Raw genomic sequence first — 57,112 nt, 5'->3', positions numbered from 1 at the left:
AGCCACTCAAGGGCAGCCAGTGAGTCCGCCACGGCTTCGTCTACTGGGCAGGAACGCGATTTCAGCGCCACGACCACTGCATCGATATCAGCGAGGTCGATTTCTTGTTGGGGCACGCCAATCACCTGCAGGCAGCGCATACCGCCGCGCACCAGGTTATTGGCAAGGTCGGTCGCTCCAGTGAAGTCATCGGCAATAGCGCCCAGTACGATGTTCGCTCCCATCCCCATTTTATTAGGCTCCCTGGGCGTCGTTGGCAGCTTCTGGCAACGCGATGCCCGATAACCGCTGGTAGACTTTAATCACTGCCGAGTCATCTTCGCGACCAAAACCTGCACCGCTGGCAGCGGTAAACTGCTGCAGAGCGCTGGACGCTACCGGTGTTGCCAATGCCAGCTCGCGGCCGGTTTGATGCACAATGTTGAGATCTTTGACGAAGATATCCACCGCCGAAAGCGGCGTGTAGTCACCACTCAGGATATGCGGCACGCGGTTTTCGAACATCCAGGAGTTGCCCGCCGAGTGGGTAATGACGTCATATATCACCTCTGGGTCGAGCCCCATGCGAATGCCCAGCGCCATGGCCTCAGCAGCGGTGGCGATATGCACACCTGCCAGCAGTTGATTGACCAGTTTCATACTTGAGCCAACGCCAGGCGCATCGCCAAGGCGATAAACCTTGGCAGCCATGGCGTTTAGCACCGCTTCGGCGTAGGTAAATGCCTCCGTTGCCCCGGATGCCATTACCGATAGTTCACCACTTTTGGCTTTAGCAGCACCGCCGCTAATCGGCGCATCCAGCAGCAGCAAGCCCTCTGCCGCCACACGCTCACCAAGCTGTTTGGCCTGACTGGGCGCCACCGTGGCGCACTGTATGATGAGACTGTCTCGAGCCAAGTGGCTTACCACACCCTGCTCACCGAACAGCACTTGCTCAACCTGCGCCCCGTTAACGACAACCACCAACACGATATGGCAGTGAGCAAGCTCGGCAGGAGTGGCTACGCTTTGCCCCCCTGCTGCCACGAAGGCATCGCGTGCCCCAGCGGAAATATCACACCCGGTCACATTGAATCCCTGCTTGAGCAAAGCGGTGGCCGTACCCATGCCCATGGCGCCCAGGCCAATAAGACCTACTTGAAGTGATTGCTTATCGTGTTGGCTCACCTAACGGCACCTCTTTGTTGTTGAGACAGTGGTTGAGACGGCTGTTGAGACTGTTGCTGAGATCGTTGTTGTGTTTGTTGCTCTCGTCGCAGTGCAATTAGAAGCTAAATGGTAGCGCTGTCATGATAGCGCTACCATTCGTTTTAGATTATTGTTGGCGTTACGACAAGCTGAAAATCAGGGACGTGCGACCAATGTCTAAAGACTCGCCCAACGCTGCCTCTCCCAGCCCTGCCAGGCAGCGCCGAAGCTCCGACCAAGTCACGCTCAGCCAAGTGGCGCAAGCGGCAGGGGTATCACCGATTACCGCATCTCGAGCACTGAACAACCCTGATAAGGTCAGCGATAGTGCACGCCTGAGTGTTCTACAAGCCGTAGAGCAATTGGGCTACGTGCCCAACTTGGTAGCCGGTAGTCTGGCTTCATCCCGATCACGGCTGATTGCCGTGATCGTGCCGTCACTGATCAATAGCGTGTTTGTGGAAGTCATCAAGGGGCTGCAGGAGACGCTGGAAGCCGAGGGCTACCAGATACTGCTGGGTAACACCGACTACGATCTAGACCGCGAGTATCAATTGGTGCGCACTTTTCTGGGCTGGTCATGCTCTGCACTGGTCACCGCTGGGCTGCGCCATAACAAGGCGTGCCATACGCTGCTGGCGAACTGGGATCACCCCATTATGGAGGTGATGGAGCTGGGCAAAGGCATGGATCTTAACGTTGGGCTGGATCACGTGGCGGCAGGCCGCTGCATGGCCGACCATCTTCTCGACAAAGGCTACCGCCAGATTGTTTATGTAGGCGCCCGGCTCTCGCAGGATTATCGCGCCAGCATGCGTTTTGATGGACATAAAGCGGTACTAAAGGAGAAAGGGATCGACGCCCCACTACTGGAACTAGATACCCTGGGCAGCCTACAGGCGGGCGCTGAAGGACTGGCCCAAGTGCTCGTGCAATACCCTCATACCCAAGCCATTCACTTTGCCAACGACGACTTGGCGGCAGGCGCCCTGCTGGCGGCTCAACGTCAAGGGCTAAGCGTGCCAGGGGATATCGCCATTGCCGGGTTTAACGGCCTGCCCCTTGGTCAGCACGTAACTCCTCAGCTCACTACCATTCTTTCACCCAGAGAAGAGATGGGCCGCTTAGCCGCCAAAGAACTCATCCGGCGTCTAAGCGGTAAAAACGTCTACCGCCGCCAGCACGATGTGGGCTTTACGCTCCAAACCGGCGGGAGTACTTAGGCCGTCTCAGTGCTCATATCGCTGGCGGTTGACCAAGAATCTCCAAGCCTGATCCCAGCTCGTTTTCAATTGCCTGACCGATTGCCAGCAGGCTGGCGTCTTGCCACGGCCCGGCCAGCACTTGCAGGCCAACGGGCATACCTGCGGCGTCTTTCCCAACCGGCAGCGTTAAGGCACACAGGCCTAGGAAATTAGCGATCACCGTGTTGCGCAGAGCATGCATGTTGGCTTTGGGATAGGCGCCTTCTGGCTCGAGACTTTCGATAGTGGGCGGGGTAATCGCTACCGTGGGAGTAAGGACTGCATCTACATCGGCCATGCGAGCGGCGGCAGAGGCGGCAAGCGAGTCCAGCACCGTGCGACGACGCACATACTCCCAGGCAGGCATGTCATCTGCCGCTTTAACGCGGGCGGCGACGTTAGGATCCAGGGAGTCAATCATCTCGGGTAGCTCGGTGTTTAGAAACGCTGCCAATTCCGGCGCAGCCACACCGCCCAGCTTGAAGAGTTCGTACGCTTCGTCGATGCCGGGCAACTCGAGGGTCACTATTCGCGCCCCGGCGGCTTCCAGCTGCTTAATGGCACCGCGTACGGTTTCCGCGATACCTGGACTGCAGTCGTCCCAGAAAAACGTTTCTGGTACTCCAAAGGTCAACCCGGCAAGCGTCGGTGTTGCTGGCATTCGATCATCCTGACCGCTAAGGCCGCCATCCAACGCATCGAACGCAAAGGCAAGGTCATCTACCCGACGCGCCAGTAACCCTGGGGTATCCAGCGTGCTTGAAAGCGGTACGATCTGCTCGGTCGACCAGCGCCCGGCGGTGGTTTTCAGGCCGACTACGCCGGTCATTGAGGCGGGAATACGCACTGAACCGGCGGTGTCGGTACCTAATGCCAAACTTGCCGTACCGCCCACCAGTGAAACGCCCGCGCCGGAGCTTGAGCCACCAGGCGTGCGGTGCTGATGTGCATCCCACGGGTTGCGTGGTGCTCCCCAATGGGCATTGGTGCCCAAGCCGCCAAAGGCAAACTCAACGGAGTGGGTTTTACCCATCACAGATGGCAGCTGTTTCAATAGTGTGCTCACCACCGGGCCGGGGCGCTCCCAGCGCTTCGGCAGGCGTTGAGAAGAGCCCGCATAAGTGGGCAGCCCGGTCACGGCGTAGATATCCTTGATCGATATCGCCATGCCCATTAGCGCCCCTGTATCACCACCCTGGGCGAGCACCGCATCGGCAGCTTTTGCCATTGCCAGTGCCTGCTCGCCGTTCCAGGTGAGGTAGGCGTGGTCGTGTTTGCCGCGCTGATGATAAGCAGCGACTGCCGCTTCGGCCAGCGCGGTAGCAGTCAACGTGCCTGCCCGAAGCCGCTCGCGCTGCTCACGCAACGGTAGAAAAATGGGTGAATCCTGCATGCTTTACGTACCTCTGTGGGTGCTTAACGCACTTCAAAAATCGCTTCGACTTCCACCGCCGCATTGCCGGGTAGTGTCGCTACCCCAATGGCGGTTCTAGCGTGACGCCCTGCATCGCCAAATAGCGCGACAAAAAGCGCTGATGCCCCGTTGATCACCAGCGGCACATCGTGAAAGCCCGGCGCCACATTGACGAACCCATTCATGCGCACGCAGCGCACCACGCGGGAAAAATCGCCATCAACGGCATCGCTGAGCGAGGCCAGCAGGTTCAAGGCACACGCCTGGGCCGCCAGCTTGCCGGTTTCAAGATCGAACTCAGCCCCCACCTTGCCGGGATAGAGAACATCACCGTCACGCTCGCAAATCTGCCCGGCTAAAAACAGCTGGCTGCCCAACTGGGACCAAGGCAGAAACATGCCACGCGGCCTTGGAATCGCCGGTAACGTAAGGCCCTGCTCCGCCACCGCTTGTTCAATCGTTTTACTCATGGTTCGTTGTCCTTATTGTTTAGCTTCATTAAGCCAGCTGTTAATAGATTAACGAGGGCAGCCAGGTACTTAGCCACGGTATATAGGTGATGATGATCAGCGCTAATAGCATCAAGCCAATCAGCGGCAAACAGGCCTTGAATACTTCCTGCAGCGACATCTTGGAGATCGCCATAGCGACGAACAGGTTCAACCCGACCGGCGGCGTAATCATGCCCACCGAGAAGTTGATCAGCGTGATCACCCCAAAATGTACCGGGTCTACGCCTACCTGGGCCGCAATCGGTTGCAGCAGTGGCGAGAGCACAATGATGGCCGAGGCGCTATCGAGGAAGAAGCCAGCAACGATCATCACGACATTAAACAGCGCCATGACCTGAAACGGATCGTCTGTCCACGACAGCACCTCGCCTGCCAACTGGCTAGGCGTACCGGTAATGGCGAGCAGCCAAGAGAAAGCAGAGGCACCTGCGGTAATCAGCAGCAGCGTCGCGGAAATCAATCCAGAGCTTCTTAGTGTTCCCACCAGTTCCGTTACGTTAATGGTGCGATAAATCACCATGCCGACAAACAGGCCATATACGCAGGCGACCGCCGCCGATTCGGTCGGGGTAAAGACGCCACTGTAGATGCCCCCCAGCAGAATCACCGGCAGGCCAAGGCCCCAGGCAGCATCTTTAAAGGCTACCAAGATTTGCCTCAGCGAGGGGAAAGGGGCGCGCTCATAGCCTTTGATGCTGCTAAAGACGATGCAGTAGGCGATGAGAATCGAAGCAATCACAATGGCAGGCAGCAGGCCCGCTGCAAACAGCCGCCCCACTGAAGTACCGGTCACTGAGCCATAGATAATCAGCGCAATACTCGGCGGCACGATCGGCCCCAAGGTACCGGCGGTGGCGATCAACCCAATCGCAAAGCGCTTATCGTAGCCAGCAGCGACAAGTGCCGGGAACATGATCGAGCCAATCGCCACCACCGTGGCGGGGCTTGAACCGGAAATGGCCCCGAAGAAGAGACATGACAGCACCGTGGCCGCTGCCAAGCCCCCTGGCACCCACCCTACCAACGCCTTGGCAAGATTGATCAACCGGTCGGAAAGCCCGCCAATGCGCATCAGCTCCGCCGCCAAAATAAAGAACGGAATCGCCATCAGCGAAAAGTTGTTCATGCCGGTAAACATGCGCATCGGCACGATGACCGGATTGGTGGCACCAAAGAATTCAATGGCAAGAAACACCGCCAATGCCAAGGAAGCAAAGATGGGCAGCCCGAGCAGTAGAACGGCAAAAAAGATCGGTAATAATGCAGTAATCATGGTCGCTCTCCAGGGGTTAAATGAGCTTATCCGAACCGGCTACAAGCTCTTCGGAGAGTCCTACCGGAGGCTTTTTCCAGACTTCATTGATGACCCATAGATAACGCAGAATCAGCAGCACACCGGATATGCCAATCGGTAGATAGAACCATGCCATTGGCAGACGCAGTGCAGCGGTTAACTGCCCCCGATCCAGCGTGCTGAAATAGAGCACAAAGCCGTAATAGGTCATAAAGCCGGCGAACACGATACCGATCAGTGCTGCGATCATGTGCAGCCAGCGGTTCACAGCGGGCGAGGCAATGGCATTCAGCACATCCACCGAAATATGCGTGCCATGGCGCACCCCCATACTGGCACCTATAAAACTCATACAGATAATGGAGTAAATAACGACTTCTTCAGCCCAAAATAGCGAACCGCTAAAGCCGTAGCGATACACGACTTGGATGGTAGTGAGGATGGTCGCAATCGACATGAAAACGACCATCGCCACACTTTCCAAGCGATCAAGACATTTATTGAGCACTTCGAACATGAGATATCCACACCCTGACAGGGGTAAGAAGAGAGGAGCCAGGTCTTAGCCGACCAGGTGGATCAATACTCGATACCCACAGCGTCATAGACCTTATGCAGCAACTCCGTGGTGACGATATCTTCATACTCTTCGTGCACCGGCATGCTGGCTTCAATAAAGGCGTCACGCTGCTCTGGGGTGAGTTCGTTGATCGCAATTTCGTCTTTGATCTCTTTCATGATGGTCTCTTCGTCCTGCAGCGTTAGCGCACGGGACGCGTCTCGGCCGTTATCGAAGGCTTCCAGCATCACCGCCTGCAGATCTTCCGGCAGCGAGTCCCAGGAGTCCTGGTTCATTACCGCCGCATAGGCGTGGTAAGCGTGATTGGTCAGCGAGAGATAATCCTGCACCTCATGGAAACGCATGGTATAGATGTTGGCCAGTGGGTTTTCCTGCCCCGACACCACGCCTTGCTGCAGGCCGTTGTAAACCTCGGTGAAGGCCATTGCGGTGGCATTAGCGCCCAGGTTTTCATAGGTGGAGATGATGATCGGCGCCTGCATGGTGCGCATGCGGATACTGTCCATATCCTCGGGGGTTTCGATCGGGCGATCATTGTTGGTGATATGGCGGAAACCCGCTCCCCAGAAGTTGACGCCGTACATGTTATGGCCATTCAGGGTATCGAGGATTTCGCGACCCACTTCACCATCCAGGGTTTCCACCATGGTGTCGTAATCGGCAATCAAGAACGGCAGATCCAAAATCTGCATGCGCGGCTCAAAGTTGCCCAGGGTGGCCGTTGGCGGGATACCGATATCGACCAGGCCCATCTGAATCTGCTCAATGATTTCAACGTCGCCACCCACCTGAGCGGCCGGCAGTACGTTAATTTCGATACGACCGTCGGACTTCTCCTCTACCTCCTCTTTAAAGCGCAGCGCCGCCTGGCCGTTCGGCGTTTCTTCAATCAACACGTGGGCGAAGCTGAAGGTATAGTCGGCCGCATGAAGCTGAGCCGCGCTTAGAGAAGCAACAGCAATAGCAGCGGAGAGAGTGGCTTTTGTCAGCGTTAGTTTCATGTCCAGCACCTTATTTAGTTATGGGGAATTGCTTTTTAGCTTCCTGTTATTGCAGTTGAGCAAGGTTAAAAGGCCGCTCACGCCATTAAGCGTTCCATCGCATCCCCCAGCGCTTCGCGCGGGGTACTACTCAGCAGCAAGGCAAGTGCAAGCCTTGCCTTGCGTGCACTGATATCGTTGAGCGCGATCACCCCAGCCGAGACCAAATCAGCCAGGCTGCCGCTAAACTCATAACTGGTGTTCACCGGCCCTTGAGCGCAACTACTCACGACCGCTACAAGGACACCTGCGCTAACCAATGCTCGTATTTCGTTCATCCAGCCAGGTGGCACGTGGCCCCGGCCTAAGCCATCGATCACCACCCCCTTCGCGCCACTCTCTAAGCAGGCTTTCAGCAGTGCTGGCGAGGCATCCAGATAGGCGGGCAGTAGATCGACACGCGGCAGCGGAACATCCCAGCCTTCAATGGGGGGCTCAATCGCAGTCCCTGTGTGATAAAGCTTGAGCCGTTGACCGTCGATATACCCCAGCGAACCAGCGCCGGGGGCATCAAATCCATGCAACTGGAAACTGCTCACCTTGCGGGCATAGCGCGCAGCAAACAGCGACTCGTTGAATACCACGACACAGCCAAGCTGACTCAGTTGGGGGCTAACCGCCGCCACGATGGCATCGCAGATGTTTTTAAAGGCGTCGGTACCTAACTGGTGAGGCGCCCGCTGGGAACCGGTGATCACACACGGTTTATCCGCTGGCAGCGTGAGCGATAGAAAGTAAGCGGTCTCTTCCAAGGTATCGGTACCGTGGGTGATCACCAGACCGTCCACATCGGCTCGCAACAATGCTCTCCGCCCTTGGCAATGGAGTTCAGCAAGATCCGCGAGAGTGACGGCATTACTGGGTTTCTGCAGGATCGACATCACTTCTAACGTGACGTCGACACCCTGCGGCAGCGCTACCTGATCCAGCAGCTGCTCGCCGCTTAGCTCCCCTGACTGGCTTCGGCCTGAATCACTGGGCTTGCTGGCAATAGTGCCGCCCGTGGTCAATACCACGATGTGCTTTTTGGTCATTCAGGTTCCCATCTTTTATGCTTTGCGTCACAAACAACAGACATCAGATGTCTGATTTCAGACTAGACTAAAGAACAAACCATTAGCAAGGCAGTCACATAAAACAATGGAAAATAAGAATATGTCTTTTAAATATATGCAATCAGCTGTCTTAAGCCGCTAGGCTTAGGGCATTGATAAAATGCAGGAAACACCGATGAGCCACGCGAGGCCCTCATGAGTTTTAAACGCCAGCCCGAGATTAGCTCGACCCGTACAACCTCTTTTGGAGATTCAATGGATCGCAGTTCAGTTGCGCTGCAACTGCTAGAGCGTATTAAAACCGCTCTTATACGAGGCGACCTCAAGCCAGGGGATTACCTGCCCTCGGAAACGGAGCTCACTCACACCCTGGGCATTGGTAAATCCAGCGTGCGTGAAGCCATCAAGATGCTGCAAGCGATAGGGATCGTTGAGGTCAAACGGGGTCAAGGCACCATGATTCGCCGCGAACCAGGCACGCCGCTCGTCGACCCGATGGCGTTCGGGATGATCCTGGCGCGAGGCATGACGCGGGATGTACTGGAGTTTCGCCGCATGTTTGAACCGGCTTACACGCTTCAAGCAATGAGCGGGGCAACGGCAGAGGATCATCAACGTATTCAGCAGAGTATCGACGCCATGGAAGAAGCCATCCGCGCGGGTGCTCAAACCTCCAAGCACGATATTGCCTTCCATCGCGCCATTCTGCACAGCACCCATAACCCCATGACCATCCGCGTCGGCGAAACCTTGCTGCAACTGATCGAAGCCGCACTGGAAACCTCTATGCGCTCACTACCGGAAACCGCCTTGAAGGACCATAAAGCTATCTATGCGGCCTTCAAAGCAGGCGATACCGCCGGTATTCATGCAGCGATAGCCGTTAGCAGCGAAAGCTGGGAAACCAACCTAACTTATGACAGTGACAGCGAATTAAATGCAGCACCCCGTTAAGGCTCTTCTTGTAACCAGGCGTCAAAAAAGCTCATAAATGCGCGCGCTTTGGCGGTTACGTGCCGCCCTGGCGGGTAAACCGCATAAACACCGCCTTCGGGTAACGCCCACTCGCCCAATACGCGCACTAAACGTCCGGCGGCTATCTCAGGTGCCGCGGTAATATCCGGCAATACGGAGAGACCACCGCCAGCGACCATCAGCGCGACTAAACTCACCGTTGAGTTGGCTGCCAACCCCGCGCTCATTTGCACCTCACACTGCTCATCCCGGCGCTGAAAAGTCCAGGTTAGTGGCGCTCTTAACGGTGTAAAGGCGATCCATGCATGGCCTTCCAGCGCCTTGGGATGCGCGGGCGTGCCGTGGCGTTTCAAGTAGTCAGGCGCGGCCACCACCTGCTGCTGAAAAGCGCCTAGCCGACGAGCACGCAGCGTGGAGTCTTTTAACCAGCCTAAACGAAACGCTAAATCGATACCGTCCTGCACCATATCGCTTATCTGGTCGCCGCTACGTAGCTCTATATGCAGCGCCGGGTGCAAACGGCTAAACGCCACCACCGCCTCACTCAACACCCCGGCGGCATAATCTTCAGGGGCCGTGATACGCAGCTCACCATGCAGCTGTTGGGTGTCACTTACTGCGCTGGCAAGCACCCCTTGTAGGTCTGTTAACAGTGGATGGCATTGATGGTAGAGCGCCTCTCCTGCCTGGGTGAGCTGAACCCGCCGCGTGGTGCGGAGGAACAGCGTTACCCCCAGGCGCGTTTCCAACTGGCGAATTTGCAGGCTTACCCGGGTTTTCGTGCAGCCTAGCCGCTCCGCCGCCTTGGTAAAGCTACCGGCTTCCACCAGGGCGACAAAGATCGGCAAACCGTTTAAATCGAACTCGCTGGCGGTGGTCATATAGCGCCCGATTGTTATGAAATCGACAACAGTAAATTACGTTCATCGCTATTTTTCAAATCAATAAAGCGTCCGACAATGCAGCCTCTACCCACTGAAGGAGTACTACGATGAAGATTGCACTGATTGGCGCTAGCGGATTTATTGGTTCCGCCCTATTAACCGAGGCGCTCTCCCGGGGCCATCACGTGACGGCGTTAGTGACCCGGCCTGAGCGGGTAGCGCCACAGGAGAATCTCACTACCGTTAAAAGTGATGTGTTAAATACCGATGCACTTGCAGAGCAGCTACGCGGTGCCGAGGCCGTTATCAGCGCCTTTAGTGGCCATGCCCAAGAGGATGTTTACGGCTATTACCTCAAAGGCTTTCACTCGATTTTGTCAGCCACTCAACAAGCTTCCGTACCCAGGCTACTGATAGTGGGTGGCGCGGCGACGCTCGAGGTAGCGCCGGGTAAGCTTTTGTTAGATGCACCGGGTTTTCCAGCAGAGTACCGGGCCACGGCGGAAGGGGCGAAAACGGCCCTTGAAACGCTGCGCGGGCAAACGGCGCAAGCGTGGACGTTTCTCTCTCCCGCCGCTGAGATTTTCCCCGGCGAGCGCACGGGTAGTTTCCGGCTTGGCGGCGATACGCTACTCACCGATAGCAAAGGTAATAGTCGTATTTCCGTGCAGGATTATGCCATCGCCATGATTGATGAGCTGGAAAACCCACATAACACCAACCAACGTTTCTGCGTCGCGTACTGATCAAATCGCTATTTAAGTCGTTATGCCCCTCACTGGAGATAGGTGAGGGGTTGCCTCTTTCTTCTATTTCCCCGCCCACTTTTCCCGTTACCCTCACCTATTTACTCTTTCACCTTTTTGCTGAACTTATCGTTCATCGCCGTAAAACCATCAGTCATATTTAACAATGTTAATTAATCCAACCTCACTTGACCACACATTACTTAACAACTGTGTATTAAAAAATTACTTATAAGACATTTCTTACATAAGCATAGCGAATCTCTTACAAATGCTGTCAGCAATATCCTACATACGCAGTCGCCTATACCTTCAACAATCAGGTAAACACAAATAAAGAAATACTAAAAAACTTGCACACTTGTGACAGCTAATGAACTTATTAGGTTCAGAACCCATTACGCAGACATGCACGCACTAGACTCGCATTAACTGACCCAATTACTGCAAGGAAAACATCATGAAAGCCAACACCGAGCTCGTTAAGATAGGCAATCATTGCGTGCATGTAGAAATCTATCAACAGCCACAAAATACTGAAAGTATTATTATGGTCAACGGCGCGCTAGCTACTACCGCCTCTTTTACCAACTGTGTCAAATACTTGAGTGATGGATTAAACGTTATCCTGTTTGACTTGCCTTTTGCTGGCCAGTCAAAACTACATAACCCTGTGGGTGGCATTATTACCAAGGAGGATGAAGTCAATATCCTCCTAGCTCTGATTGAACGTTACCAACCAACGTCGTTACTTTCCGTTTCTTGGGGAGGCTATGCCGCTATGATGGCATTGGCGCAATCCCCCACCTCCATTAAAAGAGCGGTGCTAGCCTCATTTTCAACTCAGCTTAACGACGGCATGCTGCGCTATATCAATGGTGCTCGCCATTATATTCAAATTGGCGATGTTAAAACCGCGGCTAACCTGCTTAATGAAGAAGTGGGAAAATACTTACCCCGCTTACTAAAATATATTAATTACCGGCATCTCTCACGGTTAGATGATCAAGAGCTTCAACAGGTCTGCTTTCATATCGAACAAATACTCTCCATGAACGACACCGACTATGAACAGCTCCTGGGTAATATTGAGATACCGACGCTGTTCGTGAATGGCAAACTGGATGAGTACACAACGCCGGAAGACATTCTGATTGCCGACGACTATATGCCGAAATGCGAGTTCGAAGTCGTGCCCAACGCAGGGCATTTTCTTGATCTCGAGCATGCTGATGCACGCAAACGAATGGAGAAAATTCTGCGCGGTTTTTTGATTCCTAACGAGTTTGAAAGTCAGGTTGCCTAACCACTTTCGTTACCCTATTACATGGCCTCACTAAGCAAGAGTGTGGTCATGTAATCTTTAGCACCATCACGCTAAAAAATCATTACCGCTCAAAAGCTAATGATAATTCATTACCACTCACCCCTCACGAAACGCCTCCACCACCCGCTCAGCCAATACCTCGCTGGCATCACCACTGCCTGCACGCTTCACCAGCGCTACTTGATAATCCCCTAGCGGTGGCAGTGACTCGTTGTGGAGACGCTTGAGCGGTGGCCGAATCAAGCTTTTTGGAAAAGCCGTCACGGCCAGATCGGCCAGCATAGCCGCTTCCTGCCCGGCACAGTGGTCGCAGGAGTATGCGATTCGGTAATTAACCCCGGCATGATCAAGGGCGTTAAGCGCGATCCTACGCCACGCGCACCCCTGTTGGGCCAAGGTCACCGGCAGTGGCGTTCGCTGTACGGCAACACCATCCTCCCGGCCCGCCCATACTAACGGTTCGCTATGAACAATGTCGCCGCGCGGCGTCTGGCCAGGCTCTACGCTCATCACCAGCGCAAGATCGAGCTCTCCATCATCCAGCTGGGCGAGCAAATCTTTGCTGCGCCCCACCACGACATCGACCTGCACCGCCGGGTGCGAGCGGGCAAACTGGGCGAGTACCGTGGGTAAAATACGCCCTACCACGTCATCCGTTATCCCCAGCCCTACACGCCCCTCTATGGTAGGGGCTAAAAACTGGGTCACGGCTTCTGCATTGAGTTTCAGTAGCCGCCGCCCATAACCCAGCAGCACTTCCCCCTCAGCAGTCAGGCGTACGTGCCGCGCCTCGCGGACAAACAGCGTCTGGCCGAGGATCTCTTCCAGGCGTTTGATCTGCATACTCAGCGCGGAAGGGGTGCGAAATAGCTGCTGGGCGGCGCGGGTGAAGCTGCCGCTTTCGGCAATGGTCACAAAGGTGCGCAGCACCTCGCTATCCAGTAGCGGCAAGACGGCCCGGCTGGGAGCTATGCTAGAGAGTTGATTCATCACACCCACCTTTCAGAAAAACTTAACTCACAGTGTAGTTCTTTTCGTTTGATTGATCCAAGGTAAAGCGCCAAGCTGATAACCAGAGGTCGCGACCCTCCCACTTATTAATCACTGATCACAGCTGCCCAGTTAGCGCCCTGGCGCCATTGACTGTACAGCCGTTGTGAATAAAAGGAGGTGCGCGATGAAGTGTGAACGCCCAGCCCAACATGCCCATAACGCCTGGGAAAAAGCTCGCCAACTGGCGCCGCCGCCCAAGCCACCAGCACTGCATTTTTACATGCCTGCCATGCCGTCGATGCGGCTAATTCGTGCGCTTGATATGGCCTGGTGGCGTTACCGGCGGCGTTGGCTTTTCCGCCGCCATATACTGCCGCTACTAGCCTACGATGACCACGTACTGTTGGATATTGGTCATAGCCGCGAAGATATGCTCTGGGCCAACCAGCTCCCATTGAAGGTCGATGCCATTCACGCGCTAGAAGCCCGGCAGAAAAAGCGGCAAGTTCAGCAGGCCTAGAATCAAAAAAGCTTCGAACCTCTCCCAGGTTCGAAGCTTTTAATGAAGCCCTTAATAGCGTTTTAAGCACCTCATATAGTTACTAAGCTTTGCGCTCAACGCCAGCTTTTAAACTCCTATCGGCCCGCCATCGCGTTTTTGAATAACAACGGTTGACGCCCGAGGGCGTACTTGGCCGCTGGCTGCAACAGTGGCGTCTTGCACTAGTTCGCTACCATCCGCGGGCCAGTTACCAGGATGCTGAATGTTAATAAACAGCGCTGTTTTATCCGGCGTGGCAAAAATACCCGTCACTTCGCAGCCGTTCGGCCCTACCGCAAAGCGCTTAAGCTGCTGCTGGTTGCTGCTGTTAATCACCGGGCCGGTTCCCTGGATATCGTCTAGCCCACTAGGTACCACGGCAAGCAGTTGGTCGTTGGTGTACTCGGTTACTCCATCATAACCGTTATCGGTTTGGATCCAGAGGATACCCTGACCGTCCTCTCGCTCGTCGAACCAGAGCCCATCGGGGCTGGCGAACTGATTCATTTCTGTCAGGTCCGAGTGATTATCGGCATCGTCAGCGGCCGCGCCAAACACAAACACCTCCCAAGTAAAGGCGTTGGGCAACCGGCTTTCGCGCCAGCGAATAATATGCCCTGCTTCGTTATTGGCGCGAGGGTTGGCGGCATTGGTGGGCGCTAAATCGTAACCAACACCTACTTGTTCCAGATGCTCACCGTCATTAGTGTAAGTTGGGGTTGTCTCTTCAGCGGTACGCTGAGTGTTATTGGTTAGGGTGAGATACACCTCGCCGGAGGCAGGATCGACGGAAGCCCACTCAGGGCGGTCCATTGGCGTGGCACCCAACAAATCCGCTGCATCGCAGGTGTTGATGATGATACCTGCCGCATCGTCGTCGGCTAGCCCCAACGCCGCCGCCAGCGTGCGACCATCGCGCGTTTGAGCACTAGGCGTTAGCGGTAGCCACTCACCGCTGCCATCGGCATGGAAACGAGCCACATAGAGGGTGCCGTTATCCAAATATTTGTTGCCAATGGCAAGACGATCATACTCTTCCCCTGGACGGTTGGCATCGGCGGGATCCCAGGCAGCATCAGAAACATATTTATATACGTACTCGTTGCGGGAATCGTGCCCCGAGTAGTAAACCACTGGCTGACCGGCTTCCAGCTTGCCTAACCAACACCCTTCATGGCGGAAACGGCCAAGTGCCGTACGCTTAACCGCCAATGCATCACTATAGGGGTCGACCTCCACCTGGTAGCCGAACGTGCGTGCTTCGTTGCGATAATCATCTTCAGCACGCTCGCCGCGTGGGGTAATGTCGAAGCGAGCAAATTCGTCATTCTGTTCAGAGGCGTCTCCCGCCGAAGTATCCCAACCATAGCGGCTTTTAGCGGTGGGAATACCAATCCGCGCGTCGTCCTGGAAGCGTTCGCCATGATTAACGAACACATTGGGCCAGTTCTCTTCACAGGCAATATAGGTGCCCCAGGGCGTTACCCCGTTACCACAGTTATTGTTGGTACCACGGGTTTGGGTACCCTCAGGCGAAAAGCGCGTTTTGACGTAGTCACTGCCCGCCACTGGCCCGGAAAGTTCCATCACCGTCGCACTGGTGAGGCGACGGTTATAACGCGAACCCGGCACATGCGCCCATTGGCCGCTGGCGTTCTTTTCGACCTCAACAAGGGTGACACCGTGAGCGTTGATCTCAGTGCGCGACTCAGCTGCTGGCCGCTGGCCCTCATCCGCATTAGTGGGGCCTCCTTGGGGCGCCCATAGCGCTGCTTGGTCGATATACTCATTGTTGAGCGCCAGCACAAAACGGCGCGAGGCGTTGTCGGTATCCAGGGCAAAACCGGCCATGCCGTCATGGTGCATGCCCACACTCTCCGCCTGACGCTCAGCGGTCATCGGCTGCTCGGGCTGCCAGGTAACATTTTGGTTCAGCGGCGTGCCCCACGGCACCAAGACTTGGGCCACATAACCTTCCGGCACCACCACGGCATCGGTGCGGGATCCGTGAACCGCCTCAAACGCCAGTGTCAGGGGTGTTTTTTGGTTGCTGCTTGAGGCAAGCGCTTGAGCAGCGCCACCAAAACTAAGCATCGAGGCAGCCGCCATGCTCAAACCACCGCGCATCACATCACGCCGGGATACATGACGCGCCAATACTTCCGCGAAAGGTTGGTTGCCGCTGTGGTTAAACAGGCGATGATCTTCGATCTCTTTACTCATTTTAGTCTCCCCCTGATCGTTTGTAGGTCAACGATTGAACGTTACGAGACACTAAAGAAGCTTAATGACAGCACGATGACGGAGCGCCTGCATTTAGATGAAGAAAGGTCGAATGCTAGTCACTTTTACTCCCCAAACCCTATTGAGGGATGTCTGCAACTCTGCTAAATTAACGCTAATAGTTATCATTAACACAGGAGTTACTCTCTCATGCAGTTACCCGCTAAGGGCACTGGCCAGGGAGATACGTCGGCCTCGACAACCCGCGAGGTGGCCCACGAGGTGAATAGCAGAGAATTACTTGGCAACTCAGATCAATTGGTTATTCACCATGAACAGCGCCGCTATGTGTTGCGCCGTACTAAAAGCGGCAAGTTAATTCTTAACGCCTAAAGCTCTTAATATTTCAGCCCCTAATTAATTTAAAGATTTATACAGCAAAGCCAGCCAGGTAGCCCATCGCACCCAGCCAGCGACCTCTTCCACTTATCCCTGTTGGAAATCTCTGGCTTATGAACCACACACGCGCTTTTGGTGGCCTCTTTTTAATGCTGCTTCCACTGTTAACCGCCCAAGCAGACGACGCCGAGCTTAACCCAGTGACGGTCACCGGCACCCGGGCGCCTACGGACCTTTCACGGGCACCGCTGATTATCGATATTATTGATCGTGATGATGCTGTGCTGGCCACCGCCAGCCGGGTTGAAGACGTGCTTAGCCGCCAACCCGGCCTGCATGTGGCTGGCCAAGGGCGCCGAAATGGCCAAACCTTAAGTATGCGCGGTTTTGGCAGCAAAGGTGTGCTGGTACGTTTGGATGGCGTTCGTCAGGATATCTCCACCGGCCACATCGGTAACTTCTTTCTCGACCCTGGCTTGATTCAAGAAGTACAGATAGCACGCGGTGCGCTCTCCAGCTTGTACGGCAGCAATGCCATGGGCGGTGTCGTCAGCTTCACCAGTGTGAATGCCAACGACCTGCTTGCCCCCGGCGAAAATAGCGGCGTACGCCTTTCCGTAGGCGGTGCGACGGCCAGCGACGAAATGCGGGGGAGCCTGACTGGCTTCGGCCGCCGCAATACCGCCAACGGCCAGGTGGATGGCCTGTTTTCAATCGGCCGCAGTGAATCCGGCGATATTCGCCGCGCGGGGGGCGATGAAGCCGAAGAGGATGCCGCCCTCAATAGCCTGCTGCTAAAAGGCGGTTGGGAGCCAAGCGACGACCAGCGGCTATTTATCAGCTGGCAGCACTACGACGAACGCGCCACCCAGCCCGCCAACCCACAGCAGCTTTCAACCGATGCCAGCAATCCGCTGCGCGATCGCGATGTGGAAAGCAACAACGTCCAGTTGGGCCACCGCTGGCAGCCCAGCGCTGCCACCGAAGTCACCTCGCAGCTTACCTTTAGCCAGCAGGATATCGACGAGCCCCAGGCCAACCGTACCCTAGAGCGGGCCGGTCTTCAGAGCGACGGCTTCCACACCATGGATCACGGCTGGCTTTCGCAAACGCTGGTGTTCGGCGCCGAATTGGAGCAGGCCCGCCAACGGCCAGATGGCGAAGCGAATGGCTTTCCTAAAGCCGATATCGATACCCAGTCAGCCTATCTCGACACTACTCTTACCGCTGGGCGCTATTTAGCCGATGGCGGCGCCGGGCAGTTTGATATTGGCCTGGGAGCCCGCTACGACCGTTACGACGCCAGCGGCCAAAATGAATCCGATAGCGTCCACGACCAAGTGTCACCGCGCTTTCGTCTTGCCTGGCGGCCCGATGACGCCTTGATGCTGTTCTCGGGCTACGCTGAGGCCTTCCGCGCTCCTAGCCTATCCGAGCTTTACGCCAACGAGCGTCACTTTGCCGGTTTCTGCGCCGGGCCAGCCTTCTGCACACCGGACAATTACTGGATTCCCAACCCTAGTCTCTCGCCTGAATCTAGCCACACCTGGGAAAGCGGCGTGGTCTGGCATCAGGGCGACTGGCAGGTTCGTGCCAGCTACTTCGATACTCGCGCCGACGATTTTATCGACACCCACGTCGACATCATGGCGGGCACCACCCAGGCAGTGAACGTTCAGCGCGCCCAGCTATGGGGCTATGACGCCCGGGTGACCTGGCAGCCCAGCGCCTTCCCGCTTCTTACAAGCTTTGTGGGTCTTTCGGAAGTCTCCGGTAAAGACCGCGATTCTGGCGAGCCCCTAGGCAGTCAAACACCGTTGGAAGCCACCCTGGGAAGCGAGGTGGTTCTGTATAACAGCGATATCCGCCTGGGCTGGCAAGCGCGTTTTGCCCAATCTTTCGATAAGCAGGGCGATGACGAGCGCCTGCCCGGCTATGGGTTGCACGATGTGCATCTCGCTTGGCAAATCACCCCGGCCGTGGATACCTCGCTGCGCCTTGCCAATATTGGCGACAAGGTGTGGTACCGCCCCGACGGCAGCCTGGGCGATGGGCGCAGCCTGTTCGCCACCCTCAACTGGCAGTGGTAAATCCACGCAGTCAACCCGATAGAGGTGCGTCATGATTACATCCCAACAGATCGCGATTATCGAAGCCTTTGACGCGGCGCGCGCCGCGCAGCCGCGGCTACCTGCGATTGAGATTGCCGAACGCTTATCGATCAGTGAAGGCGAGCTGCAGGCCGCTCGTTTAGGGCGCGACGTATGGACGCTGCCGCTCTCGCCCAGCGATATCGCCGCCTACCTGCCCCAACTGGGGCGGGTTAAAGCGTTGACCCGTTCCCGGCTGGCCGTGCTAGAGCAAACCGGCGACTACCCTGAACTTAGCGGCGGGCCACAAACAGGCCTGTTACTCGACCCAGGTGGCCTGGATCTACGCTTGCTCTATACGAGCTGGCACTGGGCCTGCCTGATTCGTGATTCTATGCCTGCCACCAGTACTCAAGAGGCGCAGTGGCGCTGGAGCCTGCAGATATTCAATCAACATGGCTGCGCCGTTCACAAATGCTTTGCCCTGGAGAACCCACTGCCGCGTCCCTGGGGTGCCTTAGCGGCCTTGGGCACTCGGGATACGCCAGCGTTTACCCAGAGCATGCCTCGCTTGAAGCGCCCACTGCCCGAAGCGCCGACCCTCGCTAGCGAGTGGGGCGCGATGCGCGATGTGCACCAGTTCTTTGCCCTCCTCCAGCGCCATCATCTGGAGCGTATTGAGGCCAACCAGTTAATGGAGGGACGCTATACCCAAACGCTTCCCGTCAATGCCCTGGAAACAGTGCTTCAGCACGCCAGCCTTCGCGCGCTGCCGTTGATGCTGTTTGTCGCTAGCCCCGGCTGCGTGCAGATCCACACCGGCACATTGCCCACCCCTCAACGCGCCCACGGCTGGCTGAATCTATTTGGCGAGCAGTTCACCCTGCACCTTGATGACACTGCGATTGACCAAGTATGGCAAGTCAGCAAGCCCAACCGAGACGGCGGCGTGACCAGCATTGAAGCCTTCGATGCCGAAGGCTCGCTAGTGCTGCAACTTTACGCGGAACGCCAGGAAGGCCGCGTTGAGCGTCGCGAGTGGCGGCAATTGCTGGATGAACTCGGCAGCCAAGAGGCGGTGGCATGAACGCAAAACGCCTGATGCGCCGCTCACTGGCAGTACTGCTGATGGGGTGGCTAACCACCGGGGCCGCATTGGCCAGCGAACGCTGGGTGGTGCTTGGTGGCGATATCGCGGAAACCCTGGCCGCGTTAGATGCCGATATCAATGTCATTGCTCGGGATGACACAGTCGTGCATCCACCCGCCATGGCGGAGCTGCCCTCGGTGGGTTACCTGCGCCAGCTCTCCGCTGAAAGCGTCCTATCGGTTAAACCTGACCAGGTGTTAGCCGCCGGGCACGCAGGCCCCAAGGAAGTGCTGGAGCAGCTAGCGGCTGTCGGTGTCAGCGTAGAGATTATCAACGCCCCACCCACCCTCAATGCCATCGCCGATAAAGTCCACGCCGTCGGCCGATTAACTGACCGTCGCGACGCAGCAGAGGCCTTAGCAGACGCCTTGAACGAGAAACTTGACCGGCTAGCCAACCTGCCCGCCCTACCGACGACCCGCGCTATGTTTATCATGCAGCATAGCGGCTTAACCCCCCGTGCGGCGGGCAGCGACACGGCAGCGCATAGCGCGCTCGAAGCGGTGGGCCTGGCAAATGCCTTCGCCGAGATGCAGGGCTACCACAACGTGGGTGCCGAAGCCCTGGCCCGGCAAGCGCCGGAGGTTGTGATTGTCTCCGAGCGGGGCCTGGCGGCAATGGGTGGCGAAGCCGCTCTATGGCAGTTACCCGGTATGGCGTTAACCCACGCAGGCCGAGAGCAACAGCTGATTGTCATTGATGACCAAGCGCTGCTTGGCTTTGGCCCGCGCACGCCCGATCAGCTACTCGCCCTGCGCCAGGACGTTGAAGCGCTATTGGGCGCACCGACTAGCGCCCAGGCTAATTCTGTCCAAAACAGTTCCGTTCAAAACAGCACCGCTCAAAACAGCACCGCCCAGCTCAGCCCATGATAGCCATTTTTAACACTTACCGTTTCCGGGTGCGGCTGCCGGTTAGCCGCACTACCCGCGTTCTCGTCGGATTAACCGCTGCGTTGCTACTGGCTTTAGGCTGGGCGGCCTCCTCTGGCGCACTGGGCATCTCCCCTTGGGGAGTACTCCGCGGCCAAGCCGATCCACTCAGCGTGCAGGTGTGGTGGCAGCTGCGCCTGCCGCGCTTACTGCTGGGCGTGGCCGTGGGAGCGATGCTTGCCGGTAGCGGCGCCGCCATGCAGGGGCTGTTTCGTAACCCGCTGGCCGACCCGACCCTGCTCGGCCTTGCCAGTGGTGCTGGGCTTTTCGTAGCAGTGTGGATTGTGCTCTTTCAAGACAGCAGCGCAGGCAGCCTTTACGGTCAGTTTGCGGCAGGCTTTTTAGGCGCCTTATGCGTCTGTTTGATTGTCTTTGGCATCGCCAAGCGCCAGGGCGGCGGCAGTGCCGCTGTGATGACCCTGTTGCTGGCTGGTTTGGCCATCAATACTCTGGCCGGGGCTAGCGGTGGGGTTTTAGCCTTTATCGCCAGCGATGAGCAGCTTCGCCAGCTTAGTTTATGGGGCATGGGCACACTGACTAACGCCCTGTGGCGCACCACGGCGCTAGCCCTGATACTGATTGCCGCTGCTCTGTGGCTGTTAATGCGCAGCGCACGTGAACTCGACCTGCTCCAGCTGGGCGAAGCTACCGCGCATGCGGCGGGGCTGGATGCAAGCCGCTTAAAACGCCGGGTGGTGGTCGCGACCTCGCTGGGCGTAGGTTTGTGTGTAGCGCTCACCGGAGTAATTGGCTTTTTGGGCCTGCTGGTACCCCACTGCCTACGGCTTTGGTTAGGGCCTGGCCATCGGCTGCTGCTGCCCGCCTCAATGCTCGGTGGCGCGCTGCTTCTAGTCGTGGCTGATACGCTAGCCCGCACCGTTGCTGCCCCGGCGGAGATACCCGTGGGACTGCTGACCAGCCTGCTGGGCGGCCCCTACTTCCTGTACCTACTGATGCGCAGAAACCGAGCATGCTAACGCTCCATCAGGCTGGTTTAACCACCACCCCCGCTATCGCCCCACTAGACGGCACAATTCGCCCTGGCGAGCTACTTGCCATTGTCGGCCCCAACGGCGCGGGCAAGAGCACGCTACTCAGCATGCTGTCAGGCTTTCGCCCTGCCGAGCAGGGCGAACTACACCTGGATGGCAAACCCTTGCGCGAATGGCCCATCGCCGAACTTGCCAACCGGCGTGCGCTGGTCGCCCAGCAGGAGCTCCCCGGCTTTGACTGGCAAACTGACGAACTGTTGAGTCTAGGCAGTAATCCGGCCAAATCACTGGTCGCAGCGCTACTGGACGACCTGGATCTAACCCACCTCGCCAAGCGCAGCGTGCTCTCGCTTTCCGGTGGCGAACGCCAGCGGGTGATGATCGCACGGGGCGCCTGCCAACTACTCTCAAGGGGCTCTCCCACCGCCAAGGATGGTGGTATTTTATTGCTGGATGAGCCGACCAGTGCCTTGGATATCGGCCAGCAGCAGCGCTTGATGCGGCAACTACGCGGCTGGGCCGCACAGCACCGCATGGCCATTGTTTGCGTGCTCCACGACCTTAATCTCGCCAGCACCTACGCTGACCGGGTATGGTTGCTGCATCAAGGGCAGCGTATTGACCACGGACTACCCAGCCAGGTGCTTAACCCCGCGACCATTGCGAAGATTTACGCAGCCGAACTTCAGCACATTGAGGGCGGCCCCCATGGCAAGCCTCTGCTCGCCCTGGCGCCTTAAGACAGCTTTCAGCAGCCAACGAGTCGAGTGGCAAAGCCCTCATATAAGTCCATACTTATCCATACGTAACGGGCAATATATGCATCACCGTGTGCCAATTGGGGAGCAAGAATGAGACTGATCAGCCTCATGTGGGTCGTGTTGGCAGGGATGAGTTTTAGCATCGGTGTGTTAGGCATTTTCCTGCCCCTGCTGCCGACCACCGTGTTTATGCTAATGGCTGTTTACTGTGCCTCCAAAGGCTCACCGCGCTTTGAGGCCTGGATCCGCTCCCGCCACTATGTCGGGCCACTGCTGGTTACCTGGGAGCAAGAGCGCGCCATCCCCCGGCACGCTAAGTTGGCGGCTGTTAGCATGATAGCGTTGAGTGCTCTGATCACCGCTTGGTCACTCGGCCCTGGCTGGACTCGCTGGGGCGTGATCGCTCTACTAATGCTGATTGCCGTTTGGCTGGCTACTCGGCCAGAGCCTTCGTCTTCTTCTTAACACACGCCTAAACCAGCACCTTATGAGTAGAGACCACCTGTCGCAGCCCCATAAACGAGCGGATCTGACGCACGCCGGGCAGGTAGAGCAACTGCTCAGCGTGCAGCCTATTGAAGCTTTGGCTGTCCCGGGTGCGTACCAGCATAAAATAATCAAACTCCCCCGTTACTACGTGGCACTCCATACAGCCTGACACCTTCTGGGCCGCCTCTTCGAAGGCGGCGAAGGATTCCGGCGTCGAGCGATCCAGCACCACGCCAATCAATACCACCATGCCCGCCTGTAGTTGCTCCGGGTCTAAATGTGCCACCACCCGGCTGATCACCCCATCCCGTTTGAGCTTTTCCACCCGACGTAAGCACGCCGCCGGACTCAAACTCACCTGCTCTGCCAACGCCACATTGGAGAGCGTGGCATCTTCCTGAAGCAGTTTAAGAATACGCCGATCTGTTCGGTCTAGTTCAGCCGCCTGATCATCAGGCTCAGGGCGTGAACGGGAGATTTTTGAGCGCACTATTATTTACCTTATTCATCTATAAACACTATTTAAGACCACATAAAATATGTTTTATCAACTTTTATTGCTTTAAAACAGACAACTTTGCAACACAAAAATCATGACTAACACTTACTATAAATAGCAGAGAGCACGCCAATTGTTCACAACAACCTTAGCCGCCCTATATCGCACCCAATGTTTTAAAGCTGGAGATTGCTATGAACCTCGAACGCTTCCCACGTTACCCACTCACCTTTGGCCCCTCTCCCATTACGCCGCTCAAACGGCTAAGCGAACATTTAGGCGGTGAAGTGGAGCTCTACGCCAAGCGCGAAGACTGCAACAGCGGCCTGGCCTTTGGCGGCAACAAGACCCGCAAGCTGGAGTACTTGATTCCTGAGGCACTTGAACAGGGCTGCGATACGCTGGTATCGATAGGTGGTATTCAGTCCAACCAGACCCGGCAAGTGGCAGCAGTGGCCGCCCATCTGGGTATGCAGTGTGTGCTGGTACAGGAGAACTGGGTCAACTACTCCGACGCGGTGTATGACCGCGTGGGCAATATCGAGATGTCACGCATCATGGGTGCCGATGTGCGCTTGGATGACGCGGGGTTCGACATCGGCATTCGCCCCAGCTGGGAGCAGGCGATGGAGGATGTTCGCCAGCAAGGCGGTAAGCCCTTCCCGATTCCCGCTGGCTGTTCCGAGCACCCTTACGGCGGCTTAGGCTTTGTAGGCTTTGCTGAAGAGGTGCGTCAGCAGGAGAAAGAGCTGGGCTTCACGTTTGACTATATCGTGGTGTGCTCGGTCACCGGCAGCACCCAGGCGGGCATGGTGGTGGGGTTTGCCGCCGATGGCCGTGCCCAGCGAGTGATTGGCATTGATGCCTCTGCCAAGCCTGAGCAAACCCGTGAACAGATCCTGCGCATCGCGCGCAATACGGCTGAGTTGGTGGAACTGGAAGGCGGTATTAGCGATGACGATGTCATTTTGGATACCCGCTACGGCGGCCCCGAGTATGGCCTGCCCAACGAAGGCACGCTGGAAGCCATTCGCCTCTGTGCCCGTCTGGAGGGTGTGCTTACCGACCCGGTTTACGAAGGTAAATCCATGCACGGCATGATCGACATGGTGCGCAACGGCGAATTCCCGCCAGGCTCCAAAGTACTCTACGCCCACCTAGGCGGCGTACCTGCGTTAAATGCCTATAGTTTCCTGTTTAGAAATGGATAAGGAATAAAATACCTGCCTCAAACCGTCTGATCTAGCGTCTAAATAACGTCGATCAGACGGTTACTGCTGTACAAATAAAGCACACCCTTTAGTCTTGGCGTATAAGATACTCACTCATGAGGATACGCCATGTCTTCAACGCTGCCCGCTCACCTCACCCTTGAAGAACTGGCGCAATGTTCCGCACCGCTGCCCGATGTAGAAGTATACGGACTCGATATGGGATGGTACATCGTTCGCCTGCATCAGGATAACGCCGTCAGTTTACTCACCGACCAGAATGGTGAGGCGCAACGCTTTACCGGCACACAGTGGATTGGTCGCGCGCTGGCTCCACTGGGGTTCACCCACGGCACGCTCACCTGGGCCGACGCTACCGATGAAATGATTGGCACCGACGTAGCGCCCGTTTCTGCCCAGCAGCGCATGGCCTATGGTGTTCGCGTGGCGTTCAACCATACCTGTCTATACCATTCATAAAGCGAGCCGCCAGGAGTAGGAGTTTGCACTTCTTTAATATTTAGCTTCCAACAAGGACGGACTCTATGCGCGAAGATGACAAGTACATCAATTCCGAAGAGCAGCTACTCCACCTTCAAAACCTGCTAGATGATCCAGACACAACGGCACTAAAAGCGTATTTCTCTGAACTCGATATTTTAGACATCGCGCGAACACTGGAGTCCTTCCCGGCTAAAACGCGAGATTTCCTTTGGGAGTATGTTCCCGACGATTTTATCGGCGAGGTTCTCGCCGAAGTTGACGAAGACATCCGTGCTGACTACATCGAAGACTTATCGGCCAGCGATGTAGAAGAAATTGTTAAAGGCTTGGATGCTCAAGAAGTTGCTGAAGTTTTAGATGTTGCTGATGAAGCCATAAAAACCAGCGTCTACGCTAGCCTAGAGCAAGAGATCCGCGCCCAGGTTGAGAATCTTCACGCCTATGAAGATGACGTGGTTGGCCGTTACATGGATCCCGAGACGGTCAATGTAAAACAGGGCGTGTCGTTAGAGGCCGTGCAGCGCTATATCCGCATCCACCATCTGCTCGACGATGAGTCGCAGCAGATCATGATTACGGATAAAGACAAACGCTTACTCGGCACTTTGACCCTGATTGATTTAATCAAGCAACCACAAGATGCGATGGTTGATGATTACATGGATGACTTTTTTACCCTCAATGATCAAATGAAAGTCAGTGATGCAGCGGCGTTACTGCGCTCTAAAGAGCTACACTTTGTGCCCGTGTGCAATAGCGATGGGTTATTAGTAGGCCAGCTAAACGCCGCCGACGTACTTGAAATCACCCAAGACGACGCTGACATGACGCTAAAGCATATGTCCGGCGTCAGTAACGAAGAGGAAGTCTTCACGCCCGTTTTACGCAGCGCGAAAAGTCGCGGTATTTGGCTGGGCATTAATCTGTTAACGGCTTTTTTAGCCGCCTTCGTTATCGGGCAATTTGAAGCGGCATTAGATCAAATTGTAGCCCTGGCCATTTTGATGCCGGTGGTAGCAAGCATGGGGGGTATTGCGGGTAGTCAAACCCTCACCGTGGTTATACGCGGCCTGGCGCTGGGCCAACTAGCAGGCAACAACATCCGCTGGCTGTATAACAAAGAGATGTGGGTGGGGATGAGTAACGGCTTGGTTTGGGCATTAGTGGTCGGCTTGATTTCCCATCTCTGGTTTGGCGATGCCATGATCACGCTGGTGATCACCCTGGCCATCTTTATCAATATGAGTCTCGCTAACTTATCCGGCGTACTAATTCCTATGGTGCTGAAAAAGCTGCAGATCGACCCCGCGTTATCCGGTGCGGTTATTTTGACAACTGTGACCGATGTGGTCGGCTTTTTATCATTCCTTGGGCTCGCGACGCTGATTATTCTGTAAACGCTCTCCTGGCGAACACTGCAACATTAATAGGGCGTCGCCTGCGCTTGACGTAAAAGCACCTACATCACACCAGCAGCGTAGTTAACCTTGCCTTAAGCACTGGGATTTTATCGACTATGCGTTCTATTGATGGGTAGGAGAGGCTTACTTTGCTTTTGAGCAAAAAATGCAATAAGCGAAGACAATGACTTGCCGATCCTCGGCACAAGGTTCAGGCTCCGTCAAAGAGGGGTAAAGCAGGTGTGGCGCGCCAGCCCCTCTTCTACGCCCCCTGGTCGAACACCAGGCACGTTGTACTCGCGTGGGCATAGAGCTTACCGTCTGGCCCGATGAGCCTACCTTCCGCGGTCGCCACCTGGCGGCCGCCGTGAACCAATCGGCCTTCAGCACGAACTAGCGGTATCGCATCGGTGAGCGCACGGACGAGATTGAGCTTCAACTCAAGGGTCATGTAGGCCTTGCCCGGAGGCAATGTTGAATGCACGGCGCACCCCATGGCTGTATCGAGCATGGTCGCGAACCAGCCGCCATGCACCGTGCCCATCGGATTATAATGACTGAAACGTGGTTGCCCCTGGAACAGCGCGAATCCCGGTTCCACGCGAAGCAGAGTGAAGTTCAGCGTATTAGCCATGGGCGGCGGCGGGATCTCACCGGCTAGAAGCGCCTCGAATATCTGCAATCCGCTGCGCCCGGCGATCTGAGCAGGCGTCGCCACGCCGGGAACCGTCTGGATACGCTCTCGCACGGCCACCTCTTCAGCCTGCCAGAGCACAAGTATTTCTTCTGGACTGAGGGTGTCAATTGACGTTGTCATGGCATCACTCTCTTGAGTTATATGTTTTTCTTGCGATAAAAGTGTGGAAGCTCACCCATTCATTGCACGTGATAAAAAAGCTTGGTGCAGCCGACGCGGCGTCGCCCAGGAAAGGATGACAAGGGCCTTGTTCGCCCAGCCTGGCACGACGCTGATACGCCCGGCCTGCAGGGCACGAATCCCGGCGCGCACCACAGGTGCAGGCTGCATCATCAGTTGCTTCAATACGGGCGTGACTTTCTGCTGCGCCGCAGTGGCAAAGCCGGTTTCCGCCATACCAGGGCAAAGTGTTGTCACCGTGACGCCTTCGCGATAAAGCTCGCGATGTAGCGCCTCGCCTAAACGCAATACATAGGCCTTGGCGGCAGCATAAACAGCGAAGTTCTCCACGCCCTGATAGGCCAGCAGGCTTGCCACCAACAATATCTTGCCATGCCCTCGTTTACTCATGTCTCGTGCAAAGACGTGAGTAATGGCAGTCAAGCTCGCCACGTCCAGTTGCACCATCGCCAGCGCCGCATCCAACGTGCTATCCACGAACGGGCCCTGCAATCCATGACCGGCGTTGTTGATTAGGATATAGATCTCAATGCCCCGATCTTGAAGGCGCTGATGCAGCTGGGTAACCGCATCAATGTCTGAGAGATCGACCTGCTCCGTCACCACCTCTATACCGTACTGGTGGCGCAGTGTCTCAGCGAGCGCTTGCAGCCGATCTAGCCGTCGCGCCACCAGTACCAGCGAGTGCCCCTGCTCGGCATATTGGCGGGCAAACTCCTCACCAAAACCGCTTGATGCCCCCGTGATGAGTACCCATGAAGTGTTTATTAAGACCATTTCGCTTACCTGTCATTAGTGGGTAGTAGAGAGGGCACCGTAGAGGCGGTCGTTGCTTGCGAGCGGTGCTTCCCACCCGCCTCCCAATGCCCTAAAGGAGGCAATGGCAGCACGCGCGGTTTCGGTTTGTGCCTGTGCTTTCATGTCGCTTATCTGCAGCAAGTTGGCGTCGGCATTGAGTACTTCGATCAGGCTAACGACACCACTTTCATAAGCGGCAAGTGAGTTTTCGCGGGCACGGGCGAGAGAGGATTCACCCCGCGCCAAAATGTCTACCTGGGCCTCGCGTTTAACCAGCGCGGAAAAGGCGTTTTCCACCTCTTCCGTTGCGCGCAACACGGCTAGACGGTAGGCGGCGAGTGCTTCTGCTTCCTGGCCACGCGCGGCGGCAATCTGTGCCTCGACGCGGCCAAAGTCGAACAGGCGCCAGCGCAGCCCGAGAACACCTTGGGCTTCACGGGCATCGCTGGAGAAGAGGTTGCCGCTTGAGATCGTAGTGGCGCTGCCCAACAGTGCCCCAAGCGAGAACTTGGGGTAGTACTCTGAAATCGCCATGCCAATGCGCGCATTAGCAGCAACGAGGCGCTGCTCGGCCACGATAAGATCTGGACGCCGCCGAATCATCTCGGCCGGCGTGCCGGTTTCTGCCAGGCCTGGAACCACCGGGATCGACGCCACCTGACTCACTTCGCTGCGGTAGGTTCCAGGCGGCACACCGAGAAGCACATCCAACGCATTCATCGCCGAGTCAAGGCCAGCCTCGAGAGCCGGAATCTGTGCTTCGACTTGAGCGAGCGCACCCTCGGCCTGGTTCACCTGAAGCTCGGCAGCCACCCCCCTCTCGTACTGGAACCTGATCGTGTCGAGCAGTTCACGACGTGTATCAGCTTGCTGTCCAGCAATGTTGATACGCGTCTGCAAACCCCGGATCATGACGTATACGTCAGCCGTTTGGGCAGCGACGGCCAGCCGCGTCGCGACGGCACCCGCTTCAGAGGCCACATACTCCGCGCGTGCCGCTTCCCGTCCTCGCCGCAGACCACCAAACGCATCGATTTCCCAGCCCATGTTGAGGTTGGCCTCATAGGCGGTGCCCCTGCGGTCGAAGCCAGGCGTGGTAGAAAGCACCTGCCCCAGCGGAGTCTCGACCGATTGATATACTTCGGCCCCCTGGGCGCTCACGTTGCCCGATGGCAGCAGTGCAGCATCGGCTTGTCGCAATGAAGCACGCGCTTGGGCGACACGGGCTGTCGCTTGTTCGATATCCAGGTTCTGCTCGAGAGCAAGAGTAACGAAGCGCGCTAACATGGGGTCATCAAAAGCGGCCCACCATGCCTGGAGGTTTGCATTGTGCTGAACATCACGCTCTTCGACACCCTCCTGTCCAAGGAAACGAGGCGATAAGGCGGGCTCGGGTGAGCTATAGTCAGGGCCGACCGCACATCCCGTTAACAGGCTGGCCGCTAATAGACTGGCACTCATCAGCAAGGCGAGAGAGCGTGGGCGGGTGAGCATGAGAGTCTCCGGAGAGTAAAATTGTTAAAGTGACTATAATCCATTATGGTCACTAACTGTCAAGCTAAAGAATACGAGGCAACACGACCGATGATTGAAACACCACCTTCCACACCACCGTCACGAGGCCCTGCCGAACACAATGTTCGCGAACAGATCGTGGCGGCTGCTGAAGAGCACTTCAGCCACTACGGATACGAGAAAACCACCGTCTCTGACTTAGCCAAATCGATTGGCTTTTCCAAGGCTTATATCTATAAGTTTTTCGATTCGAAACAGACCATTGGCGAAGCCATCTGCTCCAAAGTCCTGAGCGCAATTATTGAGGCGATCGAAGAAGCCGTGATGAACGCGCCCACGCCAACGGAGAAATTTAGGAGGATGTTCAAGGCGTTAGTAGATACCGGATCAAATCTTTTCTTCAATGATCGCAAGCTATACGACATCGCCGCACACTCCGCTGGCGAAGGTTGGCCCTCTGCTCGCGGCTATGCGCAGCACATCAAGCAGATGCTGCTGGAGATCATCCGCGAAGGACGCGAGAGCGGCGAATTTGAGCGAAAAACCCCGCTGGACGAGACAGTGCATTCAATCTTTCTAGTCATGCACCCCTATGTGAATCCTCTTCTCCTGCAACACAATTTAGACCTCGTTGAAGAGGGGCCAACCCAGCTTTCGAACCTGGTATTACGTAGTTTGGCACCATGAAGAATGAATTCACGATAGTGACCATTGACAATATTGGTCACTAGATAGAATATTGAGGCCTCTTTTCCCTGGAGGTCGCCATGCTTCAGCGCCGTAATATTCATTCACTCGTCTTCGCCGGTTTGCTGCCTTTCGCTCTGGCGGCTTGCAGTGACGATAGCTCTAAAACCGACCCTCGCACCCAGAGCCCTTATGTGCGGGCAGTCGAGGTGGAGGCCAATGGAAAGTCCGAGCGCTCATTTACCGGCGTGGTTGCCGCGCGGGTGCAGAGCGATCTCGGCTTTCGTGTATCTGGCAAGATACAGGAGCGTTTAGTCGATACCGGTCAAACCGTCGAGCGCGGCCAGCCACTCATGCGCATCGACCCCACGGATCTAGAACTCGCCGCTCAAGCCCAAGAGGAAGCCGTGGCTGCCGCCAGAGCACGTGCTCGGCAGACCACAGAGGACGAGACGCGATACCGTGACCTGGTCGCTAGAGGTGCTGTGTCCGCTTCGGCCTACGACAGCGCGCGGGCCGCCGCCGAGACGGCTCGGGCGGATCTCACGGCAGCCGAGGCTCGGGCAGACGTTGCTCGCAATGAAACCGATTATGCGGTTCTTCACGCCGATGCTGATGGTGTGGTAGTGGAAACGCTTGCAGAGCCCGGTCAGGTTGTTGCTGCCGGCCAAACCGTGGTGCAAGTGGCCCATGCGGGGCCTCGCGAAGCGCTCATCGACCTCCCCGAAACGCTGCGTCCAGCGATCGGCTCCATTGGCCGTGCAAGCCTCTATGGCAACGGGCTCACGGGCACTGCGATGCTTCGCCAGTTGTCGGATGCCGCAAATCCCCTGACGCGAACCTTCGAAGCACGCTATGTATTGGAAGGTAGTCTTGCCGATGCACCACTCGGCTCGACCGTTTCCGTCGACATCCAGGTCGACCCTTTCGCTTCAGCATTATTGCAGGTGCCGATAGGCGCCCTCTTCGATCCAGGTAAAGGGCCTGGCGTATGGCTGATAGAAGGAGAGACGCCCCAGGTCACATGGCAGGCCGTGCAGGTGACTGGCCTCAGCGATGAAACCGCCTCGGTCGTTGGCGATCTTGAAACGGGCGATCGCATCGTGGCGCTCGGCGCGCACTTGCTGCATGAGGGCGAGCAGGTGCGGTTAGATAAGCGTGAGGTTATCACGGGCTTGGCCGCCAATCGCGGAGAGCAGCCATGAGTGCCTTCAACCTCTCAGCCCTCGCAGTACGCGAGCGCTCGGTTACCCTGTTTCTGATGGTGGTGATCTTCATCGCTGGCATTATGGCCTTCCTGACGCTGGGCCGGGCGGAGGATCCCGCTTTTACCATCAAGCAGATGACCGTGACCACGGCCTGGCCCGGTGCTACGGCTCAGGAAATGGAGGAACTGGTCGCCGAGCCGCTAGAAAAACGCATGCAGGAACTGGGCTGGTATGACCGTACCGAGACCTTTACGCGTCCGGGCCTGGCCTTCACCACGGTGTATCTGCTCGACAGCACGCCGCCCGACGAAGTCCCCGAGCAGTTCTATCAGGCGCGTAAGAAAATTGGCGACGAGGCCAGTAACCTGCCCAGTGGCGTCATTGGCCCTATGGTGAACGACGAATATGCCGATGTGACCTTTGCACTCTATGCGGTGAAGGCTGAGGGCGAGCCTCATCGGCATCTCATCCGCGAGGCTGAGAGCCTGCGCCAGCGCTTGCTTCACGTACCGGGCGTCAAAAAAGTGAATATCATCGGCGAGCAGTCCGAAAGGATCTTCGTCGAGTTCTCCCATGATCGTCTCGCCACGCTTGGCGTCTCCCCGCAAGCGCTCTTCGCGGCACTCAATGCGCGTAATGTCATGACGCCCGCCGGTTCGATTGACACCCAGGGGCCCCGGGTCTTCATCCGGCTGGACGGGGCAATCGACGACCTTGAGGCGATTAGCAATACGCCCGTTGTCGCGCAGGGCCATACACTAAAACTCGGCGACATCGCCGAGGTGAAGCGGGGCTACGAAGATCCCGCCACCTTCCTCATTCGCAACAACGGCGAACCCACCTTGCTGCTCGGTGTGGTCATGCGCGAGGGATGGAATGGCCTCAACCTCGGCGAGGCATTGGAGGAGGAGGCAGAGGCTATCAACGCCGATATGCCGCTTGGCATGAGTCTAACTAAAGTCACAGACCAGTCGGTTAATATCAGCTCGGCCGTCGACGAGTTCATGCTTAAGTTCTTCGCCGCCCTCGGCGTGGTGATGCTGGTCGGTTTCATCAGCATGGGATGGCGTGCCGGTATCGTGGTTTCGGCGGCAGTTCCCCTGACCCTGGCCGCTGTTTTTATCGTCATGGCAGCTTCCGGCATGGCCTTCGACCGCATCACTCTCGGCTCGTTGATCCTGGCACTGGGGCTCCTGGTCGACGATGCGATCATCGCCATTGAGATGATGGTGGTGAAGATGGAGGAAGGCTACGACCGTGTACGTGCCGCGGCTTATGCGTGGAGTCACACCGCCGCGCCCATGCTCTCCGGCACCCTGGTGACGGCGATTGGCTTCATGCCGAACGGTTTCGCCAAGTCCACCGCCGGCGAGTACACCAGCAACATGTTCTGGATCGTCGGCATTGCGTTGATCACGTCGTGGATCGTCGCCGTGGTGTTTACACCTTACTTGGGAGTGAAGCTGCTACCGGATTTCAAGAAGCGCGAAGGCGGGCACGGGGCGATCTACGCGACGCCGAACTACGAGCGTTTCCGCCGGTTGCTGGGCTCGGTGATCCGGCGCAAATGGCTGGTGGCAGCGTTCGTGGTCGGAACCTTCATCCTCGCGATCGTAGGCATGGGCGTGGTCAACAAGCAGTTCTTTCCGACGTCTGACCGGCCCGAGGTACTGATCGAAGTGCAGATGCCGTATGGCACCTCGATCGAGCAGACGAGTGAGGCAACCGCGAAAGTCGAGGCCTGGCTGGAGGAGCAAGAGGAAGCCAGCATCGTGACGTCCTACATCGGCCAGGGCGCGCCCCGCTTCTATCTCGCCATGTCGCCGGAAATGCCCGATCCCTCCTTCGCCAAGATCATCGTCCTGACGGATGACCAGTCGGCGCGTGAAGCGCTCAAGCATAGGCTGCGTCAGGCGGTGGCCGACGGCCTGGCGCCGGAGGCGCGGGTGCGAGTGACCCAGTTGGTGTTCGGCCCACCTTCTCCCTTCCCCGTGGCCTTCCGCGTGATGGGGCCGGATCCCGATGAACTGCGCGACATCGCGGCCCAGGTGCGTGCCGTCATGCAGGCTTCTTCTAAGATGCGAACGGTCAATACCGATTGGGGCGAGCGCATACCCACACTGCGATTCTCGCTTGATCAGGATCGGCTGCAGAGCCTGGGCCTAACTTCTAGCGACGCAGCCCAGCAGCTACAGTTCCTGTTGAGTGGCATCCCCATTGCCGAGGTACGTGAAGATATTCGTTCCGTGCAGGTGGTTGCGCGTTCGGCCGGAGACACAAGGCTTGATCCGAGCAGAATTCAAGATTTCACCCTGACAGGCGCATCCGGTCAGCGGATTCCGCTATCGCAGATCGGCACGGTGGAGGTTCATATGGAAGACCCCATTCTGCGCCGCATCGACCGCATCCCGACGATCACCGTACGTGGGGATATAGCGGAAGACTTGCAGCCGCCCGACGTGTCCAACGCCATCTGGGAAGAACTTCAGCCGATCATCGCCGAACTACCGGCGGGCTACCGAATAGAGATGGGCGGTTCCATCGAGGAATCCGGCAAGGCTAATAGCGCCCTGCTACCGGTCTTCCCCATTATGATCGCGCTGACGCTGATCACGATCATCTTTCAGGTTCGCTCGATCTCAGCGATGACGATGGTGTTCGCCACTGCACCGCTGGGCCTCATCGGCGTGGTGCCTACCTTGCTGGTGTTCAACCAGCCATTCGGCATCAATGCGCTCGTCGGTCTGATTGCGTTGGCAGGCATCCTGATGCGCAACACCCTTATCCTGATCGGACAGATTCACGACAACGCGAAGGCAGGGCTCGCCCCCTTTGACGCCGTGGTCGAGGCCACCGTGCAGCGTGCTCGTCCGGTCGTCCTGACCGCGCTCGCCGCCATTCTGGCGTTCATACCCCTCACCCAATCGGTGTTTTGGGGAACGCTGGCCTACACCCTGATCGGTGGCACCTTCGCCGGGACAATTCTGACGCTGGTGTTCTTGCCGGCGATGTATGCCATCTGGTTCAAGATCAAGCCAACACCTAGGGGCGGGAATACCGCGTCTAAAGGTGGAGTAAACCCTGTTACACAGGGCCAAGCGAATAATTAGCAACTGCTAATAAGGAGCTAAAAATGCGTAGAGTTGTTGTGACTGGGTTGGGACTGGTTTCCCCTTTGGCTGTCGGAGTGGAAGCTAGCTGGTCAAGGCTTTTGAATGGCCAGTCAGGTATTAAACGGCTGCCTGAAACCATGGTGGATGACCTGGCGGTCAAAATTGCCGGGGTAGTCCCTGATCACCTGAAAGATCCAGAGGCTGGCTTCAATGCCGATAACGTTGTGCCGGTTAAGGAGCAGCGCAAAATGGATCGCTTTATGCTGCTTACGCTGGCAGCCGCGGAGGAAGCCGTTGCCCAGGCCCGGTGGTATCCCACGCAAGCTTACGAGCAAGAGCGTACTGCAACAGTGATTGCATCTGGGGTGGGTGGCTTTCCAGCCATTGCAGATGCCGTTCGCACGACGGACACCCGAGGCGCACGTCGTCTGTCTCCTTTTACCGTGCCTTCTTTCCTGGTCAATCTGGCTGCTGGTCATGTCTCTATTCGATATGGCTACAAAGGGCCTATCGGGGCGCCGGTAACCGCGTGCGCCGCCAGCGTCCAGGCGATTGGTGATGCGGCAAGGATGATTCGGGCCGATGAGGTGGATGTCGCCATCTGCGGTGGAGCCGAGGCCTGCATCAACGAAGTGAGCCTGGGGGGCTTCTTAGCCGCTCGCGCGCTGTCTACGCATTTCAACGACACGCCAACCCAGGCTTCCCGCCCTTTTGATTCCGCTCGGGATGGCTTTGTGATGGGCGAAGGCGCAGGACTGCTGGTCATTGAGGAGCTTGAACATGCGCTTGCCCGTGGTACGACGCCCCTCGCTGAAATTGTCGGCTATGGCACAACGGCGGATGCTTATCACATAACGTCAGGCCCCGAGGACGGCAGTGGCGCCCAACGAGCGATGTCAAACGCGCTCGCGCAGGCTAAGCTGCAACCCATCGATATCCAGCATCTCAACGCCCACGCCACTTCTACTCCATTAGGAGACAAAGGAGAGCTCGCGGCTATCAAAAGCACCTTTGGGGACAAGGTGGCCGTCAGCGCAACCAAGTCGGCGACCGGTCACTTGCTAGGAGCAGCCGGGGGCTTGGAGGCGATTCTGACCATCCTGGCGTTACGTGATCAAATTGCGCCGCCCACCCTCAACCTGGAGAATCCCGATCCTGCTAGCGAAGGGCTTGATTTAGTGCGGGGGCCAGCGCGCCAAATGTCGATGGAGCACGCTATTTCCAATGGCTTCGGCTTTGGTGGCGTCAACGCCAGCGTCATTTTCCGGGGTTGGCGTTGATGTTGGGGAAAGACACTATGCCTAGCTCAGCCACGCGCAGGCGCTCTGGCCCACTGCCAGCGACCAGGCTCTCGATCGTTCTTCTCGCCGGGATGGCTGCGCTTGGCCAGTTTGCGTCCAATATCTATACACCATCGCTGCCGGCCGTTGCCCAAGAGTTCGTCACCACCACGGCTAGCGCTCAGCTCACCTTCGTCGTCTTCCTGGCGGTGTTCGCCGCAGGACAACTGGTTTATGGCCCCGTCGCCGACCGCTATGGTCGGCGACCCGTCCTGTTCACCGGTCTAGCACTCTTTCTGGTCGGAACCGCTGGTTGCGCGCTGGCTCCAACGCTTGACACGCTGATCGCCGCTCGCGTGGTTCAGGCCGCAGGGGCCGCCGCTGGGGTGGTTGTGTCTCGAGCCGCCACCCGCGACAGCTTCGAAGGTGCCGAACTCGCGCGAGCCATGGCGGCGGTGACGATCGCATTTGCGTTGGTGCCGGGACTCACGCCGCTGCTGGGCGGCCTGCTCCAAAGCGTGGCAGGTTGGCGGACAATATTCTGGGCCACCTTCGTTTTCGGCGCAGGGGTCGCCACCCTTGCCGTTCTCAAGCTACCCGAAACCCTCAAGGAGCGTAGCCCCGCATTGAACTTGAAAAGCGTGGGATCTGCTTACCGGATTGTCCTTTCCGATCCCGTCTTCTTGGGCAATACGGTGACGGTTGGGTTCGTATTCGGAAGCATGTCGGCCTTCTTTTCCGCATCGCCGGCACTGTTCATCGACCGGCTCGGTGTCGGCCCGGCAGAATATGGGCTCTATCCACCCCTTGCCGTCAGCGGTTTTATCATCGGCGGGGTAGCGGTTCGTCGCTTCGCCGGAAACGTGTCTTCCCGCCGCATCGCGTTGGGCGGGCTTGGCCTGATGATGTCCGCGCTGGCATTGATGTTGATGTTGCCGCTTGCGGGGATTGTCCACAAGCACGTCTTCAACGCCACCATGGTGCTCAACGTCACGGGGCTTGGCCTCTTTCTGCCGACAGCCATCTCGGCCGCCCTGCAACGTCACCCCAGCCGGGCCGGGACGGCAGCGTCGCTACAGGGCTTCCTGCAGATGGCCGGCGGTGCGTCAGGGGCATTTGCGGTAGGCCTGATTCAAGACGGTCTGCCGATACTTGCCCTGCCGCTGACTATGTTCATCTGCGTAACGGCTGCGCTGCTGTTGTTTATTAACATACCGAATGAGGAAGCTTCGCGAGTACACTAAATACCTTCTGAGCTTGTACCTCTCGTGCTTTTTCAGCCTGGTCGCCAAGGGCATCCCAACGCCTAGAGGCCCACTCAATCAATGCCTTGACTGCTTTATCGTTCATTGAAGGCCTACTTATATAATTCACTACGATGGCTGTATAAAACTCGTCTAAAACACCGCTATTATCCAAGCCAAGAACCCCGCAAAATCAACCATCCGCACTCGTCTACGCCAACCACCAGCCGAAGGTACCCTCAGTGGCGTGCTTGGCCTGAGGCTTCCCGTACAATGCAGTCACCCAACTTATCGATCTGATGGCCCGCTCCATCAAAGTTGGATGGACGCAACCATCGCTCATACGCTTTGCGCAGTGCAGGGTATTCGCTGTCGATGATGGAATACCATGCCGTATCACGGTTGCGCCCGCGGGTGATGACCGCCTGACGAAAAATCCCCTCGAAGGTGAAACCGTAGCGCTGCGCTGCGGCTCGCGACGGCGCGTTTAGCGAATCGCATTTCCACTCGAAGCGGCGATAGCCAAGGTCTGCAAAAACGTACTTCAGCAAAAGTGCCATGGCTTCTGTCGAGAGGCGCGTGCGCTGCATGCGCGACGAATACACCACATGGCCAACTTCAATAACACCATTCGGCGCGTCGATGCGCATCAAGGCGAAAGTTCCCACCGCCTTGCCACTGGTCAGGTCGATCACCGCATGATGCATGGGGTCATTCAGCTCTGATGTTTCAATCAGAAAGTTACGGTAAGCCTCGAAGGTATCGAACGGGCCGTATGGGAGATAGGTCCAGTGACGCGAATCAGGAGCGTCCTGGTAGGCCGCGTAAAGGTCGGCGGCATGTCGGTCAGCGTCAATTCGTTCGAGCCTGCAGTAGCGATCCACAAGAGGCTTGTCTCCGGGAAGCTGAGCTTCTTTCCATTCCGGTAGGGGCGCGCCAATGGGCTGCTGGAATTCATTCATCGGCCTGTTGATAAAAATCTACGGACTAATCTTTGACGTGCAATATCGCGCAATCTGCCACGATCCGTTAGCGGACTTACATAGCAGAAACAGTTCCTGATATGCCGCAGCAACAGCGGCGCCGGTCGTTTTGTCAGTTTCGATCCCTTCGGTGGCGCTCCTAACAAAGGCCCAGTCGGAGCTAACTTGCTCGACCTCCTTTATTTCGTATTCCATATCGAAGCTGACTGCTTCAAACACGCGGCGATAGACCACATCAAGCTCGGTCTTGCCCACTGCAGCCGGCAGACCTGGCCCCATTAGTACGCCGTCATCAGTGTAGGTTGCTACTACGCCTGTAATGTCGGCGCTATTGAAGGCGGTCAAATAAGCGACCGCCGCCGCTTCAATAGCGGCAAGTTCTTCGTTAATTACCTTACTCATTATTATTCCTCCCTGCTCATCTCTATTTTGGACTCTGGCAAAACGGTCTCAACGACGATACACAATGCTATCCCTTGAAGCTGTCGACGTCCGAATTGCGTAGGAAGAGCACGGTTCTCAGTTGATTATGGTCAGCGGCTTGTCATTTCCCACTGGAGTCAGAATCAATTCCTGCAAAGATGATACTGCGGAACTTCCCACCCTTCAGGCGATGCTCTACCAAAGCCTGGTATGACGGACTGTGGTACCACTGCCGGGCGAGTTCCACGCTTGGAAATTTCAAGAGCACCACACCCTCAACTTCACTTCCCTCAATCACTTCTTGGTTCCCATTCGCTGCGAGAAGTTCGAGTGAGCATGCTTCGAAGGATGACCAGCTCTCTTTTAGCTTTGCAGTGTAGGTAGCCAGCTCTGACTGGTCGAGCGTCTCTTCACGGATAAAAACAGCGTAAGCGGTCATCATTCCATCTCCGTTGCTCTGGTCAATAATGCTCAGGGGTTCGAGATGCCGCCAGGGGTTGAAGGTTAATCAGGACATCTAAAACGGCACTGGTGCCAGCATCTAGGTGTTGGTCGAGTTTAGAAGTTGTCGACCAAGTGCCGATCGAAGCGCTTGAAGTCGGCCTCTATGTCTGGATTCTTCAGCACGTCGTAGATTATGTAGGTCGGCAGTGGTTCAAGCCCGATCCAGTTGAAGTTGAGGTGCATGGGCCGCATAAGCTCGTCCACGCTCAAGCCATCGAGAAACTTCTCCTGCGGATTGTTAAACGCTTCGCGAGGGGCATTGGCTGTCAGCGATATCATATACTTGCCGGAAAGCTTCGGCCCGAGACCGTAGTTTGACTTGGGTGTCTCAGATGTTCGACCGTCACCGTCCGATAGCTGGCCTCTCATCCCGGCGGTCCATACATCGTCGATATATTTCTTCATGCCCCAGCTTACGCCCATCCAGTTAATCGGCGACTGAAAGAACACGATGTCTGCCCACTGCAGCTTCTCGATCTCAGTATCGATGTCGTAGTCATCGGTTACAGCCGTTCTACGCACCTCATCGCCCCGGTTCCGGAAGAAGGCTTCTGCACGCTCGGCGAAAGACGCGTTGAGCGTACCTGGCGAAACAGGGTGTGGTTGATGCCCGTTGATCAGGAAAACATTTGCCATGTCGGGTAAGCCTTGTGTAAGTAGAAGATAAAACCGACCCAGCGCGGCCCTTCAGTATCGGTCTTGCGGGATCGAAAGGCGTGGCTCGATGACAACTAGTGTGCTCCCGAATGCCCTGGTAGCGTTTGCTGCAAACACTCCAATTCTTGCCTATTTTGATCATCTCCAATCAAAATATAAATCGCTCGACCTTCGGTAATGCTAATATTGAGCTTCGCAAGCCAAAGCTAGACATGCTATTTAACTGGAGATGCGTATGGAAACTAAGGCATGCTCAAGCTTCGGCGACCTTGCCGAGCTTGTCGGCAACATTGCACGAACCGATGGCGATTTTCGCACGCCTATTCCGGCCTTGATGCTCAGCAGAGCGGGGGCGGCTACCCATCCGGTGCCCTGTATCTATGGCCTGGGCCTTGGTCTGATCGTGCAGGGCAGCAAGCAGGTTACGCTGGGCGATGAAATATTCCACTATGCGGCGGGGCAATCCCTGATAACGACCGTCGACTTGCCCGTGATGTCGTATGTCACTCGCGCCAGTACCGAAGAGCCTTATCTTGGCTTGTGGTTGAAGCTGGATGCGCCCATCATCGCCCAGTTGGCGGCCGAAATGGAGTTTGCGACTTCGCTGCCAGTATCGACGACCCGAGCGATGTCCGTCGAAACCCTGGATGAGGACACAAAGCTCGCACTGACCCGCTTGGTCCAACTTCTGTCCGAACCGCAGTTGATTCCTCACCTCGCACCTTTAATCCAGCAGGAGATAGTCGTTCGTCTCATGCAGGGCGGGCATGGGCCTCATTTGCGCCGCCTCGTTGCTGCCGGCTCACCGAACCAGCAAATTGCCAAGATAATCGCTTGGCTGAAGCTGCACTATTCGCAAGACGTGCGGATGGATGACCTTGCCGCCAGAGCTCACATGAGCCCGTCGACTTTCCGGCGACATTTCCGGATCGTGGCTGGCATGAGCCCGTTGCAATACGTGAAGAACCTGCGTTTACAGGATGCTCGGCAATTGATGCTCAACGATAATCTGGATGCGGGCAGCGCGGCGGTGCGGGTCGGGTATGAGAGCGCATCACAGTTCAGTCGTGATTACAGTCGACTCTTTGGAGAGCCACCGCATCGGGATATCCAGGCGATCCGGAGATTCACCATGCCAGAAAGCGCTCAGCACGACTGATACGCTATCATTTGCATGATCTCATCACACGAAGGGGCGAAGATTGTCCTTTCACCCCTTGGAAGTCGGCCCAATATGGCGCGCGCTGAAACCTGCCAATGCGTATTTCAGCGGGTTGAGCGCGACCAGACATCTCGATGGGGTTCACTACTGCGCTTGATCCCGTCGACCATAAACGCCTTAGACAATCTGAGTGCGACCGATTTTCTTATTGCACCTCTGGAGACCTGATGAGTTACCTGTTTCCAGCAACATTGTGAAAGTCTGGTAAAAGTTGTATTTACTTAACAAAGGCTGTTCGGTGTAGCTTTCCAGCAGGTCTACACGGAGGGTGTGAATTCGCTAGAAGCCAAGCGACAGAAGTAGTTGCCAAATCAACAGCCCCCGCAATGCACAGGACTTCTGATATTAGATGTGAACCCACTGCCCCGTCTGATCTGACGTTTCGATGGCCTCTATTAATCGATTAACCCGCGCGGCTTCGCGGAAGTCTGGATAGAGGGGACGGTCGTTGATGATGCCCTCCACAAGATCGCGCACCTCGATAATCTTCTGATCGTTATAGCCCAGACCATGACCCGGCGCGGGGCTGAAGGCCGCATAGTCGGGGTGTTCAGGGCCCGCTAACAGGGTAGTGAAGCCGCGCCTGCCGTGGGCGTCGCCGTGGCGATATAGCTGCAGCTCGCTCATGCGCTCCTGGTCAAACACAATAGCGCCTTTGGTGCCCGTTAGCGTGTAGGCCAAGCCCATTTTGCGGCCTGCCGCCACCCGGGAGGTTTCGATATTACCGATTAACCCCTGGTCAAACCGCAGCATGACCTGGGCCTGATCATCGTTTTCTACCGCCGCCATACCGTTGCCGTCGGCCGTGGGGCGCATGGGGATGACGGTTTGTAGTTGGCCACACACTTCGGTAATGCGCTGCCCGGTTAAAAACTCGGCCATATTAAGAATATGCGACCCCACATCGCCTAACGCACCGGCGCCTGCGGTCGCCCGCTTGGTATGCCAATCGTGAGGCTTTTCCGGGTCGAGCAGGTAATCCTCGTTGTGCCGCCCACGAAAATGAATCAACTCACCGATTTCACCACTAGCGACAATCTGGCGGGCCAGCTGAGTGGCGGAATTGCGAATATAGTTAAAGCCCACCAGGGTTTTGACGCCCGCCTTTTCAGCTGCGGCGACCATCTCGTTGGCGTCTACCGTTCTCAGCGCCAGCGGCTTTTCGGCGTAAACATGTTTGCCAGCGGCAATGGCAGCCAGCGCCATCTCTTTATGCAGAAAGTTGGGCGCGCAGATATCCACCACATCTACATCCCTGTCCTCCACCAGGGCGCGCCAATCGCCGGTGGCGCGGGCAAATCCCCACGCCCGCGCTCGGCTCTCGGCCGTGGCGAGGTCGACATCCGCCAGCAGTTCGCAAACGGGTTTAGCGGGCAGTTCAAAAACGCTGGACGCTGCATTAAAGGCAATGGCGTGGGCTTTGCCCATAAAACCGGTGCCGATGAGGCCAATCTTGAGGGTTTTCATTGTGATTATCCCTGTTTGAAAACAATAACGCCGGGCTGGGCCCGGCGTTGAATGGTGTCGTGCCCCGTAGCCTGTTTACATGGTCGGCATGGTGAAGTGGTTGGTCTCTTCACGAATACCGCTGGGCCAGCGCTGGGTGATGGTTTTCATGCGGGTGTAGAAACGCACACCGTCGGGGCCGTGCATATGCAGCGGGCCAAACAGCGAACGCTTCCAGCCGCCGAAGCTGTGGAACGCCATGGGTACTGGGATCGGCACGTTAACGCCGACCATGCCGACCTGGATATGCTCGCAGTACTGACGCGCCGCATCGCCATCGCGGGTAAAGATCGCCGTGCCATTGCCGTATTCGTGGGCATTGATCATGCTGACCGCTTCATCGAAGCTGGCCACGCGGGCAATCGCCAGCACCGGGCCGAAGATCTCCTCGGAGTGAATACGCATGCTGGGCGTCACATGGTCAAACAGGCTGCCGCCGATAAAGTAGCCATCGCCTGCGCCGTCAATCGTGGTCTGGCGACCGTCGACCACTAACTCTGCGCCCTCATCCACGCCGGTTTGGATATAACCCGCCACTTTTTCGCGGTGCTCGCGGGTAATCAGCGGCCCCATATCATTGTCCGGGCCATCGACCAGGCCAGGCCCGACCGTCAGCTTATCCAGTTCGGCCACCAGTTTTTCGCGCAGGCGGTTGGCGGTTTCGTCGCCCACGGGCACGGCCACCGAAATCGCCATGCAGCGCTCGCCTGCCGAGCCATAGGCCGCGCCCATCAGAGCACCCACGGCTTGATCGAGATCCGCATCGGGCATGATCACCATATGGTTTTTGGCCCCGCCCAGGGCCTGAACACGCTTGCCATGGGCTGATGCGGTAGCGTAGATGTACTCGGCAATTGGGGTAGAGCCCACAAAGCTCACTGCCTGGACACGCTCATCGGTGAGCAGCACATCCACCGCTTCTTTATCACCATTGACGACATTAAAGACGCCATCCGGCAGACCCGCTTCTTTGAGCAGCTCGGCTAGGCGCAGCGGCGTAGAGGGGTCTTTCTCCGACGGTTTCATGACGAAGGTGTTGCCGCAGGCCAGCGCAATGGGGAACATCCACATGGGCACCATGGCAGGGAAGTTGAACGGCGAGATACCGGCGCACACGCCCAGCGGCTGCAGCATTGAGTAGCTATCAACGCCGGTGCCGACGTTCATGGAGTGCTCGCCCTTCTGAAGGTGGGGAATGCCGCAGGCAAACTCGACCACTTCCAGGCCCCGGGTCACTTCGCCTTTGGCATCTGAAAATACCTTGCCGTGCTCGCTGGAGATCAGTCGCGCCAGCTCATCAGTGTGCTCCTCAACCAGCGCTTTAAACTTAAACAGGATGCGCGAGCGCTTCAGCGGCGAGGTTTTTGACCAAGCGACAAAGGCCTCATCGGCAATGCGCACCGCTTCGCGGGTTTCGTCAGCGGTGGCCAGCGCCACCTGGGCGCTTTGCTCACCGGTGGCCGGGTTATAGACCGGCGAAGTACGTTGGCTCTGACCGGCGGAGAGCTGACCATTAAGATAGTGGGATAACGTTTGCATATAGGCTCCTGATTAAAAGGCGGCGCTGGCGCTATTTAGCTGGCTACGTCGAAGCCTGCCTGCTCGGCAAGTTGGCGTAGGTTGCGGTAACCCAAGCGGGCGTAAGTCAGCGGGTGAGCGACTTCCGGGTCTTGTTCGGCTTCAACCACTAACCAACCCTGGTAGCCCTGTTCGCACAGGAGGGTTAAGGCGGGCAGGAAATCCACATTGCCATCCCCCGGCACCGTAAACAGGCCGTCTAACACGCCGTTTAAAAAGCTTTTGTCGCGGTTGCGCACTGCGTCCAGCACTGTGAAGCGCAGGTCTTTGCAGTGCACATGATGGATGCGCCCACTGTAGCGTTTGGCGACGGCGAGAGGGTCACCGCCAGCACCTCGCAAATGACCAAAATCAAGCAGCAGCCCCACGCCTTCGCCAGTGTTGTCCATTAAGCGTTCAACGTCGGCCTGGCTTTCGATCACCGTGCCCAGGTGGTGGTGATACACCAGTTGAATACCCTGGGATTTCAGGTAGTCGCCCACGACATCCAGGCCATGCAGCAGTCGCTGCCACTCTTGCTCGGAAAGGTGCGGACGCTGGGAGAGCGGTCGCTCCTGATCGCCGTGCACACAGTGGGTGACTTCACACAGCACCATTACCTTCGCACCGCACTCCTTGAGCAGGTTCATGTGATCCTGAATGGCGTCAATCTCTTCTTCAGGCGTGCGCTCCAGCAACTGCGCGGAATACCAGCCCGATACAAGCGCCAGGTCGTGGGCGCTCAGCACCTGATTCAGGGCGTCAGGCGTTCGGGGAAACTTGTTACCTAATTCAAAGCCGCTAAACCCCGCTTCGCGGCCCTCTTTCAAACAGGTTTCCAGTGGTGTTGCGCCGCCCAGGCTGGGCAAGTCGTCGTTCGTCCAGGTGAGCGGGTTGATGCCTAAAGTAACCGTTGGCATAGCGTATTCCTTATGATTATGTTTGTTGGTATTAATGGCGTTGGCGCTGCTTGGCTTCGCGGTACCCTTGATAGGCTTTATTGACCGCTTCACGCTCGGAAACCTCGGGCACGGCCACCTCCCACCAGGCACCGCCTTCCTGGGTGCTGGGTAGCGGATCGGTATCCAGGGCAATCACATAGGTCGAGGTGGCGCTGCGAGCGCGCACCAGCGCCTGCTCCAGCTCCGCAATGCCGCTCACTGATTCAGACTCACAGCCCAGAGATTTGGCATGGGCGGCGAAATCGGTTTTGGGAGCGCCGGCCTCCACAGTGCGGCAATCTTGCAGAAGGTTGTTGAACCCCGCGCCGCCTGTGGCCTGCTGCAAGCGGTTGATGCAGCCATAGCCGCGGTTATCCAACACCACCACAATCAGCTTGTGGCCCAGCATCACCGAGGTTGCCAGCTCCGAGTTGTGCATCAGGTAGCTACCATCGCCCACCATCACCACCACTTCCCGCTCTGGCTTGGCCATCTTGACGCCCAGCCCGCCCGCAATTTCATAGCCCATGCAGGAGAAGCCGTACTCCACGTGGTAGCTGCCAGGGCCCGAGCATTGCCAGAGCTTATGCAGCTCGCCGGGCAAGCCACCGGCGGCGCATACCACGGTGGTATCGTTGCCTGCTTGGCGATTAACCGCACCGATCACCTGGGCATCGGTGGGCAGCGCCAGCCCTTGGTCGGCGGTCACGTTGCGCACTATTTCGGCCCACTCGCGCTTGAGCGTGCCGGTCTGCTCGCGCCATTCATCGCCGCCGCGCCATTCACCCAGCGCCGCGTCGAGTTGACCCAGCCCGACCAAGGCATCGCAGCTTAACGGCAGCGCTTGATGCTTCAGGCTGTCGAAGCGGCCAACGTTGAGGGCGATAAGCGTTTTATCGCTTCCTTCAAATAGCGCTCGTGAGCCGGTGGTAAAGTCCTGCAGCCGCGTGCCCACCGCCAGAATGACATCCGCCTGCTCCGCCAATTGGTTGGCGGCTGCGCTGCCGGTCACCCCAATGGCACCCACTGCGCAAGGGTGGCTATCGGCCAACGCGCCTTTGCCGGCCTGGGTTTCGGCTACCGGGATGCCCCGCGCTTTAGCAAACTCTGCCAGGGCATCGCAGGCAGCGGCGTAATGCACGCCGCCGCCGGCGATAATCAGCGGGCGCTTGGCCTGTTGCAGCGCGGCGATTGCTTGACGAAGCTCGTATGCATCCGGTGGCGAGCGGCGAATGCGATGCACCCTGGGAGCAAAAAAGGCCTCCGGGTAATCGTAGGCAAAGGTTTGCACATCCTGGGGCAATGCCAGGGTCGCGGGGCCGCAGTGCTCAGGGTCAAGCAGGGTAGCAATCGCCTGGGGCAAACTGGTCAGCAGCTGCTCGGGGCGATTAATACGGTCGAAGTAGCGCGACACCGGACGAAAACAGTCGTTGACGCTAATGGTCGGGTCACCAAAATGCTCCACCTGCTGGAGTACCGGGTCGGGTTCGCGGGTGGCGAAGGTGTCCCCCGGCAGCAGCAGGATCGGCAAGCGGTTGGCGTGGGCGAGTGCTGCGGCGGTGACCATATTGGTCGCCCCCGGGCCTATCGAGCTGGTCGCGGCCATTAAGCGCTGGCGATTATTGGCTTTGGCAAAGGCAATCGCCGCGTGGGCCATGGCCTGTTCGTTGTGAGCGCGAAAGGTCGGAAGCGTGTCTTGCACGTGGTAGAGCGCTTCCCCCATTCCGGCCACATTGCCATGACCAAAAATCGCAAACACGCCTTCAAACAGCGCCACTTCTTGGCCATCCACCTCTATACGTTGTGCAGCAAGGTACTTGACCAACGCCTGGGCCATGGTGAGTCGAATGGTGCTCATTTTACGCCTCCTCCGTGTGAGACAGCGCTTGCGGCTGCGCCTGCCTTAATTGCCGCCACGCCTTTATCAGCTCGGCATAGTTCTGGGCGACCCGCTCTACCAAGCGGGCATCGTCGATACGCCCGGCTAGCCAATCACGACTCGCGCTGGCAAATAGCGTGCGCCCAACGGTGAAACCCTTACAGCAGGCATGATTGGCCGCTGCTTCGAAACCACGTTTCATGTCGTCCATGGGGGCGTCTAGCCCAAGCAGCACAACCCCACTGCAGTAGGTATCTTCCCGCTCAATGGTGTCGCCAACCGCCTGCCAGGCAGCGTCTGACATGGCAGGTAGTTTCCACCAGTCTGGGCGAATACCCAGGTTGTAGAGCCGCTGAAGGCTGCGCGGCAAGGTGGTGTCGTCATTGGGCATGTCGGCGGGGGGAATGACTTCAATCAGCAGTTCCAGCCCACAAGCACAGGCCGCCTGGTAGAGCTGACGCAGCCGCTCCTCCTGCTCCAGGCGCAGCAGGAGCTCATCGTCAGGGTGGTAGAACACTAGGCACTTAATGATCTGTTCTCTAGGCCAGTTGCGCAGGCAGGCACCTAAATCATCGCCATGCTGGAAACGCAGCGGGCGTGAGCCTGGGAGCTCTACCGGTCGACCGATCCACCAGCCTTTCCCACTGGCTTGATTGAGCGCGTCTTGACCCAATACGTCGTCTACCAGAATCGCGGGAGTGGTAATACCGCCCCGCTTGGCGCCCTCTTCGGCAGCGGTGACCAGGAGTTTTTTAAGTGCTGGCAGTCGCGCGCTGTCGGCATACTCTTCGCGGGCCATATCGGTGAGCTGGCGGCGGTGGTCAAATGCCAGGCCCAACACTTCGGGCCATTGCGCGGGCACTCGGGTAGTGACCCGGTGGAGATGATTCAGGCGTTGATCGATATCCGGACGGGGTACCTCGTCGCGACGTTTCAGGTAATCGAATAGCTCATCTTCGGTGGGCATAGCCGGGGCACAGCCGTGGCGGGAGACCACCAGCGCGCCACAGGCGTTGGCGAAACCCGCACTGGTTTGCCAGGGTTCATTGCGCAGCCAGCCGCGTAGCAAGCCACTCATAAAGGCATCCCCGGCACCCAGCACATTGAGCACCTCGACCTGTACGCCCTTAACTAAAATGCCGTCTTCAATACGGTCAGGAATGGCGCCTTCAAACACCACACAGCCCATGGGCCCCAGCTTGCATACCAGGGTGGCCTGGCTAACCTCACGCACTGCGCGCAGAGCCGCTAAGGTGTCCGTACTGCCGCCGGCAATATGAAACTCTTCTTCGGTACCTACAATCAGATCAAAATCTAGCAACCAGCGCTGCAGGTCGGTGGTCACTTTATCATCGGCGATAAAGCGGGTTTCACCATCACCAGGGTTAGTCAGCCCCCACAGCACGGGGCGATAGTCGATATCCAGCACCCGCTTCACGCCATAATGGGCGGCGGCGTCCAGCGCTTTGCGGCAGGCTCGGCGGGTGGTATCGGTAGAAAGATGCGTGCCGGTAATCGCCAGCGCCTTGGCCCGGGCGATAAATTCAGGGTCGATGGCGTCGGCGTCGATGGCCATATCGGCACAGTCGCGGCGATAAAACAGCAGCGGGAAGCTTTCGCGGTCTTTTAAGGCTAGCAGCACTAGGCCGGTGTGGCGCTCGGGGTCGGTTTGAAGCGCGGAGGTATCCACGCCCACCCGCTCCAGCTCTTCGCGCACGAAGTTGCCCATCTGCTCGTCGCCGACCCGCGAGAGCATGGCGGATTTCAACCCGAGGCGAGCGGTGCCGTAGGCCATATTACCCGAGCTCCCGCCTAGGTACTTGGCAAAGCTGGCCACGTCTTCTAAACGACTGCCAATCTGCTCGGCGTAAAGATCGACCGCCACGCGTCCAAGACAAATCAGGTCAAGCGGTCGGTGTTGACTATTGTTATTCAGCATAAATGTCTCCCCACGTCACAAATTCGTGGTACTAGTCACAGGATGGCACTGGGCATAAAAGCGTCTTGGCTGGCAATCGATAAGGCTTATCAACCGTGGATTAAAGTGTGAAGGCGGCACGGAACCGGTCGAGCGCGAGGTCGTCATCCCCAGAGGCCCAGCCTTCCAACCCCACGGTGCCGCGATAACCTATGTCGTTCAGCGCTTTGGCGATGGCCGGATAGTTAATTTCGCCAGTTCCCGGCTCGCAGCGCCCAGGCACATCAGCCACCTGCACTTCACCTATGTAGGGCCCACAGCGGCGAATCAATTCAATCAAATTACCTTCACCAATTTGGGCGTGATAAACGTCCAACATAATGCGCAAGCTGGGCCGATCAACACTCTCCACCAGCGCTAGAACATCTTCCAAGCGGGCAAACGGCACACCTGGGTGATCAACGTCGGTATTGAGGTTTTCCAGCACAAAGGTGACGTCGTTCTGCTCGCCGAGATCCGCCAGCCGATTGAGGGTGTCGCGTGCTTTTAACCACATCGCGCCGGTCATCTGTTGGCAAGGTTTCACGGGAAGACCTTCGCCATCCAACCCTGTGCCGTGCAGGTTGAGACGTGGAATACCCAGTCGTTTGGCCACCTCAACCGACTCAGCGGCGGTGCGTAGCAGTTCATCTGCCCCGGCTGCATCCGCCAGGGTGCCGGTGACATAGCCGGTCATGGATGAGAATGTGGCCCCACTATTGGCCAGTGCCTCGATATCGTGCTTAGTCCAGTCCCAGATTTCGACCTGAAAACCCAGTTCAGAAATACGCTTAACACGCTCCAACACGGGCAAGCGGCGGAACACCATTTCAGCGCAGACGGCCAGCGTGAACGGGGATGATGGGGTAGGCTTATACATCATGGCTCCTTAATAGCCGCTCGCAGCTCGCGGTGAAGGTTGCTCAGTGCTGCTTGTTCCATCGGCAGGCTGAGTGTCTTGACCGGCTAAGCTGGCCTTCTTGGCTTTATCGTCACGCTGGAATTCCGCAAGCTCCGCATCCAGGCTTTCAAGCTCAGCGCCACCCGCCATCATGTTGAGCACTTCTTCGCGGCTGACTTCCTCTTTGCGGAAGGAGCCCAAACTGCCGCCGCGTGACAATAAGGTGAACGCATCAGCCACTGGGTAAGCATGGTGAACATTGTGGGTAATAAAGATGACCGCCAGGCCATCCGCGCGGGCTTTGGCAATGTAGCGCAGTACGACAGAGGCTTGCTTAACCCCAAGCGCTGAGGTGGGCTCATCAAGAATCAGTACTTTGGCGCCAAAATAGACGGCACGGGCAATCGCCACACACTGGCGTTCCCCACCAGAAAGCGTGCCCACCGGCTGACTAGGGTCGCGCACATCGATACCGATTTTAGCCATTTCCTCTCTGGCAACCCGGTCGGCATATTTCCAATCAATCCGCTTTAAAGGCCCCCAGCCCACCGTCGGTTCGCGGCCCATAAAGAAGTTACGGGTAATCGACATCAACGGCACCATGGCCAGATCCTGAAAAACGGTCGCGATACCGGCGTCGAGCGCGTAAGCCGGGGACTTGAAACGAGCGGGCTTGCCATCCAGTAGCATCTCGCCATGGGTGGGCTGGTGAACACCGGAAAGGGTTTTAATCAACGTTGACTTGCCGGCACCGTTATCCCCCAGCAGGCACATAACTTCACCGGAATAGACCTGCATCGAGATATCACTGATGGCGATGACGCTGCCGAAGTGTTTGCTGACACTGCGCATTTCAATCATTGGAGTGCGTGTAGTCATGTTATTTAGCCTCCATCGCCTTTTTGCGCATGTAATTGTTGAATAGCACCGCCACCAGCAACATCACACCCAGGAAGACCTGGAACCAGTCGGTGTTAACACCGGTGTAGAAGATCCCCATCTGCACCATGCCGAAAATCAGCGCACCGAGGGCCGCACCAATGGCAGATCCATAGCCGCCGGTCAGCAAAGCGCCGCCAATGACCACTGCGATAATGGCCTCCAGCTCTTTTAATAAACCTCGAATGGTGTCCGCCGAACCGGTATCCATGACCTGTATGCAGGCAAAGATGGTGGCTGAGAAAGCGGTGAACATGAACAGTGAAATCTTGACGCGATGGACGGGGACGCCCGAATTACGCGCCGCATTGGCATCGCCACCGCTGGCGAAGATCCAGTTGCCGTAAGGCGTGCACAGCAGCACCCAGGTCGCTACAGCGGTTAAGCCCAGCCACCAGACAATCGAGACAGGGATACCGGTGACCGTGGGGTTGCCCGCAAAGTTGGTCGCCATCCAGCCATTTGCCGCCATCCAGCTAAATAGTCCCGTAGCGACTTCTCCAGAGAAAAGCGCCGCGAACCAATCTCCGGGGATATGATCCTGCACTCCACCCACCTGAGTACGTCCCGTCAACAACCGGCTAGTACCGATAGCCAAACCACGCAGAATGAACAGGAAGCCCAGGGTAACGATAAATGACGGCAACCCCGTTTTATTGACCAGATTGCCGTTAATCCAGCCCACCAGGCCCGCGCAGGCGAACGCCAATAAAATTGCGGCCCACAGCGGCCAGCCATACTCCACCGCAGGGATGGCAATCAGAATGCCTGCCAAGCCAATCATCGAACCTATCGAAAGATCAAACTCTCCGCCGATCATCAGCAACGCAGCCGCCGTGGCGATAATGCCGAGCTGAGCGGCGACTTCAAGAAAATTAATAATACCCGCTGGGGTAAACATCCCGGTGCCGCTGGAAGCAGCGATAAAGAAGGCAAGCACCAACACGGCACCGGCCAGCGCCCCCAGCTCCGGGCGATTAAGCGCCTTCTTCCAGAAAGAGACTCTCTGGATACGCTCATCTTGAGGAGCGGTTGCTGGCGCAACCGACTGTTTCGTTTCAGTAGAATTCATGGCGATCGACCCCCAAGGCTCGACACCGTCGAGCCTTTTTCGATTAGGTAGTTATCAACGGATGCCCTGGCTACTCAGCTCAATGACCTGTGCAGCGTTTTCTTGAGTGACAAACCCTGGGCCGGTGGCAACATCCCCTGCGGGTAGCAGGCCGTTTTTGACGAACTGATCTAGGAACATGACGGGCAAATAACCCTGCATGTACTGCTGTTGGTCGATCGCAAAGTCCAGTTCACCTGCATCCAAGGCTTCCAAAATACCGGGTGAAAGGTCAAAGGTGCCGAGAGTGAACATATCGGTTGCCCCCTGCTCACGCATGGCCCGAATCATCGGATCAGCGGCCAACGCACCCAAGGTCAGCACACCACGCACGTCACTGTTCTCGTTGAGGTAAGCGACAATGGCATTGCGAATATTGGTGGGGTCGTAGGTGGTCGCTAGCTGCTCAGCATTGCCGTCAAAGCCTTCTACAAAGCCATCACAGCGCTGATCAAGCCCCTGGTTGCCTTGCTCATGGTTAACGCAGACGCCTTTCTCAACGCCCAGTTCCTGCATGCGCTCGGCGGCCTGTTTGCCCGCCTCGTATTCACTCTGCCCGACGTGCAGCCGGGCACCATAATCCCTCGCCACGTCACCACCGGAGTTAATGGTGATCACTGGGATGCCGTTATCGACAGCATTTTGGACAGCGCCGCCCAGGGCGTTTTCGTCAGTAAAAGAGAGGATCAAGCCATCCGGATCAGATGCCACCGCTGCCTGTACGAGTTGCTGCATCTTGGCCATATCAAAGGTCGATGGTGCACGGTACTCCAGCTCAGCGCCTACGAGATCAGCGGCTGCTTCTGCGCCGTTTTTCACCACTGACCAGAAAGGATCAGAGGGAACACCATGGGTCACCATGACGAAACGGCTCGCTTCTTGTTCCGGTTCTTGTGCTTGTGCGGCACCTGCCATTAATGCCGTGGTGGCGGCAGAGGCTAGAAGCCATTGAGATAGACGTGCCATAAAGAATTCCTCATAACGTTATCGTTGTTGGTAGGGAAGTGGCATTAAATGCCTTGGCGCTATGGAATATAGGTTCCAAATAGCAATTCTTGCAAATTATTTATTCTATACTTTGGTATAAATGGAATATTTATTCCAATCAACTAGACTGCATAACAACCAGCCACTTTGCTCAGCGCTACTACCCAGGCGTACATGAGTGAATGAGTGGTACATGAGTTAACGCGAAGGAATTTGTATGCCACAGCCACCACAAAGCTACCGCGAGCTGGAAACGCTGATCACCGCCGAGTACGCCACGCTAAGCAAACGCTTACAGCAAACCGCTCGTTTTGTGCTTGATCACCCCCAGGAGGTTGCTCTGGCAACCGTGGCCAAAATTGCTGAGCAGGCAGATGTCACTCCATCCACCTTAATCCGCTTGGCCAATAGCTTGGGCTTTAAGGGTTTTTCCGAAATGCAGCAGCTGTTTCGCAGCCGCCTAGTCGATGAATTGCCTAACTACACAGAACGGATTCGCGCAGTACGTAGCGCCACCGGGGAAACACCCGACAGCACCCAGCTGTTGTGGGAGTTCGCCGATGCTAATCGCGCTGTTTTGGAGCAGCTTCCCAGCCGTATCGATCCCGAGAGCCTGGAGAAGGCGCTGGATATTTTTGAAAAGGCCCATGCGATTCATGTGATGGGGGCACGGCGAAGCTTCATGGTCGCCAGCTACATGACCTATGCCCTGGCCCATGTGGATAAGCCTGCGCTGCTGGTCAATGGTTTGGGTGGGATGTACGGCGAGCAGCTGCGCGCTATGAGCCAACACGACGCCCTACTGACCATCAGCTTTTCCCCCTATGCAGAAGAGAGCCAAAAAGCCTGCGAAGACGCCCATCAGCGCGGTCTACCTATTGTAGTGATTACCGATTCGAACCTCAGCCCGCTGGCCCGTTTCGCGAATGTTGTCTTCGTTGTCAACGAAGCCGAAGTAAAAAGTTTCCGGAGTTTGACCGCGTCGCTCTGCTTGACCCAGACCTTGGCAATTGCCCTGGGCGTGCGGCAAGACAAAACACGCGACAAAGAAAAGGGCCGTGACAAACAACATAAGGCCTAAACGCCACAACGAGCCAACACCAACAACAAAACAGGAGAGCTTATGAAACTCGCGCTTATCGGCGCTGGACGCATCGGCAAGGTGCACGCCCAGGCCATTCACTCGCACCCGAACGTTACCCTGGCCGCCGTGGCCGATTTTCATCAGCCTGCCGCAGAAGCGTTGGCCGAGCAGTACGCCAGCCGAGCGGCCTCTGTGGATGAAATCTTCGCGGATGACACCATTGACGCCGTACTGATTGCTTCAAGCACGCCCACCCATGCGGAGTATCTGGAGCGTGCCGCCCGCGCTGGCAAGGCGATTCTGTGCGAAAAACCCATCGCCCTGGATTTAGCCCGCACGCGAGATGCTCTGCAGGTACTCAGTGAGCATCCAGTGACCTGTGCACTAGGCTTTAACCGCCGCCACGATCCTCAGTTTTCGGCACTGAAAAAAGCGATTACCGAAGGGCGTATTGGCGCACTTGAAACGCTAACGATTATTAGCCGCGACCCGTCTCCCCCGCCTGCCGAGTACGTGGCTGAGTCCGGCGGCCTGTTCCGAGACATGATGATTCACGATCTGGACATGGCGCGCTGGCTGCTCGATGAACCCATCGAAAGTGTCTTTGCCGTCGGCAGTAGCATTATCGACCCAGCGATTGGCGAAGCGGGTGATGTGGATACCGCCATGGTCACCCTTACCACAGCCAGTGGAAAGCTGTGCCAAATCAGCAACTCACGACGTGCCTGCTACGGCTACGATCAGCGTATCGAAGCCTTTGGCAGCCAAGGCATGCTGCAGGTCCAAAATGAGAGCGACACCCGGCTGCGCTTCACCGGTGAAGCAGGCCAAGTGGAAGACAAACCCAAGTGGTTCTTCCTGGAGCGCTATGCCCAAGCCTACCAACTGGAAATTGGCGACTTTGTCGCCGCATGGAAGGAGAAACGTGCGCCACTCGCAGGTGCCCAGGATGGCCTAGAGGCGTTGCGCTTAGCCGATGCAGCGGAGCTTTCATTGCGTGAAGGTCGCAAAATTCTGCTCGATGCCTCGATCTAAACAGACGCAAACGGGTCTGTGGAGACCCTTCATATCGACAACGGCTAGCTGCCAACAGAGCAGCTAACCATCAGAAGGAGCGACATATGGCTTCCCTACTGGTACGCCCCACCGCCCCAGATACCCAAGGCACCGTGATTGACGTTACCCCTGAATCGGCTGGCTGGCAGCATGTCGGCTTTCGGGTGCATAAACTCGCCAAGGGTCAGCGCCTGGAGGCCAGCAGCGATGATCAGGAAATCTGCCTGGTGCTGCTCACCGGTCGCGCCACGGTAACCTGCGGCGAGCACCGCTTTGAAGATATCGGCCAGCGCATGGATATCTTTGAACAAATTCCACCCTACGCGGTTTACCTACCCAATGGGGTTAGCTACTCGGTGGAAGCAACCACAGACTTAGAGCTAGCGGTGTGCGCCGCCCCAGGGCATGGCAATCACGCTCCTAGGCTAATCGCTCCCGACAAAATCAAAAAAAGCACCCGTGGCCAAGGCACCAACACCCGCCATGTTCACGATATTCTGCCGGAAACCGAGCCCGCCGATAGCCTATTAGTAGTCGAAGTATTCACACCTGCGGGTAACTGGTCGAGCTACCCGCCCCACAAACACGATGTGGATAACTTACCCCACGAATCACATCTGGAAGAGACCTACTACCACCGCATTAACCCTGAACAAGGGTTCGCCTTCCAGCGCGTTTACACCGATGACCGCAGCCTTGATGAAACCATGGCGGTGGAAAACGGCTGCTGTGTGTTGGTGCCCAAGGGCTACCATCCAGTAGGCGCCTCCCATGGCTACTCGCTCTACTACTTAAATGTGATGGCGGGGCCCAAGCGGGCATGGAAATTCCACAACGACCCCGATCACGAGTGGCTGATGAACGCTTGATGGAACGACTCTTCGCCCGCTAACGTTTATTGGATGCTATGCTAACTAGCCCCGCTGATGTGGGGCTTTTTATTGTTCGCTATTCCTACGGTTAGCTATTTCATTTATCCAGAGGCTTCAATGCTCCCCGAATACTCCGTCATCGCCTGGTTGTTAATTGCATTTTCCGTTTACCTGACCGGCGTTTCAAAAGGTGGCTTTGCGGGTGGTTTTGGCACGCTCTCGGTACCGCTAATGGCGCTGGCGATCAGCCCCGCCCAGGCAGCTGGCTTACTATTGCCGCTACTGCTGGTGATGGACGTGTTTGCGGTGAAAGCATGGTGGGGCAAGCAGGACGCCACTGAGGTCTGGCGCTTTGTGCCGGGGCTGTTTATCGGCGTGACGGTAGGGACGCTGCTGTTTGGCAGTTTGAGTGAACAGGGCTTACGCCTGACTCTCGGCGTGATCACCCTGCTGTTCGCCGCTTACATGCTGCTCAAGCCCGTTGCCAAGAAACCTATCTCCACCCGCTGGGCATTGCCAGCGGCAAGCGTCTGCGGCTTTACCAGCTTTATGGCCCATGCGGGCGCGCCGCCGCTGAACGTTTACCTGCTGCCGCGCAAACTATCGAAAGAGACGTTTATCGCCACCTGCGCAGTGACCTTTGCCGTAGTCAACGTGATCAAGCTAGCGCCCTATATGTGGCTTGGCGAAATCAACGTTACCAGCGCCTGGGCATCGCTACTGCTAGTACCCATCGCCTGGATCGGTGTACGCAACGGCCTATGGCTGCAAAGTCGCGTCAACGAGACGCTGTTCTACCGGCTGGTGATTTTTGCCATGTTTTTAGTCGGTTTTAATCTGATTTGGCAGGCGCTGAAATAGGGCGGGATTCATTACGGAGTGCAGCTCATTTTCATACGATCATCCTTTAAGCGTTTAAGCTGTAAGACATCGCTTAAAATTTTGTAAGAGATCTCTTACAAACGTGTAAGAGATCCCTGTCACTTGCCTTCCAGGCCTTGCTCTCTGGCCCCGGCCCGCTACCCTGATCGTTTCTCATTTACTTGATCCAAGGAGCGGAGCGATGGCGGACAAAACGGGCCTGCAATTTACCCTGACCCTACCCGGGGCCGATGACACCGCCGTGGTGCGCTTTACTCATCGTGAGGCGCTCTCTGAGCCGTTTTCGCTCTCGGTTGAGTTTGCCAGCCGCACCCACGACCTGTCGCCCAGCGACTGTTTGGATCAAAACGCCACCCTGGCCATTTGGCAGGACGGCGAGCCGCTACGCCGCGTGCATGGGATGATTTCAGAGCTTCACCGCGGCGATAGGGGGCACCGCCGCAGCTTTTACCGGGTCGAGATCCGCCCCGCTCTGTGGCGGCTATC

Annotated in this window: 54 protein-coding genes (1 of these 54 cut by a window edge); 26 read left to right on the top strand and 28 right to left on the bottom strand. The window is 57.0% G+C overall.

All coding sequences use genetic code 11. The annotated features are described in order from the left end of the window. Positions 1-230, bottom strand: partial view of a 3-oxo-tetronate kinase gene (gene otnK, locus E0L35_RS00270; RefSeq protein ID WP_138799263.1) — the beginning only. It extends 1,069 nt beyond the left edge of the window; the window shows 230 of its 1,299 coding nt (coding positions 1-230); it begins with the start codon at positions 228-230; the stop codon falls past the left edge of the window. A 4-nt stretch (positions 231-234) separates the two neighbouring features. Beyond that, complete coding sequence (gene ltnD / locus E0L35_RS00265; RefSeq protein ID WP_138799262.1) at positions 235-1,167, bottom strand: L-threonate dehydrogenase; 933 nt, start codon at positions 1,165-1,167, stop codon at positions 235-237. Between the two features lie 194 nt (positions 1,168-1,361). Between ltnD and E0L35_RS00260 the strand changes: the two genes are divergently transcribed. Beyond that, a complete protein-coding gene (locus E0L35_RS00260; protein WP_138799261.1) occupies positions 1,362-2,411 on the top strand; it encodes a LacI family DNA-binding transcriptional regulator in 1,050 nt (349 codons plus the stop codon). Positions 2,412-2,424: 13 nt separating this feature from the next. On the opposite strand, the gene E0L35_RS00255 is transcribed toward E0L35_RS00260, so the two are convergent. The 6 genes from E0L35_RS00255 to E0L35_RS00230 all read right to left on the bottom strand — a co-directional run bounded on the left by E0L35_RS00255 (position 2,425) and on the right by E0L35_RS00230 (position 8,306). Beyond that, a complete protein-coding gene (locus E0L35_RS00255; protein WP_138799260.1) occupies positions 2,425-3,825 on the bottom strand; it encodes an amidase in 1,401 nt (466 codons plus the stop codon). A gap of 23 nt (positions 3,826-3,848) precedes the next feature. After that, the gene (locus E0L35_RS00250; protein ID WP_138799259.1) at positions 3,849-4,316 is read right to left on the bottom strand and encodes a RidA family protein; all 468 of its coding nucleotides are present in this window, start codon (positions 4,314-4,316) and stop codon (positions 3,849-3,851) included. A gap of 40 nt (positions 4,317-4,356) precedes the next feature. Then, positions 4,357-5,631 (bottom strand): TRAP transporter large permease, encoded by a 1,275-nt coding sequence (locus E0L35_RS00245; protein ID WP_138799258.1) that lies wholly within the window; start codon positions 5,629-5,631, stop codon positions 4,357-4,359. 16 nt (positions 5,632-5,647) lie between these two features. After that, a complete protein-coding gene (locus E0L35_RS00240) occupies positions 5,648-6,169 on the bottom strand; it encodes a TRAP transporter small permease (RefSeq protein ID WP_138799257.1) in 522 nt (173 codons plus the stop codon). Positions 6,170-6,231: 62 nt separating this feature from the next. Continuing rightward, positions 6,232-7,233, bottom strand: coding sequence for a TRAP transporter substrate-binding protein (locus E0L35_RS00235; RefSeq protein ID WP_138799256.1), 1,002 nt, complete (start codon positions 7,231-7,233; stop codon positions 6,232-6,234). A gap of 77 nt (positions 7,234-7,310) precedes the next feature. Continuing rightward, a complete protein-coding gene (locus tag E0L35_RS00230; RefSeq protein WP_138799255.1) occupies positions 7,311-8,306 on the bottom strand; it encodes an asparaginase in 996 nt (331 codons plus the stop codon). Between the two features lie 276 nt (positions 8,307-8,582). Here E0L35_RS00230 and E0L35_RS00225 point away from each other — a divergent pair, with 276 nt between their 5' ends. Beyond that, entirely contained in the window at positions 8,583-9,281 is a 699-nt protein-coding gene (locus E0L35_RS00225) for a FadR/GntR family transcriptional regulator (protein WP_249362061.1), read from the top strand. On the opposite strand, the gene E0L35_RS00220 is transcribed toward E0L35_RS00225, so the two are convergent. Further along, positions 9,278-10,183 carry a LysR family transcriptional regulator gene (locus E0L35_RS00220; RefSeq protein WP_138799253.1) on the bottom strand — a complete coding sequence of 302 codons (906 nt, stop codon included), beginning with the start codon at positions 10,181-10,183 and terminating at the stop codon, positions 9,278-9,280. The genes E0L35_RS00225 and E0L35_RS00220 overlap by 4 nt on opposite strands. A gap of 110 nt (positions 10,184-10,293) precedes the next feature. Here E0L35_RS00220 and E0L35_RS00215 point away from each other — a divergent pair, with 110 nt between their 5' ends. Further along, entirely contained in the window at positions 10,294-10,932 is a 639-nt protein-coding gene (locus tag E0L35_RS00215) for an NAD(P)-dependent oxidoreductase (RefSeq protein WP_138799252.1), read from the top strand. Positions 10,933-11,392: 460 nt separating this feature from the next. Next, the gene (locus E0L35_RS00210; RefSeq protein WP_138799251.1) at positions 11,393-12,238 is read left to right on the top strand and encodes an alpha/beta hydrolase; all 846 of its coding nucleotides are present in this window, start codon (positions 11,393-11,395) and stop codon (positions 12,236-12,238) included. Positions 12,239-12,355: 117 nt separating this feature from the next. Here the strand turns inward: E0L35_RS00210 and E0L35_RS00205 are convergent, their stop codons facing one another. Beyond that, a complete protein-coding gene (locus E0L35_RS00205) occupies positions 12,356-13,249 on the bottom strand; it encodes a LysR substrate-binding domain-containing protein (RefSeq protein WP_138799250.1) in 894 nt (297 codons plus the stop codon). 187 nt (positions 13,250-13,436) lie between these two features. On the opposite strand from E0L35_RS00205, the gene E0L35_RS00200 reads away from it, so the two are divergent. Beyond that, positions 13,437-13,772 (top strand): hypothetical protein, encoded by a 336-nt coding sequence (locus tag E0L35_RS00200; RefSeq protein ID WP_138799249.1) that lies wholly within the window; start codon positions 13,437-13,439, stop codon positions 13,770-13,772. A gap of 108 nt (positions 13,773-13,880) precedes the next feature. On the opposite strand, the gene E0L35_RS00195 is transcribed toward E0L35_RS00200, so the two are convergent. Beyond that, positions 13,881-16,016 (bottom strand): PhoX family phosphatase, encoded by a 2,136-nt coding sequence (locus E0L35_RS00195; RefSeq protein WP_138799248.1) that lies wholly within the window; start codon positions 16,014-16,016, stop codon positions 13,881-13,883. A gap of 210 nt (positions 16,017-16,226) precedes the next feature. Between E0L35_RS00195 and hemP the strand changes: the two genes are divergently transcribed. From hemP to E0L35_RS00160, 7 genes are all read left to right on the top strand, one after another. After that, complete coding sequence (gene hemP / locus E0L35_RS00190; protein WP_022521613.1) at positions 16,227-16,409, top strand: hemin uptake protein HemP; 183 nt, start codon at positions 16,227-16,229, stop codon at positions 16,407-16,409. Positions 16,410-16,528: 119 nt separating this feature from the next. Next, positions 16,529-18,505, top strand: a complete 1,977-nt coding sequence (locus tag E0L35_RS00185; RefSeq protein WP_138799247.1) for a TonB-dependent receptor — start codon at positions 16,529-16,531, stop codon at positions 18,503-18,505. Positions 18,506-18,536: 31 nt separating this feature from the next. Then, complete coding sequence (locus tag E0L35_RS00180; RefSeq protein ID WP_027957133.1) at positions 18,537-19,592, top strand: ChuX/HutX family heme-like substrate-binding protein; 1,056 nt, start codon at positions 18,537-18,539, stop codon at positions 19,590-19,592. After that, on the top strand, positions 19,589-20,527 hold the full coding sequence (locus E0L35_RS00175) for an ABC transporter substrate-binding protein (protein ID WP_138799246.1): 939 nt from the start codon (positions 19,589-19,591) through the stop codon (positions 20,525-20,527). Before E0L35_RS00180 ends, E0L35_RS00175 begins: the two co-directional genes overlap by 4 nt. After that, the gene (locus tag E0L35_RS00170) at positions 20,524-21,564 is read left to right on the top strand and encodes an iron ABC transporter permease (RefSeq protein ID WP_138799245.1); all 1,041 of its coding nucleotides are present in this window, start codon (positions 20,524-20,526) and stop codon (positions 21,562-21,564) included. Before E0L35_RS00175 ends, E0L35_RS00170 begins: the two co-directional genes overlap by 4 nt. Continuing rightward, complete coding sequence (locus E0L35_RS00165; RefSeq protein ID WP_027957136.1) at positions 21,558-22,319, top strand: ATP-binding cassette domain-containing protein; 762 nt, start codon at positions 21,558-21,560, stop codon at positions 22,317-22,319. The genes E0L35_RS00170 and E0L35_RS00165 overlap by 7 nt, the downstream gene beginning before the upstream one ends. 111 nt (positions 22,320-22,430) lie before the next feature. Beyond that, positions 22,431-22,805 (top strand): YbaN family protein, encoded by a 375-nt coding sequence (locus E0L35_RS00160; protein WP_039857407.1) that lies wholly within the window; start codon positions 22,431-22,433, stop codon positions 22,803-22,805. Positions 22,806-22,812: 7 nt separating this feature from the next. Here the strand turns inward: E0L35_RS00160 and E0L35_RS00155 are convergent, their stop codons facing one another. Continuing rightward, entirely contained in the window at positions 22,813-23,319 is a 507-nt protein-coding gene (locus tag E0L35_RS00155; protein ID WP_041158761.1) for an Lrp/AsnC family transcriptional regulator, read from the bottom strand. A gap of 203 nt (positions 23,320-23,522) precedes the next feature. On the opposite strand from E0L35_RS00155, the gene E0L35_RS00150 reads away from it, so the two are divergent. The 3 genes from E0L35_RS00150 (at position 23,523) to mgtE (ending at position 26,440) form a co-directional block, all read left to right on the top strand. Beyond that, positions 23,523-24,539, top strand: coding sequence for a 1-aminocyclopropane-1-carboxylate deaminase (locus E0L35_RS00150; RefSeq protein WP_138799244.1), 1,017 nt, complete (start codon positions 23,523-23,525; stop codon positions 24,537-24,539). Between the two features lie 129 nt (positions 24,540-24,668). After that, complete coding sequence (locus E0L35_RS00145; protein ID WP_138799243.1) at positions 24,669-25,019, top strand: DUF6482 family protein; 351 nt, start codon at positions 24,669-24,671, stop codon at positions 25,017-25,019. Between the two features lie 65 nt (positions 25,020-25,084). Beyond that, positions 25,085-26,440, top strand: a complete 1,356-nt coding sequence (mgtE, locus tag E0L35_RS00140) for a magnesium transporter (protein WP_138799242.1) — start codon at positions 25,085-25,087, stop codon at positions 26,438-26,440. Between the two features lie 265 nt (positions 26,441-26,705). Here mgtE and E0L35_RS00135 read toward each other — a convergent pair whose 3' ends face one another. From E0L35_RS00135 to E0L35_RS00125, 3 genes are read right to left on the bottom strand one after another with little or no spacing between them, the layout of a single operon-like run. After that, positions 26,706-27,260 carry a PaaI family thioesterase gene (locus E0L35_RS00135; protein WP_138799241.1) on the bottom strand — a complete coding sequence of 185 codons (555 nt, stop codon included), beginning with the start codon at positions 27,258-27,260 and terminating at the stop codon, positions 26,706-26,708. Between the two features lie 51 nt (positions 27,261-27,311). Then, positions 27,312-28,097: an SDR family NAD(P)-dependent oxidoreductase gene (locus E0L35_RS00130; RefSeq protein ID WP_138799240.1), complete on the bottom strand. Its 786-nt coding sequence runs from the start codon at positions 28,095-28,097 to the stop codon at positions 27,312-27,314. A gap of 15 nt (positions 28,098-28,112) precedes the next feature. Continuing rightward, the gene (locus E0L35_RS00125) at positions 28,113-29,612 is read right to left on the bottom strand and encodes an efflux transporter outer membrane subunit (protein WP_138799239.1); all 1,500 of its coding nucleotides are present in this window, start codon (positions 29,610-29,612) and stop codon (positions 28,113-28,115) included. A gap of 90 nt (positions 29,613-29,702) precedes the next feature. Here E0L35_RS00125 and E0L35_RS00120 point away from each other — a divergent pair, with 90 nt between their 5' ends. The 5 genes from E0L35_RS00120 to E0L35_RS00100 all read left to right on the top strand — a co-directional run bounded on the left by E0L35_RS00120 (position 29,703) and on the right by E0L35_RS00100 (position 37,165). Next, the gene (locus tag E0L35_RS00120; RefSeq protein ID WP_138799238.1) at positions 29,703-30,320 is read left to right on the top strand and encodes a TetR/AcrR family transcriptional regulator; all 618 of its coding nucleotides are present in this window, start codon (positions 29,703-29,705) and stop codon (positions 30,318-30,320) included. An 80-nt stretch (positions 30,321-30,400) separates the two neighbouring features. Further along, positions 30,401-31,525: an efflux RND transporter periplasmic adaptor subunit gene (locus tag E0L35_RS00115; RefSeq protein WP_138799237.1), complete on the top strand. Its 1,125-nt coding sequence runs from the start codon at positions 30,401-30,403 to the stop codon at positions 31,523-31,525. Then, positions 31,522-34,638 (top strand): efflux RND transporter permease subunit, encoded by a 3,117-nt coding sequence (locus E0L35_RS00110; RefSeq protein WP_138799236.1) that lies wholly within the window; start codon positions 31,522-31,524, stop codon positions 34,636-34,638. The genes E0L35_RS00115 and E0L35_RS00110 overlap by 4 nt, the downstream gene beginning before the upstream one ends. A 23-nt stretch (positions 34,639-34,661) precedes the next feature. Further along, positions 34,662-35,921 (top strand): beta-ketoacyl-ACP synthase II, encoded by a 1,260-nt coding sequence (fabF, locus tag E0L35_RS00105; protein WP_138799235.1) that lies wholly within the window; start codon positions 34,662-34,664, stop codon positions 35,919-35,921. A gap of 17 nt (positions 35,922-35,938) precedes the next feature. After that, positions 35,939-37,165 (top strand): multidrug effflux MFS transporter, encoded by a 1,227-nt coding sequence (locus E0L35_RS00100; protein ID WP_171051080.1) that lies wholly within the window; start codon positions 35,939-35,941, stop codon positions 37,163-37,165. A 239-nt stretch (positions 37,166-37,404) separates the two neighbouring features. On the opposite strand, the gene E0L35_RS00095 is transcribed toward E0L35_RS00100, so the two are convergent. From E0L35_RS00095 to E0L35_RS00080, 4 genes are all read right to left on the bottom strand, one after another. Then, positions 37,405-38,127: a GNAT family protein gene (locus E0L35_RS00095; protein WP_138799233.1), complete on the bottom strand. Its 723-nt coding sequence runs from the start codon at positions 38,125-38,127 to the stop codon at positions 37,405-37,407. 18 nt (positions 38,128-38,145) lie between these two features. Beyond that, positions 38,146-38,550 carry an SgcJ/EcaC family oxidoreductase gene (locus E0L35_RS00090; protein WP_138799232.1) on the bottom strand — a complete coding sequence of 135 codons (405 nt, stop codon included), beginning with the start codon at positions 38,548-38,550 and terminating at the stop codon, positions 38,146-38,148. Positions 38,551-38,692: 142 nt separating this feature from the next. Further along, on the bottom strand, positions 38,693-39,013 hold the full coding sequence (locus E0L35_RS00085; protein ID WP_212751643.1) for a DUF1330 domain-containing protein: 321 nt from the start codon (positions 39,011-39,013) through the stop codon (positions 38,693-38,695). A 116-nt stretch (positions 39,014-39,129) separates the two neighbouring features. Beyond that, complete coding sequence (locus E0L35_RS00080; RefSeq protein ID WP_138799231.1) at positions 39,130-39,711, bottom strand: NAD(P)H-dependent oxidoreductase; 582 nt, start codon at positions 39,709-39,711, stop codon at positions 39,130-39,132. Positions 39,712-39,967: 256 nt separating this feature from the next. Here E0L35_RS00080 and E0L35_RS00075 point away from each other — a divergent pair, with 256 nt between their 5' ends. Continuing rightward, entirely contained in the window at positions 39,968-40,891 is a 924-nt protein-coding gene (locus tag E0L35_RS00075) for an AraC family transcriptional regulator (RefSeq protein WP_138799230.1), read from the top strand. A gap of 408 nt (positions 40,892-41,299) precedes the next feature. Here E0L35_RS00075 and E0L35_RS00070 read toward each other — a convergent pair whose 3' ends face one another. The 9 genes from E0L35_RS00070 to E0L35_RS00030 all read right to left on the bottom strand — a co-directional run bounded on the left by E0L35_RS00070 (position 41,300) and on the right by E0L35_RS00030 (position 52,711). Further along, positions 41,300-42,421 carry a Gfo/Idh/MocA family oxidoreductase gene (locus E0L35_RS00070; RefSeq protein ID WP_138799229.1) on the bottom strand — a complete coding sequence of 374 codons (1,122 nt, stop codon included), beginning with the start codon at positions 42,419-42,421 and terminating at the stop codon, positions 41,300-41,302. A gap of 75 nt (positions 42,422-42,496) precedes the next feature. After that, the gene (locus tag E0L35_RS00065; RefSeq protein WP_138799228.1) at positions 42,497-43,999 is read right to left on the bottom strand and encodes a CoA-acylating methylmalonate-semialdehyde dehydrogenase; all 1,503 of its coding nucleotides are present in this window, start codon (positions 43,997-43,999) and stop codon (positions 42,497-42,499) included. Positions 44,000-44,034: 35 nt separating this feature from the next. Beyond that, positions 44,035-44,937 carry a myo-inosose-2 dehydratase gene (gene iolE, locus E0L35_RS00060; RefSeq protein WP_138799227.1) on the bottom strand — a complete coding sequence of 301 codons (903 nt, stop codon included), beginning with the start codon at positions 44,935-44,937 and terminating at the stop codon, positions 44,035-44,037. 31 nt (positions 44,938-44,968) lie between these two features. Continuing rightward, entirely contained in the window at positions 44,969-46,816 is a 1,848-nt protein-coding gene (gene iolD / locus E0L35_RS00055) for a 3D-(3,5/4)-trihydroxycyclohexane-1,2-dione acylhydrolase (decyclizing) (protein WP_138799226.1), read from the bottom strand. A gap of 1 nt (position 46,817) precedes the next feature. Further along, the gene (gene iolC / locus E0L35_RS00050; protein ID WP_138799225.1) at positions 46,818-48,776 is read right to left on the bottom strand and encodes a 5-dehydro-2-deoxygluconokinase; all 1,959 of its coding nucleotides are present in this window, start codon (positions 48,774-48,776) and stop codon (positions 46,818-46,820) included. A gap of 100 nt (positions 48,777-48,876) precedes the next feature. Then, the gene (locus E0L35_RS00045) at positions 48,877-49,674 is read right to left on the bottom strand and encodes a TIM barrel protein (protein WP_138799224.1); all 798 of its coding nucleotides are present in this window, start codon (positions 49,672-49,674) and stop codon (positions 48,877-48,879) included. A 9-nt stretch (positions 49,675-49,683) separates the two neighbouring features. Beyond that, a complete protein-coding gene (locus E0L35_RS00040) occupies positions 49,684-50,574 on the bottom strand; it encodes an ATP-binding cassette domain-containing protein (protein ID WP_138799223.1) in 891 nt (296 codons plus the stop codon). Between the two features lies 1 nt (position 50,575). After that, positions 50,576-51,706: an ABC transporter permease gene (locus E0L35_RS00035; RefSeq protein ID WP_009285992.1), complete on the bottom strand. Its 1,131-nt coding sequence runs from the start codon at positions 51,704-51,706 to the stop codon at positions 50,576-50,578. 54 nt (positions 51,707-51,760) lie between these two features. Beyond that, entirely contained in the window at positions 51,761-52,711 is a 951-nt protein-coding gene (locus tag E0L35_RS00030) for a sugar ABC transporter substrate-binding protein (protein ID WP_138799222.1), read from the bottom strand. 238 nt (positions 52,712-52,949) lie between these two features. Between E0L35_RS00030 and E0L35_RS00025 the strand changes: the two genes are divergently transcribed. From E0L35_RS00025 to E0L35_RS00005, 5 genes are all read left to right on the top strand, one after another. Next, positions 52,950-53,813 (top strand): MurR/RpiR family transcriptional regulator, encoded by an 864-nt coding sequence (locus tag E0L35_RS00025; protein WP_138799221.1) that lies wholly within the window; start codon positions 52,950-52,952, stop codon positions 53,811-53,813. 42 nt (positions 53,814-53,855) lie between these two features. Beyond that, complete coding sequence (iolG, locus tag E0L35_RS00020) at positions 53,856-54,851, top strand: inositol 2-dehydrogenase (RefSeq protein ID WP_138799220.1); 996 nt, start codon at positions 53,856-53,858, stop codon at positions 54,849-54,851. Positions 54,852-54,937: 86 nt separating this feature from the next. Continuing rightward, a complete protein-coding gene (gene iolB, locus E0L35_RS00015) occupies positions 54,938-55,741 on the top strand; it encodes a 5-deoxy-glucuronate isomerase (protein WP_138799219.1) in 804 nt (267 codons plus the stop codon). 120 nt (positions 55,742-55,861) lie between these two features. Beyond that, positions 55,862-56,605, top strand: coding sequence for a sulfite exporter TauE/SafE family protein (locus E0L35_RS00010; protein WP_138799218.1), 744 nt, complete (start codon positions 55,862-55,864; stop codon positions 56,603-56,605). A gap of 202 nt (positions 56,606-56,807) precedes the next feature. Beyond that, positions 56,808-57,112: contractile injection system protein, VgrG/Pvc8 family (locus E0L35_RS00005; protein ID WP_249362060.1), on the top strand; the 305-nt coding region annotated here is incomplete at its 3' end.

The organism is Halomonas sp. ATBC28, from assembly GCF_005937175.1.
In the GTDB taxonomy this organism is placed as follows: domain Bacteria; phylum Pseudomonadota; class Gammaproteobacteria; order Pseudomonadales; family Halomonadaceae; genus Vreelandella; species Vreelandella titanicae.
The sequence above is the reverse complement of the archived record's forward strand: the minus strand, read 5'-3'. Positions and strand labels throughout refer to the sequence as shown.

Bases quoted from the DNA above. Each gene is read 5' to 3' on its own strand.
- E0L35_RS00260 (WP_138799261.1), top strand. From the start codon at position 1,362: ATGTCTAAAGACTCGCCCAACGCTGCCTCTCCCAGCCCTGCCAGGCAG.
- E0L35_RS00255 (WP_138799260.1), bottom strand. From the start codon at position 3,825: ATGCAGGATTCACCCATTTTTCTACCGTTGCGTGAGCAGCGCGAGCGG.
- E0L35_RS00250 (WP_138799259.1), bottom strand. From the start codon at position 4,316: ATGAGTAAAACGATTGAACAAGCGGTGGCGGAGCAGGGCCTTACGTTA.
- E0L35_RS00245 (WP_138799258.1), bottom strand. From the start codon at position 5,631: ATGATTACTGCATTATTACCGATCTTTTTTGCCGTTCTACTGCTCGGG.
- E0L35_RS00240 (WP_138799257.1), bottom strand. From the start codon at position 6,169: ATGTTCGAAGTGCTCAATAAATGTCTTGATCGCTTGGAAAGTGTGGCG.
- E0L35_RS00235 (WP_138799256.1), bottom strand. From the start codon at position 7,233: ATGAAACTAACGCTGACAAAAGCCACTCTCTCCGCTGCTATTGCTGTT.
- E0L35_RS00230 (WP_138799255.1), bottom strand. From the start codon at position 8,306: ATGACCAAAAAGCACATCGTGGTATTGACCACGGGCGGCACTATTGCC.
- E0L35_RS00225 (WP_249362061.1), top strand. From the start codon at position 8,583: ATGGATCGCAGTTCAGTTGCGCTGCAACTGCTAGAGCGTATTAAAACC.
- E0L35_RS00220 (WP_138799253.1), bottom strand. From the start codon at position 10,183: ATGACCACCGCCAGCGAGTTCGATTTAAACGGTTTGCCGATCTTTGTC.
- E0L35_RS00215 (WP_138799252.1), top strand. From the start codon at position 10,294: ATGAAGATTGCACTGATTGGCGCTAGCGGATTTATTGGTTCCGCCCTA.
- E0L35_RS00210 (WP_138799251.1), top strand. From the start codon at position 11,393: ATGAAAGCCAACACCGAGCTCGTTAAGATAGGCAATCATTGCGTGCAT.
- E0L35_RS00205 (WP_138799250.1), bottom strand. From the start codon at position 13,249: ATGAATCAACTCTCTAGCATAGCTCCCAGCCGGGCCGTCTTGCCGCTA.
- E0L35_RS00200 (WP_138799249.1), top strand. From the start codon at position 13,437: ATGAAGTGTGAACGCCCAGCCCAACATGCCCATAACGCCTGGGAAAAA.
- E0L35_RS00195 (WP_138799248.1), bottom strand. From the start codon at position 16,016: ATGAGTAAAGAGATCGAAGATCATCGCCTGTTTAACCACAGCGGCAAC.
- hemP (WP_022521613.1), top strand. From the start codon at position 16,227: ATGCAGTTACCCGCTAAGGGCACTGGCCAGGGAGATACGTCGGCCTCG.
- E0L35_RS00185 (WP_138799247.1), top strand. From the start codon at position 16,529: ATGAACCACACACGCGCTTTTGGTGGCCTCTTTTTAATGCTGCTTCCA.
- E0L35_RS00180 (WP_027957133.1), top strand. From the start codon at position 18,537: ATGATTACATCCCAACAGATCGCGATTATCGAAGCCTTTGACGCGGCG.
- E0L35_RS00175 (WP_138799246.1), top strand. From the start codon at position 19,589: ATGAACGCAAAACGCCTGATGCGCCGCTCACTGGCAGTACTGCTGATG.
- E0L35_RS00170 (WP_138799245.1), top strand. From the start codon at position 20,524: ATGATAGCCATTTTTAACACTTACCGTTTCCGGGTGCGGCTGCCGGTT.
- E0L35_RS00165 (WP_027957136.1), top strand. From the start codon at position 21,558: ATGCTAACGCTCCATCAGGCTGGTTTAACCACCACCCCCGCTATCGCC.
- E0L35_RS00160 (WP_039857407.1), top strand. From the start codon at position 22,431: ATGAGACTGATCAGCCTCATGTGGGTCGTGTTGGCAGGGATGAGTTTT.
- E0L35_RS00150 (WP_138799244.1), top strand. From the start codon at position 23,523: ATGAACCTCGAACGCTTCCCACGTTACCCACTCACCTTTGGCCCCTCT.
- E0L35_RS00145 (WP_138799243.1), top strand. From the start codon at position 24,669: ATGTCTTCAACGCTGCCCGCTCACCTCACCCTTGAAGAACTGGCGCAA.
- mgtE (WP_138799242.1), top strand. From the start codon at position 25,085: ATGCGCGAAGATGACAAGTACATCAATTCCGAAGAGCAGCTACTCCAC.
- E0L35_RS00135 (WP_138799241.1), bottom strand. From the start codon at position 27,260: ATGACAACGTCAATTGACACCCTCAGTCCAGAAGAAATACTTGTGCTC.
- E0L35_RS00130 (WP_138799240.1), bottom strand. From the start codon at position 28,097: ATGGTCTTAATAAACACTTCATGGGTACTCATCACGGGGGCATCAAGC.
- E0L35_RS00125 (WP_138799239.1), bottom strand. From the start codon at position 29,612: ATGCTCACCCGCCCACGCTCTCTCGCCTTGCTGATGAGTGCCAGTCTA.
- E0L35_RS00120 (WP_138799238.1), top strand. From the start codon at position 29,703: ATGATTGAAACACCACCTTCCACACCACCGTCACGAGGCCCTGCCGAA.
- E0L35_RS00115 (WP_138799237.1), top strand. From the start codon at position 30,401: ATGCTTCAGCGCCGTAATATTCATTCACTCGTCTTCGCCGGTTTGCTG.
- E0L35_RS00110 (WP_138799236.1), top strand. From the start codon at position 31,522: ATGAGTGCCTTCAACCTCTCAGCCCTCGCAGTACGCGAGCGCTCGGTT.
- fabF (WP_138799235.1), top strand. From the start codon at position 34,662: ATGCGTAGAGTTGTTGTGACTGGGTTGGGACTGGTTTCCCCTTTGGCT.
- E0L35_RS00100 (WP_171051080.1), top strand. From the start codon at position 35,939: ATGCCTAGCTCAGCCACGCGCAGGCGCTCTGGCCCACTGCCAGCGACC.
- E0L35_RS00095 (WP_138799233.1), bottom strand. From the start codon at position 38,127: ATGAATGAATTCCAGCAGCCCATTGGCGCGCCCCTACCGGAATGGAAA.
- E0L35_RS00090 (WP_138799232.1), bottom strand. From the start codon at position 38,550: ATGAGTAAGGTAATTAACGAAGAACTTGCCGCTATTGAAGCGGCGGCG.
- E0L35_RS00085 (WP_212751643.1), bottom strand. From the start codon at position 39,013: ATGATGACCGCTTACGCTGTTTTTATCCGTGAAGAGACGCTCGACCAG.
- E0L35_RS00080 (WP_138799231.1), bottom strand. From the start codon at position 39,711: ATGGCAAATGTTTTCCTGATCAACGGGCATCAACCACACCCTGTTTCG.
- E0L35_RS00075 (WP_138799230.1), top strand. From the start codon at position 39,968: ATGGAAACTAAGGCATGCTCAAGCTTCGGCGACCTTGCCGAGCTTGTC.
- E0L35_RS00070 (WP_138799229.1), bottom strand. From the start codon at position 42,421: ATGAAAACCCTCAAGATTGGCCTCATCGGCACCGGTTTTATGGGCAAA.
- E0L35_RS00065 (WP_138799228.1), bottom strand. From the start codon at position 43,999: ATGCAAACGTTATCCCACTATCTTAATGGTCAGCTCTCCGCCGGTCAG.
- iolE (WP_138799227.1), bottom strand. From the start codon at position 44,937: ATGCCAACGGTTACTTTAGGCATCAACCCGCTCACCTGGACGAACGAC.
- iolD (WP_138799226.1), bottom strand. From the start codon at position 46,816: ATGAGCACCATTCGACTCACCATGGCCCAGGCGTTGGTCAAGTACCTT.
- iolC (WP_138799225.1), bottom strand. From the start codon at position 48,776: ATGCTGAATAACAATAGTCAACACCGACCGCTTGACCTGATTTGTCTT.
- E0L35_RS00045 (WP_138799224.1), bottom strand. From the start codon at position 49,674: ATGTATAAGCCTACCCCATCATCCCCGTTCACGCTGGCCGTCTGCGCT.
- E0L35_RS00040 (WP_138799223.1), bottom strand. From the start codon at position 50,574: ATGACTACACGCACTCCAATGATTGAAATGCGCAGTGTCAGCAAACAC.
- E0L35_RS00035 (WP_009285992.1), bottom strand. From the start codon at position 51,706: ATGAATTCTACTGAAACGAAACAGTCGGTTGCGCCAGCAACCGCTCCT.
- E0L35_RS00030 (WP_138799222.1), bottom strand. From the start codon at position 52,711: ATGGCACGTCTATCTCAATGGCTTCTAGCCTCTGCCGCCACCACGGCA.
- E0L35_RS00025 (WP_138799221.1), top strand. From the start codon at position 52,950: ATGCCACAGCCACCACAAAGCTACCGCGAGCTGGAAACGCTGATCACC.
- iolG (WP_138799220.1), top strand. From the start codon at position 53,856: ATGAAACTCGCGCTTATCGGCGCTGGACGCATCGGCAAGGTGCACGCC.
- iolB (WP_138799219.1), top strand. From the start codon at position 54,938: ATGGCTTCCCTACTGGTACGCCCCACCGCCCCAGATACCCAAGGCACC.
- E0L35_RS00010 (WP_138799218.1), top strand. From the start codon at position 55,862: ATGCTCCCCGAATACTCCGTCATCGCCTGGTTGTTAATTGCATTTTCC.